The organism is Ruegeria sp. AD9, from assembly GCF_056542305.1.
On sequence record NZ_JBQFZP010000012.1, the window covers coordinates 53,595 to 111,265 of the forward strand.

At 56.6% G+C, this 57,671-nt stretch carries 46 protein-coding genes and 4 pseudogenes (2 of these 50 cut by a window edge); 23 read left to right on the forward strand and 27 right to left on the reverse strand.

Translation table 11 applies throughout. The features are described 5' to 3' along the window. Positions 1–238 carry the 3' end of a class I SAM-dependent methyltransferase gene (locus ACR0AM_RS16085; protein ID WP_480623452.1) on the forward strand. Its footprint begins 554 nt before the window's first position, so 238 of the gene's 792 nt are visible here — the last part of the coding sequence; its start codon lies off the left edge, out of view; its stop codon occupies positions 236–238. 285 nt (positions 239–523) lie between these two features. Here the strand turns inward: ACR0AM_RS16085 and ACR0AM_RS16090 are convergent, their stop codons facing one another. From ACR0AM_RS16090 to ACR0AM_RS16120, 7 genes are all read right to left on the reverse strand, one after another. Continuing rightward, positions 524–1,393 (reverse strand): NAD(P)-dependent oxidoreductase, encoded by an 870-nt coding sequence (locus ACR0AM_RS16090; protein ID WP_480623453.1) that lies wholly within the window; start codon positions 1,391–1,393, stop codon positions 524–526. A 280-nt stretch (positions 1,394–1,673) separates the two neighbouring features. Then, a complete protein-coding gene (locus ACR0AM_RS16095) occupies positions 1,674–3,098 on the reverse strand; it encodes a gamma-aminobutyraldehyde dehydrogenase (protein WP_480554432.1) in 1,425 nt (474 codons plus the stop codon). Positions 3,099–3,116: 18 nt separating this feature from the next. Beyond that, positions 3,117–3,923 (reverse strand): ABC transporter permease, encoded by an 807-nt coding sequence (locus ACR0AM_RS16100; RefSeq protein ID WP_480521406.1) that lies wholly within the window; start codon positions 3,921–3,923, stop codon positions 3,117–3,119. Further along, positions 3,913–4,842, reverse strand: coding sequence for an ABC transporter permease (locus ACR0AM_RS16105; RefSeq protein WP_209598102.1), 930 nt, complete (start codon positions 4,840–4,842; stop codon positions 3,913–3,915). The genes ACR0AM_RS16100 and ACR0AM_RS16105 overlap by 11 nt, the downstream gene beginning before the upstream one ends. Continuing rightward, on the reverse strand, positions 4,835–5,824 hold the full coding sequence (locus tag ACR0AM_RS16110) for an ABC transporter ATP-binding protein (RefSeq protein WP_480521408.1): 990 nt from the start codon (positions 5,822–5,824) through the stop codon (positions 4,835–4,837). The genes ACR0AM_RS16105 and ACR0AM_RS16110 overlap by 8 nt, the downstream gene beginning before the upstream one ends. Positions 5,825–5,889: 65 nt before the next feature. Beyond that, positions 5,890–7,053: an ABC transporter substrate-binding protein gene (locus tag ACR0AM_RS16115; protein WP_480521410.1), complete on the reverse strand. Its 1,164-nt coding sequence runs from the start codon at positions 7,051–7,053 to the stop codon at positions 5,890–5,892. Between the two features lie 112 nt (positions 7,054–7,165). Next, positions 7,166–8,074 (reverse strand): LysR family transcriptional regulator, encoded by a 909-nt coding sequence (locus ACR0AM_RS16120; protein ID WP_480521412.1) that lies wholly within the window; start codon positions 8,072–8,074, stop codon positions 7,166–7,168. A 361-nt stretch (positions 8,075–8,435) separates the two neighbouring features. Between ACR0AM_RS16120 and ACR0AM_RS16125 the strand changes: the two are divergent. The 3 genes and pseudogenes from ACR0AM_RS16125 (at position 8,436) to ACR0AM_RS16135 (ending at position 12,660) form a co-directional block, all read left to right on the forward strand. Beyond that, positions 8,436–9,068: pseudogene (locus ACR0AM_RS16125) on the forward strand (tyrosine-type recombinase/integrase). Between the two features lie 244 nt (positions 9,069–9,312). Then, complete coding sequence (locus ACR0AM_RS16130) at positions 9,313–12,012, forward strand: AAA family ATPase (RefSeq protein WP_480623454.1); 2,700 nt, start codon at positions 9,313–9,315, stop codon at positions 12,010–12,012. A gap of 45 nt (positions 12,013–12,057) precedes the next feature. Then, positions 12,058–12,660: a hypothetical protein gene (locus ACR0AM_RS16135; protein WP_480623455.1), complete on the forward strand. Its 603-nt coding sequence runs from the start codon at positions 12,058–12,060 to the stop codon at positions 12,658–12,660. 269 nt (positions 12,661–12,929) lie between these two features. On the opposite strand, the gene ACR0AM_RS16140 is transcribed toward ACR0AM_RS16135, so the two are convergent. Genes ACR0AM_RS16140 through ACR0AM_RS16160 form a run of 5 tightly spaced genes read right to left on the reverse strand, consistent with a single transcriptional unit; the run spans position 12,930 to position 17,724 of the window. Continuing rightward, positions 12,930–13,688, reverse strand: a complete 759-nt coding sequence (locus tag ACR0AM_RS16140) for an SDR family NAD(P)-dependent oxidoreductase (protein ID WP_480607194.1) — start codon at positions 13,686–13,688, stop codon at positions 12,930–12,932. Between the two features lie 18 nt (positions 13,689–13,706). Next, complete coding sequence (locus ACR0AM_RS16145; protein ID WP_480623456.1) at positions 13,707–14,528, reverse strand: ABC transporter permease; 822 nt, start codon at positions 14,526–14,528, stop codon at positions 13,707–13,709. Between the two features lie 7 nt (positions 14,529–14,535). Next, positions 14,536–15,387 carry an ABC transporter permease gene (locus ACR0AM_RS16150; RefSeq protein WP_480623457.1) on the reverse strand — a complete coding sequence of 284 codons (852 nt, stop codon included), beginning with the start codon at positions 15,385–15,387 and terminating at the stop codon, positions 14,536–14,538. Between the two features lie 38 nt (positions 15,388–15,425). Continuing rightward, entirely contained in the window at positions 15,426–16,589 is a 1,164-nt protein-coding gene (locus ACR0AM_RS16155; protein ID WP_480623458.1) for an ABC transporter substrate-binding protein, read from the reverse strand. Between the two features lie 34 nt (positions 16,590–16,623). Further along, complete coding sequence (locus ACR0AM_RS16160; protein WP_480623459.1) at positions 16,624–17,724, reverse strand: ABC transporter ATP-binding protein; 1,101 nt, start codon at positions 17,722–17,724, stop codon at positions 16,624–16,626. A gap of 153 nt (positions 17,725–17,877) precedes the next feature. Here ACR0AM_RS16160 and ACR0AM_RS16165 point away from each other — a divergent pair, with 153 nt between their 5' ends. After that, positions 17,878–18,645: a helix-turn-helix transcriptional regulator gene (locus ACR0AM_RS16165; protein WP_348540160.1), complete on the forward strand. Its 768-nt coding sequence runs from the start codon at positions 17,878–17,880 to the stop codon at positions 18,643–18,645. An 8-nt stretch (positions 18,646–18,653) separates the two neighbouring features. Beyond that, the gene (locus ACR0AM_RS16170; RefSeq protein ID WP_480623460.1) at positions 18,654–18,905 is read left to right on the forward strand and encodes a hypothetical protein; all 252 of its coding nucleotides are present in this window, start codon (positions 18,654–18,656) and stop codon (positions 18,903–18,905) included. A gap of 269 nt (positions 18,906–19,174) precedes the next feature. Here ACR0AM_RS16170 and ACR0AM_RS16175 read toward each other — a convergent pair whose 3' ends face one another. Beyond that, positions 19,175–20,083 carry a LysR family transcriptional regulator gene (locus ACR0AM_RS16175; RefSeq protein WP_480623461.1) on the reverse strand — a complete coding sequence of 303 codons (909 nt, stop codon included), beginning with the start codon at positions 20,081–20,083 and terminating at the stop codon, positions 19,175–19,177. 499 nt (positions 20,084–20,582) lie between these two features. Between ACR0AM_RS16175 and ACR0AM_RS16180 the strand changes: the two are divergent. The 4 genes and pseudogenes from ACR0AM_RS16180 (at position 20,583) to ACR0AM_RS16195 (ending at position 25,774) form a co-directional block, all read left to right on the forward strand. Beyond that, positions 20,583–21,896 (forward strand): annotated as a pseudogene (locus ACR0AM_RS16180) (ABC transporter substrate-binding protein). A gap of 165 nt (positions 21,897–22,061) precedes the next feature. After that, entirely contained in the window at positions 22,062–23,069 is a 1,008-nt protein-coding gene (locus ACR0AM_RS16185; RefSeq protein WP_480623462.1) for an Ldh family oxidoreductase, read from the forward strand. Further along, positions 23,066–24,199: a mandelate racemase/muconate lactonizing enzyme family protein gene (locus ACR0AM_RS16190; RefSeq protein WP_480623463.1), complete on the forward strand. Its 1,134-nt coding sequence runs from the start codon at positions 23,066–23,068 to the stop codon at positions 24,197–24,199. The genes ACR0AM_RS16185 and ACR0AM_RS16190 overlap by 4 nt, the downstream gene beginning before the upstream one ends. Before the next feature lie 36 nt (positions 24,200–24,235). Beyond that, positions 24,236–25,774 (forward strand): annotated as a pseudogene (locus tag ACR0AM_RS16195) (trimethylamine methyltransferase family protein). A gap of 569 nt (positions 25,775–26,343) precedes the next feature. Here the strand turns inward: ACR0AM_RS16195 and ACR0AM_RS16200 are convergent. From ACR0AM_RS16200 to ACR0AM_RS16215, 4 genes and pseudogenes are all read right to left on the reverse strand, one after another. Then, a pseudogene (locus ACR0AM_RS16200) lies at positions 26,344–26,960 on the reverse strand (IS3 family transposase); the annotation flags it as partial. Between the two features lie 241 nt (positions 26,961–27,201). After that, the gene (locus ACR0AM_RS16205) at positions 27,202–29,031 is read right to left on the reverse strand and encodes a caspase family protein (protein ID WP_480623464.1); all 1,830 of its coding nucleotides are present in this window, start codon (positions 29,029–29,031) and stop codon (positions 27,202–27,204) included. A 38-nt stretch (positions 29,032–29,069) separates the two neighbouring features. After that, positions 29,070–29,750 (reverse strand): DUF928 domain-containing protein, encoded by a 681-nt coding sequence (locus tag ACR0AM_RS16210; RefSeq protein ID WP_480494782.1) that lies wholly within the window; start codon positions 29,748–29,750, stop codon positions 29,070–29,072. Beyond that, positions 29,747–31,657 carry a CHASE2 domain-containing protein gene (locus tag ACR0AM_RS16215; protein WP_480623465.1) on the reverse strand — a complete coding sequence of 637 codons (1,911 nt, stop codon included), beginning with the start codon at positions 31,655–31,657 and terminating at the stop codon, positions 29,747–29,749. The genes ACR0AM_RS16210 and ACR0AM_RS16215 overlap by 4 nt, the downstream gene beginning before the upstream one ends. A 440-nt stretch (positions 31,658–32,097) precedes the next feature. On the opposite strand from ACR0AM_RS16215, the gene ACR0AM_RS16220 reads away from it, so the two are divergent. From ACR0AM_RS16220 to ACR0AM_RS16230, 3 genes are read left to right on the forward strand one after another with little or no spacing between them, the layout of a single operon-like run. After that, positions 32,098–33,093: an HlyD family secretion protein gene (locus ACR0AM_RS16220; RefSeq protein WP_480623466.1), complete on the forward strand. Its 996-nt coding sequence runs from the start codon at positions 32,098–32,100 to the stop codon at positions 33,091–33,093. After that, entirely contained in the window at positions 33,090–35,783 is a 2,694-nt protein-coding gene (rbbA, locus tag ACR0AM_RS16225) for a ribosome-associated ATPase/putative transporter RbbA (RefSeq protein ID WP_480473996.1), read from the forward strand. Before ACR0AM_RS16220 ends, rbbA begins: the two co-directional genes overlap by 4 nt. Then, positions 35,784–36,899, forward strand: coding sequence for an ABC transporter permease (locus ACR0AM_RS16230; RefSeq protein WP_480623467.1), 1,116 nt, complete (start codon positions 35,784–35,786; stop codon positions 36,897–36,899). 181 nt (positions 36,900–37,080) lie between these two features. On the opposite strand, the gene ACR0AM_RS16235 is transcribed toward ACR0AM_RS16230, so the two are convergent. The 6 genes from ACR0AM_RS16235 to ACR0AM_RS16260 form a co-directional block, all read right to left on the reverse strand. Next, a complete protein-coding gene (locus ACR0AM_RS16235; protein WP_480623468.1) occupies positions 37,081–37,740 on the reverse strand; it encodes a DUF2461 domain-containing protein in 660 nt (219 codons plus the stop codon). A gap of 12 nt (positions 37,741–37,752) precedes the next feature. Continuing rightward, positions 37,753–38,091: a TfoX/Sxy family protein gene (locus ACR0AM_RS16240; RefSeq protein ID WP_480623469.1), complete on the reverse strand. Its 339-nt coding sequence runs from the start codon at positions 38,089–38,091 to the stop codon at positions 37,753–37,755. 5 nt (positions 38,092–38,096) lie between these two features. After that, complete coding sequence (locus tag ACR0AM_RS16245; RefSeq protein WP_480623470.1) at positions 38,097–38,318, reverse strand: MAPEG family protein; 222 nt, start codon at positions 38,316–38,318, stop codon at positions 38,097–38,099. 24 nt (positions 38,319–38,342) lie between these two features. Further along, positions 38,343–38,729 (reverse strand): VOC family protein, encoded by a 387-nt coding sequence (locus ACR0AM_RS16250; protein WP_480623471.1) that lies wholly within the window; start codon positions 38,727–38,729, stop codon positions 38,343–38,345. Positions 38,730–38,797: 68 nt separating this feature from the next. Next, positions 38,798–40,033: an RNA polymerase sigma factor gene (locus ACR0AM_RS16255; protein WP_480623472.1), complete on the reverse strand. Its 1,236-nt coding sequence runs from the start codon at positions 40,031–40,033 to the stop codon at positions 38,798–38,800. A 3-nt stretch (positions 40,034–40,036) separates the two neighbouring features. Further along, positions 40,037–40,408 (reverse strand): YciI family protein, encoded by a 372-nt coding sequence (locus ACR0AM_RS16260; RefSeq protein ID WP_480519345.1) that lies wholly within the window; start codon positions 40,406–40,408, stop codon positions 40,037–40,039. A gap of 228 nt (positions 40,409–40,636) precedes the next feature. On the opposite strand from ACR0AM_RS16260, the gene ACR0AM_RS16265 reads away from it, so the two are divergent. Then, positions 40,637–42,859 (forward strand): adenylate/guanylate cyclase domain-containing protein, encoded by a 2,223-nt coding sequence (locus tag ACR0AM_RS16265; RefSeq protein WP_480623473.1) that lies wholly within the window; start codon positions 40,637–40,639, stop codon positions 42,857–42,859. Between the two features lie 98 nt (positions 42,860–42,957). Here the strand turns inward: ACR0AM_RS16265 and ACR0AM_RS16270 are convergent, their stop codons facing one another. Continuing rightward, positions 42,958–43,863, reverse strand: a complete 906-nt coding sequence (locus ACR0AM_RS16270) for a LysR substrate-binding domain-containing protein (RefSeq protein WP_480623474.1) — start codon at positions 43,861–43,863, stop codon at positions 42,958–42,960. A 178-nt stretch (positions 43,864–44,041) separates the two neighbouring features. Between ACR0AM_RS16270 and ugpB the strand changes: the two genes are divergently transcribed. The 5 genes from ugpB to ACR0AM_RS16295 all read left to right on the forward strand — a co-directional run bounded on the left by ugpB (position 44,042) and on the right by ACR0AM_RS16295 (position 49,148). Further along, positions 44,042–45,352: a sn-glycerol-3-phosphate ABC transporter substrate-binding protein UgpB gene (ugpB, locus tag ACR0AM_RS16275; protein ID WP_480605817.1), complete on the forward strand. Its 1,311-nt coding sequence runs from the start codon at positions 44,042–44,044 to the stop codon at positions 45,350–45,352. Positions 45,353–45,415: 63 nt separating this feature from the next. After that, positions 45,416–46,297, forward strand: a complete 882-nt coding sequence (ugpA, locus tag ACR0AM_RS16280; RefSeq protein ID WP_209505975.1) for a sn-glycerol-3-phosphate ABC transporter permease UgpA — start codon at positions 45,416–45,418, stop codon at positions 46,295–46,297. Between the two features lie 20 nt (positions 46,298–46,317). Then, complete coding sequence (gene ugpE / locus ACR0AM_RS16285; RefSeq protein ID WP_267365578.1) at positions 46,318–47,154, forward strand: sn-glycerol-3-phosphate ABC transporter permease UgpE; 837 nt, start codon at positions 46,318–46,320, stop codon at positions 47,152–47,154. Between the two features lie 3 nt (positions 47,155–47,157). Then, the gene (gene ugpC / locus ACR0AM_RS16290; protein ID WP_480623475.1) at positions 47,158–48,213 is read left to right on the forward strand and encodes a sn-glycerol-3-phosphate ABC transporter ATP-binding protein UgpC; all 1,056 of its coding nucleotides are present in this window, start codon (positions 47,158–47,160) and stop codon (positions 48,211–48,213) included. Next, entirely contained in the window at positions 48,213–49,148 is a 936-nt protein-coding gene (locus ACR0AM_RS16295; protein ID WP_480623476.1) for a glycerophosphodiester phosphodiesterase family protein, read from the forward strand. The genes ugpC and ACR0AM_RS16295 overlap by 1 nt, the downstream gene beginning before the upstream one ends. A 73-nt stretch (positions 49,149–49,221) precedes the next feature. Here the strand turns inward: ACR0AM_RS16295 and ACR0AM_RS16300 are convergent, their stop codons facing one another. Both ACR0AM_RS16300 and ACR0AM_RS16305 read right to left on the reverse strand, forming a co-directional pair. Further along, positions 49,222–50,907: a tryptophan halogenase family protein gene (locus ACR0AM_RS16300; protein WP_480473978.1), complete on the reverse strand. Its 1,686-nt coding sequence runs from the start codon at positions 50,905–50,907 to the stop codon at positions 49,222–49,224. A 65-nt stretch (positions 50,908–50,972) separates the two neighbouring features. Next, a complete protein-coding gene (locus ACR0AM_RS16305) occupies positions 50,973–52,499 on the reverse strand; it encodes a malonate--CoA ligase (protein ID WP_480623477.1) in 1,527 nt (508 codons plus the stop codon). Positions 52,500–52,779: 280 nt separating this feature from the next. On the opposite strand from ACR0AM_RS16305, the gene ACR0AM_RS16310 reads away from it, so the two are divergent. The 4 genes from ACR0AM_RS16310 to ACR0AM_RS16325 are packed head-to-tail and all read left to right on the forward strand — an operon-like array spanning position 52,780 to position 57,122. Then, entirely contained in the window at positions 52,780–54,306 is a 1,527-nt protein-coding gene (locus ACR0AM_RS16310; protein WP_480623478.1) for a DUF4153 domain-containing protein, read from the forward strand. Between the two features lie 13 nt (positions 54,307–54,319). Then, positions 54,320–55,012 (forward strand): response regulator, encoded by a 693-nt coding sequence (locus ACR0AM_RS16315; protein ID WP_480623479.1) that lies wholly within the window; start codon positions 54,320–54,322, stop codon positions 55,010–55,012. Further along, positions 54,997–56,529 (forward strand): sensor histidine kinase, encoded by a 1,533-nt coding sequence (locus ACR0AM_RS16320; RefSeq protein ID WP_480623480.1) that lies wholly within the window; start codon positions 54,997–54,999, stop codon positions 56,527–56,529. Before ACR0AM_RS16315 ends, ACR0AM_RS16320 begins: the two co-directional genes overlap by 16 nt. Before the next feature lie 41 nt (positions 56,530–56,570). Next, a complete protein-coding gene (locus ACR0AM_RS16325) occupies positions 56,571–57,122 on the forward strand; it encodes a VOC family protein (RefSeq protein ID WP_209505961.1) in 552 nt (183 codons plus the stop codon). Between the two features lie 269 nt (positions 57,123–57,391). Here the strand turns inward: ACR0AM_RS16325 and ACR0AM_RS16330 are convergent, their stop codons facing one another. Continuing rightward, on the reverse strand, positions 57,392–57,671 hold the 3' portion of the coding sequence (locus tag ACR0AM_RS16330; RefSeq protein ID WP_480623481.1) for a hypothetical protein. 59 nt of this gene lie beyond the right edge of the window; 280 of the gene's 339 nt are visible here — the last part of the coding sequence; its start codon lies beyond the right edge, outside the window; it ends in the stop codon at positions 57,392–57,394.

A 57,671-nucleotide genomic window follows, 5' to 3' on the forward strand; every position in this document is an offset into this window, starting at 1 on the left:
TCAAGGGTTTTCGGATGTGGCCGTTCAGAGGCAAGAGCTGATGATCGATGTTCCGCTTGCGCCAGAATTTGTTCCCATGCATCTGGCGTCTATGCCTATTGCAGGCGCATTTCTCGCACTCGAAGAAGATGCGCAAAGTGCCTTGATTCAAGAGGTCGCGGAAATGCTCGACGCATATGTTGTGGGCGATAGACTTGTCTACCCTGACGCGGTGAATGTCGTGACAGGACGCAAATAATATCCTCGCGTCGCTCATGCCCGCGTGAATCCACAACCCAGATAGGTTGATATCTAACTGCAACGTTGCTGCGTCAGGCGCTGAAAGCAGACACTTGCGCCCGTGCAGCGAATTCACGCTGCGTCCCGCTACCCGGACATAAACGCATATTTGTTTACCGTCCGCTTCTGCGCAAAGCTGCCAGTCATGGCCTAGGTTTTGAAAATTTCGCAGTGAACGTCGGCTCTGGGGCTCTGAACTGTCATCCGACAAAATAGCTTGGATGACCAGGTTGAGCCCAAACTGTCAGGAGGCCGTTCCTCCACCGTGCTTCAGTACCTTGAACAAAGCCATCACATGCTCTTCGCCGTAACCGGCTTCGATTGCCTTCTCGAAAAGGCCGCCAATGTGGTTTGGAAACCCGGCATCCATGCCAGCGTCAACAGCTTGCCGCTTCAACAGTTCCAGCGATGCCTGCCATACGGATAACGTGGCCGTTCTTTGATAGTACGTGCCATCCCGTATCGTTCCGACATGATGCTCAATGCGTCCATTGTCGCGAAACATCGAAATGAATTTCTGCAGTTCGACCCCTTCTGCTAGGCAAATGTTCGAAGCATGCAGCATTCCCATGAACTCACCGAATCGCGTCGACAACCATGCTAGGTCAAGCACGGATACGGCTGCGATGTCGTCGCCAAGATACTCAATCTTCCCGCCCTGATGGCTCAGGAGGCCTTCAACAGGCTCGTAAGCGGCAGATGGGCCGGAAAGCAGAATGTTACCGTCTTTAGTTCCCAATTGTTGGGGGCCACAGTGAATAGCTCCGTAGAGAAAGTCAGCGTCTCTTTTAGCCAGCCATTTTTGGTCCTCTCTTACCTGTTTTGGCAGACTGGTGCTGAGTTGAATTATCGTTCGGCCACCCAGCTGCGGCTCAACCTCGCAGTGGCCAAAGAGCGTAAGAACCGAATTGGGATCGTCTACACAGATGATTGAAACGGGGCTCGCAGTAATCGCGTCCGAAACCGATTGAGCGACGACGACATTCTCAGGCCCTAACGCTTCTGCTTTCTTGATCGTGCGGTTCCAAACGGTCACCGGAACTCCACCTCTTTGGTAGGCTTTGGCAAGCGCCGATCCCATCAATCCAAGCCCAAAGATTGTCACTTCGCTCATTTCCTAATCTCCAGACCAAATGCATGACGAGTGCACTGACACTATGTGCAAAGAGCAAGATGACCAAGGTCGGCTCTGTCCCGCAGATCGGTCATTCGTCGCAACTCTGTTCAATGTCTGCTTCGCGGACCTTCCGGGCCTTGGACTCAGAATTGCGAACGGCGGCTTCCCCTGCTGAAGCGCCCAACTTTCCAAACGTCCGGACACCCCCGTTGCAAGGGGTGACGCGACGCTTTCCCAAGTGCCGAGTTGTTCAAGACCGGAAACTCCAGTTTCGCAGTCAATGCGCCACCATGATGTGTCTGACCGCAGTGTAATCCTCGAGCGCATACATGGACATGTCCTTGCCATAGCCCGATTGCTTGAGCCCGCCATGCGGCATTTCCGTTGTCAGCATGAAATGTGTGTTCACCCAGGTGCAGCCGTATTGCAGCCTGGCGGCGACATCCATCGCTCGGCCGATATTTCCGGTCCAGACCGACGAGGCCAGGCCGTATTGGCTGTCATTGGCCCAATCGACGACCGGGTCGTCCTCGGTGAACCGGGTGACCGAGACCACGGGGCCGAACACTTCGCGCTGGACGATTTCGTCTTCCTGGCGGGCGCCTGCGACGACGGTGGGTTTGTAGTAGAAGCCCGGCCCGTCCACCGTTGCGCCACCGGTGGCGATCTCGACATGCGAGAGGTCAGCGGCGCGCTGGACAAAGCTGGCGACCCGGTCGCGCTGGCGCGGCGAGATCAGCGGCGGGATCTCGTTCAGGCTGTCATCGGCATTGTTATAGACGATGCTGGCCGCTGCGTCGGACAGCTCGGCCACAAGGTTTTCATAGATCCCTGCGCCCGCATAGATCCGGCAGGCTGCGGTGCAGTCCTGCCCGGCATTGTAATAGCCAAAGGCCTTGAGCCCTTCGACCACCGCCGACAGGTCGGCATCGTCATAGACGATGACCGGAGCCTTGCCGCCTAGCTCCAGATGGGTGCGCTTGACGGTGCGCGAGGCGGCCTGAAGCACCTTTTTCCCCGTCGCCACATCCCCGGTGATCGAGACCATATCGACGCCGTCATGGTTGATCAGCGCGTTCCCGACCGAGCCGCCCTTGCCGGCGATCACGTTCACCACGCCTTCCGGCAGGATATCGGCTAGGATCTTGGCGAAAGCCAGTGCGGTCAGGGGCGTCTGCTCGGACGGTTTCATGACAACGGTGTTGCCGCCTGCAAGGGCCGGAGCCAGTTTCCAGGCCATCATCATGATCGGATAGTTCCACGGCGCAATCGAGGCGACGACGCCGATCGGGTCGCGGCGGATCATGCTGGTATGGCCCGGCAGGTAATTCCCGGCAATCGGCCCATGCATGTTGCGCACCGCGCCCGCGAAGAAGCGGAAACAATCCGCGACCGCCGGAATTTCGTCATTGCGCACACCGTCGATCGGCTTGCCGCAGTTCAGTGCCTCTAGCTGGGAGAGCATCTCCAGATTGGCCTCGACCGCATCCGCGATCCGCAGCAGATAGCCCGCGCGCTCGCCGGGGGTGGTCAGCGCCCAGCCGGTGAAGGCCGCGCGCGCCGCCGTGACGGCGCGGTCGATCTGCGCCGGGTCGGCCTCGGGGATCTGGACAATCACCTCGCCCGTGCGGGGGTTCAGGACCATTTCTTCCTGATCCGTGCCTGCTTCGAAAGAATTGCCAATCAGCATGTTGGTTTCCATCAGGGAGCCCTTTCTACTTTATTTGCCTTGCCCGGCCACGCTCTCCGTGCCGCGGGTCAGATAATATGCGCCGAGGATCGGCAGGAAGGTCACCAGCACCACGACCATGGCAACGACATTCGTCACGGGGCGCTGACGGGGGCGCACCAGCTCTTCCAACATCCAGATTGGGAGCGTCTGCTGCTGCCCGGCGGTAAAGGTGGTCACGATCACCTCGTCAAAGCTGAGGGCGAAGGCCAGCATGCCGCCCGCCAGAAGCGCCGTGGCGATATTGGGCAGGATGACATAGCGGAAGGTCTGGAAGGTATTCGCGCCCAGATCCATAGAGGCCTCGACCAGGCTGCCCGAAGTCCGCCGGAACCGCGCCACCGCGTTGTTGTAGACAACCACGATGCAGAAAGTCGCGTGGCCCAGGACGATGGTCCAGAAGCTGAACGGGATGTCCCCCAGGTTAAAGGCCGCCCGCAGCGAGATGCCGGTGATGATGCCGGGAAGTGCAATCGGCAGGATCACAAGCAGCGAGATCGTCTCGCGACCAAAGAACTTGGCGCGTGCCACGGCCGCCGCGCAGAGCGTGCCCAACAGAAGCGCGATCACGGTCGAGATGCTGGCAACCCGCACCGACAGGGAGAGAGCCTCCCAGACGTCCGGACGCTCCCAGGTGACGGCGAACCATTTCAGTGTCAGGCCGGGGGGCGGCCATTGATAGGATTTGTCCTCGGTCGTGAAGGCATAGACGAAGATCAACAGGATCGGCAGGTGCATGAAAGTCAGCCCCGCCCCTGCTGCGAGTTTCAGGCCGAAGGAGGCGCGGTCAGAGTGCATCGAAAGCCCCCTTTCGTTGTGCGACATAGAGATAGACGCCCATGATCAGGATCGGAACGATGGCAAAGGCGGCCGCAAGCGGAATATTCCCGGCCGTGCCCTGGAACTGATAGACCGCCTGACCGATCATCCTGGCCGAGGTGCCAACGATCTGCGGAATGATGTAGTCACCCAGCGTCAGCGAGAAGGTAAAGATCGACCCCGCAATGACACCCGGCAGCGCGAGCGGCAGCAACACATGGCGAAAGGTCTGGCCCGGCCGGGCGCCCAGGTCTCCGCTGGCCTCGAGCATCGAGGCCGGAACGCGCTCGAGCGCCGCCTGGATTGGCAGGATCATGAAGGGGATCCACACATAGAGGAACACAAGGAAGGTGCCGGTCCAGCTGACCGAAAGCGAGTTACCGCCCAGCACCGGGATCGAGAGGTAGGCCTCGAGCAGCCAGGTCAGGTGCAGCTCTGCAAAGACCCAGCTCAGGATGCCCTCCTTCGCAAGGATCAGCTTCCAGCTATAGACCTTGACCAGATAGCTGGACCAAAGCGGCAGCATCACGCCCAGATAAAACAGCGCCTTCCAGCGCCCACGCGCGAAACGCGCGGCGTAATAGGCGACCGGAAAGCCGATCACCGCGGCCGCGATGGTCACGCTGGTCGCCATCACCACGGTGCGCAGGATGATATCCAGATTGGCCGGGCGGAATAGCTCGCCATAAGTGCGCAGGGTGAATTCGTAATTGATCAGGCCCGAGAACTCGTCAATCGAGAAGAAGCTTTGCGCAAGCAGCGCAAAGAGCGACCCCAGATAGATCACGCCAAGCCACAAGGCGGGCGGGCCGATCAGCAGCAGAAGCAGAACCCGCGGCCTGCGCCAGAGCAGATCCGACAGGCGTCCGAACGCGCCGTTTGGGCGTGCGTCAGCCATTAGCGCCCTCCATCAGGTAAAGCGCATCGGCCTCCCAGGACAGGTGAACAGTCTGACCCGGCACCGGTATCTCTGCGCCTTTGGGCAGAAGAACGGCGACCTGTTCGCCATCCCAGTCCAGCGAAACACGGGTCGCCGAGCCCAGAAAGGCGCAGGACTGCACCGTGGCCGCCGGGCCTTCACTGGTCAGGCGGATCGCCTCGGGGCGCAGGCTGGCATGGGCCGATTTGCCGGTCAGTTTGCGGACCAGCTCTGGGTGGAGCACGTTGGAAGAGCCCACGAAATCCGCCACGAACGGCGTGTCGGGGCGGTCATAGATATCCTCGGGCGAGCCGATTTGCTGGATCTTGCCCTGATCGAAAACGGCAACCCGATCGGCCATCGACAAGGCTTCGCTCTGATCATGGGTGACAAAGACAAAGGTGATGCCCAGCTGCCGTTGAAGGCTTTTCAGCTCTTCCTGCATGGCCTCGCGCAGCTTGAGGTCCAGCGCGCCCAGCGGCTCGTCCAGCAGCAGAACCTTGGGGTTGTTGACCAGCGCACGGGCCAGCGCGACACGCTGACGCTGTCCGCCGGACAGGTCCGAGGGCTTGCGGCCGCCATAACCCGGCAGTGCGACAAGCTCCAGCGCCTCTTCGGCGGCGCGGCGGCGCTCGGCTTTGCCCAGCCCCTTAATCATCAACCCGTAGGCGACGTTATCGGTCACGCTGAGATGGGGAAACAGCGCATAGTCCTGAAAGACGGTGTTCACAGGGCGGCGATAGGGCGGCACGCGCGAGGATTCCGCTCCAAAAATCTCGATCTCGCCAGAGGTCGGCTGTTCGAACCCGGCGATCAGCCGCAGGCAGGTCGTCTTGCCCGAGCCCGACGGGCCAAGCATGGCAAAGAACTCACCGGGCGCAACCTCAAGGTCTACGCGGTCAACAGCTTTCACATTTCCGAAATGGCGGGAAACGCCGCGGAATCGGACGGCAGTAGTCATGGTGTCTCTCTAGGATAGCAGTCTGCCGCCCCGCAGGACCGGGACGGCAGAGGTTTCAGGTCAAATCAACGGCCGCCAATGACGCCGATATAATCCGAGACCCAACGATAGTAGGGCACACATTCGCCCTGGCTTTCACATTTACTGACCGGGGTCTGCCAGAACGCGATACGCTCGAAATCGTCAAAGCCGTTCTTGGTGCAGCCCTCGGCATTCTGCATGCCGCGGCCATCGGTACAGGCGGCGGGCACAGCCGGGTTGGCACCGAACCAGACCGACAGGTCGCTCATAAGGTTCGAGCTCAGCGTGTGTTCCATCCACATATAGGCACAGTTCGGATGCTCGGCATCGGCATGCATCATGGTGGTGTCGGCCCAGCCCGTTGCGCCCTCGACCGGGATGACCGAGGCGATCGGTGCGCCATCACCCTGCAGCAGGTTCACCTGGAACGGCCACGAGCCCGAGGCCGCCATGCCTTCGTTCTTGAAGTCGTCGATCTGGATGAAGGCGTCATGCCAGTAGCGGCCGACCAGCTTGCGCTGACCGCGCAGCAAATCCAGCGCAACCGCATATTGCTCTTCGTTCAGCTCGTAGGGCGATGTAATGCCCAGCTCCGGCTGGTGATGCATCAGGTAGAGCGCGGCATCGGCGATGTGGATCGGTCCGTCATAGGCCTGCACGCGGCCCGAGTTGCTCTGCCCGTCCGGCAGGGTCTGCTCTTCAAAGACCACATTCCACGAGGTCGGCGCGTTGCCGCCAAAGGCCTCGGTGTTATACATCAGCACGTTCGGGCCCCACATATAGGGCGTGCCGTAATGCTTGCCGTCGACGGTATGCCAGGGTGCGCTTTCCAGACGCGGGTCCAGAGTGCCCCAGGACGGGATCAGCGCCGGGTTGATTTCCTGAACCCGACGACCGGCAATCATGCGCAGCGACGCGTCGCCCGACGCGGTGACAAGGTCAAACCCGCCTTCGTTCATCAGCGCGACCATCTCGTCCGAGGTGTTCGCGGTTTTGACATTGACCATACAGCCAGTGGCGGCCTCGAAGCCGGTCACCCAGTCGAAGGCCTCCATCGTTTCGCCACGCTCGATATAACCGGGCCAGGCGACGATGCTGACTTGGCCTTCGCCCGCGCCGAGCGAGGTCATCATCTCGGCATAGACCGGCTGAGCTGCGATACCGACCGCAAAGGTCAGCATGGTGCAGGATTTCAGATAGCGTTTCATATCACTCCTCCCAAAGTTCGATATGTTTTTTGAAAGGATGCGCCCTGCGGCCAGATATCGCAAATTCAAAAATCAGATGGTTAGGTATCGTTTCTTCCGATGCCTGACACCGTCACCGGACCCCGGACGCGGTTAGTGTCTGCATCATCGTGATAAACTCGCGCGTGGCTTCGGACATTCCGGCGCCTTTGCGCCAGACCAGCCCGACCTGGACTACCGGCAACGTCCCGGAGACATCCCGGCTGACGATGCGATCGCCCTCCAGCGACCAAGGCCGATAGACCAGATCGGGCAGAATCGCGACGCCCGCCCCGGTTGCCACAAGCGACCGAACAGCCTCGACGCTGCGGGTGCGGAAGGCCAGCTTGGGCCGTTTACCAAAGGCCGAGAGTAGCTTGACCGCCTCCTGCTCCATCTCGTCGACATCCAGAACGATCAGGGGTTCATCCGCCACATCCGGCAGCGCGATGCTTTGCTGCTTGGCCAGCGGGTGGTCGATCGGCAGCCAGAGGCGGAAGGGCGACACCTCGAAAATTTCGGACTGAAGCGCGTGAACATTGCGCAGGTTGGTCGTCACCATGACAGCGACGTCCAACTCCCCGCCGACCAGAAGATGCTCCAGATATTCCCCGGTATCTTCGATGGCGGTCACCTCGACATCCGGATGAAGGCGCCGGAATTTCGACAGCATCTCGGACAAAACATAGCCCGCCGTCAGAGAGGTCACGCCAAGGTTCAACTGCCCGCCAACGCGCTTTGAACCCTCGGCCAGCACGCGGGTCGCATTCGCAACCTCCGCCAGGATCGCGGTGACGCTGCGCTGAAACCGCCGCCCCTCCGGCGTGATGTGTAGGCCGCGGGGGTGGCGCTCGAACAGCTTCACGCCCAAGATCGCCTCAAGATCCTTGATCGCCTCAGTCACCGCGCTCTGCGAGATCGACAGCGAATGCGACGCGGCGCTGATCGAGCCCATCTCGGCAGCTGCAGCGAAATACCTGATCTGTTTCAGCGTGAAAGACATGGCCCCAACCATGCACATTGCGGGACACAATTAGAATAGGAAACCATTTAGCCAATGGTTATTGCAAGTGGTGGCCACATCCCCTTTTGTGGCGGACGTTCTGGCCGAGAGTTCACGATTTTCGTATCCGGGATCGGCGGAGATGCACGATGGAACCAACTTCCCTATTGCCGTGAAATCGCAAAGCGGATGTTCGATCGCTACGCAACATCCGATGTTTTGGGCCCAGACCGGCCCAATGCGCCCGCAGCGTGTTCCAAAGAACAAGCAATCGTACAACGGCCATTCAAACTGCCTGTAAAATTCAGGCGTCAGCGCTGTGCTGATGTCTGGGTTTGGCGGGAGGATTGGAGGGCGCACAATGCCAAGAGTCCAACTTCCCGCTGTCACCCCGAAACGAAGAGCCTGGAACAAGGGCCAGATCATCGGCCAGAAACGGCCGCTTTTCCCGAAACAGGTCTGGGCGATCCGCGCGCGGCTCGAGCTGGCGGGCAACCTGCGCGATCTTGCGCTGTTCAACGTGGCCATTGATAGCAAGCTTCGCGGATGCGATTTGATGAAACTGGCCGTCACCGATCTGGTGAGGGATGATCGCGTTCGCGAATGCGTGTCCGTGATCCAGAGCAAAACCAAGCGGCCCGTTCAGTTTTAACTCTCTGAAAACACGCTGGATACCATTGCCGCATGGATCAAGTCACCGGAGATGCTCGGCGGCCGTTTCATGTTTCCCAGCAGGTTTCATGACCGCCCGCATTTCTCAACGCGCCAATATGGCCGGCTTGCGAGGGATTGGGTTGCCGCAATTGGGCTGGAACGCAGCGGATATGGCACCCATTCGCTGTGCCGGACCAAAGCAGCGGAGATATACCGCAAAACCGGAAACCTCAGAGCGGTTCAACTTCTGCTCGGACATACCAAGGTTGACAGCACTGTCAGATACCTTGGCGTCGAACTTGAAGATGCGCTGAGCATCGCCGAGCAAATCGACATTTGAACTATGTTGGCGGGCGGTTCTTGCCGTTCGCCAATCCTGAGCGGGCCTGCATTCGCGGTACAGCGGTAGTTCGGATCGAGCCCGAAGTCACGAATATCCATCTGTATGGGCCCAAAAGCGTAGTTGGCTGAAAATTCTGTCTACTACAACCCAAATGAGACACGGCAAATTACCGGTCAGGCCACGATAAGCAAAGCCTCGCCTAATACTAGTTATCTGGTAAGATGTCACCGGGAGGGCAAGAATGGTAGAGGATTTTAAACGGTGGCTAGAGCGGCTAGAGCTCGGAAAATATAACGATCTGCTGGTAGAAAACGAAGTAGCGCTGCTAGATCTTCCCCATCTCACCGAACTGGATCTGAAGGAACTTGGTCTGCCGCTTGGACCACGTCGCCGATTGCTCGCTCATGCGGCCAAGTTGGCACAACAGAGCCCTGAAACAACGGCCGAAGACGGCGATCCGGCGGTTCCAAAAGCCGACCAATCCCCCGAGCGACGCCAGCTGACCGTGATGTTCGCCGACCTGGTCGGTTCAACATCCCTGTCGGCAAAACTAGACCCAGAAGACATGCGCGAGGTGATCCGGGATTTCCAGAATGCCGTTGCTGGAGAGATTGCGCGCCTTGACGGTCACGTTGCCAAATTCATGGGGGATGGAGCGTTGGCATATTTCGGATGGCCTAGAGCACATGAAAACGAGGCTGAGCGAGCGGTCCGGGCTGGCATTTCGTCGCTTGAGGCTATCCGACGCCTGCGCGCGCCGGACGGATCGGCCCTGTCAGCCAGGATTGGAATCGCCACCGGATTGGTGGTGGTCGGTGACCTGGTTGGCGAAGGATCAGCGCGCGAAGAGGCCGTGGTGGGTGACACACCAAACCTCGCAGCGCGCCTTCAAGCGCTGGCGATGCCAAACCAGATAGTGGTGGCCGAGGCGACTACTCGGTTGCTGGGCGGCTTGTTTGAGCTGGAAGACCTGGGTCAGCAGAAAGTGAAGGGCCTTAGAGTTCCAGTTGCCACCTATGCGGTGATCGGTGAGCGAACACTGGAGAGCCGTTTTGCTGGGCGTAGTTCGGAGGTTTTGTCAGAGATCGTTGGCCGAGATCAGGAACTGGCGTTGTTGATGGAACGATGGGGCCAGGCATGCAAAAGCGAAGGGCAAATGGTCTTGCTGACGGGCGAGGCCGGGATTGGCAAGTCTCGCATAACACAGGCTCTGTTCGACGAACTGCAAAACCACGACCACACGAAGATCCGCTACCAGTGTTCGCCCTACCACACTGACAGCGCCCTCTATCCAGCGATCCAGCAATTGCGCCTGTCTGCCGAGTTCGCTGCACAAGACGACAACGACGCGAGGCTGAACAAGCTTGAAACCTTGCTGGGACAAGGGACGTCGAACACGGCCGACCACGCAGCGCTTATTGCACCTTTGTTGGCCCTCGACGCGGAGAGCCGCTACGGAGTTTCAGATCTCAGCCCGGAGCAGTTGAGGTCTCGTATGCTCCAGGCGTTAATCGATCAACTCGTGGGTCTCGCGGAGTCACGACCGGTTTTCTTTGTCATAGAAGATGCCCACTGGATTGACCCAACAACATTGGAACTAGTTGAGCTGGCTTTAGATGCGGTTGCCCATTCACGCATCCTAGTTCTCATGACCGCTCGCCCCACTTTCGAACACGGGTTCGGTGGCCACCCGGTTGTTACCCGCCTGATGCTGAACCGTTTGGGCCGATCCCAGGTCGCTGACATTGTGGCCCGTGTTTGTGGTGGCAAGCACCTGCCTGATCCAGTGCTCGATGAAATCGCGGCCAAAACCGACGGCGTCCCGTTGTTTGTCGAGGAAATAGCAAAAGTGGTGCTGGAATCCGGTGCCGTGCGAGAGGAAAACGGAGCCTTTGTCTTGGCAGGACCGCTCAGCGCGCTGTCCATCCCGGCAACGCTCCACGATAGCTTGATGGCGCGCCTGGATCGGTTGCATCCGGTCAAGGAAGTTGCCCAGATTGCATCGGTGATCGGAAGGACTTTCGACTACGGAACGCTTGCTCAAATAACCGCTCAATCGGACACTGAGGTGGCATCGGCGCTGGATCGGCTGGTGGAAGCAGAACTGGTCTTTCGCCGTGGTACACCACCCGAAGCCAACTATCTTTTCAAACATGCGCTGGTGCGTGATGCAGCCTACGAAAGCCTTTTGAAGTCACGTCGCCAGGTAATTCATGCCGACCTTCTCGCCGCGCTTGAAGCAAAAGGTGACGTACCTCCGGAGATTTTAGCCTACCATGCCGAACAGGCCGACGCCACGGAACGGGCGATCCAGTATTGGGTACAGGCCGGCGATGAGGCGTTTGCGCGTCCGGCCCACCGTGAAGCCATCAGCCACTTCGAAAGCGCACTGCGCCTTGTACGCGGTGCAAAAGATGGTGATTTCGACAGGGAACGTGAACTGGAGCTGCTGTTACGGCTCAACCACACGAACATGGCTGGGCGTGGCTACGCGCATCCCATCACGGTTGACGGCTTTTCCGAAGCGCGCCGCCTTGTTAATAGCATTGGCGAGTCACCGCACCGGTTCCCCATCTACTATGGCAACTGGGTTATCAATCATGTCAGTGGTCAACAGGCAAACGCACTCGAAATTGCCGAGGAAATGTTTGATGCAGCTTCGGGAGACCATAACCCGGATCACTCGTTCATGTCCGCCCGATCCTTCTACCTGAGCCGAACTATGACCGGTGCTTTTGACACTGCGGAGAGAGACTACGAACGGGTGCTTGAGCTGTATGACTCAGATCGCGAACCGGATCTGACTCGGCAGTACGGCCAGAGTCCCCATCTGGGCCTGCGATGTTACCGCGCGATTGGTCTGGCCTGTCGTGGGTTCCCAAACAAGGCATGGGACGAGATGATCGGCGTCCCGGAGCGTTCTGAACAGCTGGGTCACTAAAACACCATTGGCTACGCTTATACCCACTACGGGTTGCTTGCCTGGTTGCTTGGTAAGCCCGAAACAGTCGAAGAATTCAGCCGCCGAGCGATCCTGGTAACGGAAGAGCACGGGTTGGTGATGTGGAAGGGGATCGCCATGCTGGTTTTGGCGGCCGTGTTACCATCGAGGGGCCTACCGGAAGAAGCTGTCGATTTGATGGAAAAAGGCATGGCAAAATGCAAAGAATCAAACACAAATATTTATGTGCCCTACCTTTATTCCCATCATGTCGGCAATTTGTTGGCCGTGAACCGATATCAGCAGGCGGCGGAGGCGCGGGACAAGGTCATCGGCATGCTTCGGCAGGGTTCGGAGCGGTGGGCAAATGCCGAGATGATCTGCTTGCTCGGCGATGCCGAAAGAGCAGGGCAAGGTAGCGCTTCTGCTGCCATGGAATTCTATATCCAGGCGCTTACACTTGCCCGAGAGCAAAAGGCCAAACTTTGGGAGCTGCGCACCTCGGTCGGGCTCGCGGACCTGATGCGAAACGAGGGTGACACCAACAGTGCCCGCGATTTGCTATCGCCGATCTATACTTGGTTTAAGGAGGGTCACGACACTCCGGATCTTACCGAGGCAAAGCGGCTCTTGGATGGTTTGTCTTAACTCAGCGGCATCAACTGTAACAGCTATCGGCGCCCCCATAATATCCAATGCTGGGGCCGGGCGCATGCTTTGAGATGGTTCAGATCATCAAGTCGTTCTTTGTCCGCAAGTTGGCCGGACCATTTCACGGGCCCGGACATTAACCGATCCTAGAGCCGCCGTTCGCGCACGGCGCAGCAGATTCAACTAAGAGCCCAAAGCGGAATGCAACATGCTCGACAACCATTCAGTGCGAAACAAAATGTGCCATTAAGAAATCTAACCCATCACTAAATGCATTCACCGCCATCGATAACCAAGGCTTGCCCCGTCATAAAAGCGGATTCATCTGAAGCTAAATAGACGATCCCATGGCCAATCTCTTCAACTGTCGCCCATCGACTCATAGGGATCGCCTGCTCGATGTAGCCTTGCAGTTTGGCACGACCACCCATCTGCTTTTCGAAGCCTGCATTGAAGGGGGTGTCTACAAATCCTGGACAAAGGGCATTGAAACGGATTGCGTGGACAGCGTAGTCGGCTGCCATCTGCCGGACCATCGCAACAGCTGCGTGCTTTGTAGTCGCATAGGCGATCATACCCCGGTCGTATTGAACCCCTGAATTGGAAGCAGTGACGATCACGCTGCCTCCACCTTGTGATTTCATATGGGGGACGGCAGCGCGCGCGGCAATGAAGTGAGCGCGGACATTCAATGCCCAAGAAGCATCCATTCCATCTGGTTCCACTTCTTCCAGCGTTCCTTCGATCTGCAACCCAGCATGAGAGTGCAACACGTCAAGCCGACCGAAGTTTTTTACTGCTTCGTCTATGGCTTTGGTAAGGGCATCGTCATCGGTCACATCAAGCTGTATGGCAGATGCTTGATTCCCCTGCGCAACGATCGCGGCCACAGTGGCTTCAGCAAGTGTTGCATCGCGATCCGTTACCACAACATGCGCACCCTCTTGTGCCATTGCCATTGAACCTGCCCGACCAATTCCTGATCCCGCGCCCGTCACGAGCGCGACTTTACCTGCAAGCCGCATTTCACTTGGCTCCTTTATTTAACTATTCGATTTTGAGGCGCCTCGGCGCAAAAGCAGTTGCGCTGCAACGAGCAACAAGAGCGACGCGCCCATAACCATAGCGCCGATGGCATTGATCTCGGGAGTTACGCCGCGCCGGATGGATGAGAATATGTAGATTGGCAGGGTTGTCTCCGAGCCAGCTACGAAGAACGCGATGATGAAATCATCAAATGAGAAAGTGAAGCTGAGCAGAAAGCCTGCCAAAATTGCCGGTGCTATCAACGGCAGCGTCACCTGCCGAAAGGTGCCCCAAGGCGTCGCAAAGAGGTCAGCCGAAGCTTCCATGAGGGCACGGTCCATACCCGATAGCCTTGCACGTACGATGATTATGACCAGCGCCATTGTGAACATGGTGTGTGCGGCGACAAGCGTGGGCATCCCCATGGAAAGTTGCGGGGGATTTGCTCCATCGGACCATAGGCTCGCAAGAAGCGGGTTTAGCCAGCCGAATACGGTGACTAGGGCAATGAGTGTCGCGATACCGATGACGATACCTGGTATCATTATCGCAATATAAATCATCGCATCGAACAAAGTTCGGAGCCATCCCTTAACCCCTTGTAGTGCGATGGCCGCCATGGTTCCGAGTGTGGAGGCGAGGCAAGCAGTTATGAATGCCGCAAGCAGACTGGTCTCGAGCGCGTCCATAACAAATGGGTTGTTGAGCGCTTTGCCATACCATTGGGTCGAGAACCCCATGAACTGGCTTGCGTGTCGTCCGGCATTGAAGCTGAAAAGCGCGATGATGCCGATTGGAATATAGAGAAAAAGGTAGACGCAAATCGCGTATAAGCGCATCGGACCCTCACATCAGCGAGACATCTTCGCGCTGGCCACCCAGGCGCGAGATGAATTTCATGTAAATTGAGACAGTGACAAGCATTACGACAACCAGCGTCATTGCGACCGCCGATCCGTACGCCCAGTTTCGAGACTGCAGGAACAGGTCCACCAGCGCATTTCCGACGAAAAAGACCTTTCCGCCGCCCAAGATCGCTGGGATCAGAAACTCGCCCATCAGCAAGATGAAGACCAGCATGCAGCCTGTTGCGATACCAGGTACCGACAGAGGAAGTGTCACCTGACGGAACGTACGCCATGGGGTAGAGCCGAGATCAGCCGATGCTTCCAGAAGGCGTTTATCCAGTTTGTCCAAGCTTACAAAAATCGGGAAAACCATCAAAGGTAGATACCCATAGACAATCCCGACAAGCACAGCGAAGGGCGTATTTATCAGGCGGATATCATCGATGCCGATTGACTCCAGTAAAGCGGGCAAGCCACGCCCCCCAAGGATGAAAATCCATGCGTATGACCGGATCAGGATCGATGTCCAGAACGGCACGATCACCAGGATCAACAGCGAAGTTCTCCACTTTGGTGAACAACGCACCGCAAGAAAGTAGGCGAGCGGGTAGGCAATTAACAACGCAGCGATAGTCCCCAGAGGTGCAAGGATCAAAGTGTTCTTAAACGCCGTCCATCGGGCAGGAAGGTTGGCATATTGTTCGAAAGTGAACGCTGGAACATAGCCTCCGGCGGCACCCCGTTCGCCAAAGGAAAAGACGAAGACGACCAGCAGAGGAAGGGCAAGCATTACCAAAAGCCAAACCCCTGCCGGTGCCAGCAACAGTGCTTTTCTGCCTCGTTCGGTCATATTGTCCTCGTCTTTTCCGATATTGGCGGCCTTACCGCTTAGGCCGACTTGAAGCGGGCGAGCAACTCGGCACGGTTTGGATCGGTTAGCGTAGCCGCCGCGCCAAACTCGAGCGCATTCAGAAGGTCGGCTGCCGGATAAAGGATCGGATCTTCCAGCAATTCCTTCGGCAGCAACGCATTGGTGCGAGCATCAGCCGATGGATAGCCATGAGCGAGGACTTCTTTCGCATTAACTTCCGGGTTCAGCAGGAAGTCGATCAAGGCATAGGCGGCATCCAAATGGGGCGCGCCCTTCGGAATAGCATAGTAGTCGGACCAGAGTTCACCGCCCTCGGCACCCAGAACGTAGGCGATTTCAGGCATGTCGACGTTCATCTGCTTTCCGTCACCTGTCCAGCACATCGTCATCCAGGCGTCACCGTTGCGCATCGGTGGCTGATAGTCAGACGAAATTGCAAACAGATGCGGCTTAGCATCCAGCAACAATTTCTCTGCATCGGCCAGTTCCTTCTCATCGACCGAGTTGAAGGAATAGCCAAAATACTTCAGGGCATTACCGATAGTGGTGAGTTGGTAATCGTGCACCATTGTCCGGCCTGAGTAACCCGCCATAGTCAGGTCCCAGAACTCTTTCCATGTGGTTGGAGTCGTAGCGCCATCAAGCTTGCTGGTATTCACTGCAAAGCCGGTCGTGCCCCAGTTTTTCGGCACCGCGTAAAGCTGGCCATCGACAGAACCAGCATCGGAAAAGCGCTGTTCGAATGAACCTGCGTCGTAGTTTGGCAGTTTGGACGTATCGAGCGGGATGATCAGATCTTCGCCCACATACGTAGTGATCGTGTAATTGGTTGGAACGAACACGTCCCAGCCAGAGCCTCCGGCCTGCAGTTTTGCCAACATCTCTTCGTTCGAGCCAAAAACATTGACCTGAACATGGGCGCCGGAGGCTTCCGTGAAGGCTTCGAAGTTCATCTCGTCATGGTAGTTCGGCCACGTGGCGAGGATCACTCGGTCGCCAATGTCTCCGGCAGCAAATGCCGGGCGTGGACGCAACCCAGGCATGGCCGTGCCCAGAACGGCCGTTGCCATCCCAAGACCTGTCACGCCCAAAAAATGTCGCCGGGTGACCGAACCCTTTTGGTACCGGCGAAGCTCTTCCATGAACTTTTGCTTGGAAATAGTCCCGTTATCATTGGTCATCGTGAACCTCTCTGTTGTTGGATTGCGGGAATTGTTATTTTTCAAGGATCAGCAGTGCGCCTTCGCCCCATGAGACAAAGGCTTGCTCTCCTGCATTGAACGTCCCCTCGTTCAATTCCGCTTGCCTTGGAACAAGCACGTGGAAATCACCCAGTGCTTCGTTGCGCGCAAGGTATTCTGTGTGCTCCCCAAGGAAGATCCGATTTTGAATGGTAACTGGCAGAGCAATTTCAGCTGCGGGCAGCGCGCGGGTCAGCGTGATCTGTTCAGGACGGATACTGACGCACACTTCCTGTCCTGCATCTATTGGAATCTCCGGAGTTCCGTGCACCTTTTGGCCACTCGCTAAACGCACAGTGATTTGGTCGGCTACTGCGTCAGTTACAGTTGCATCAAAGAAATTCGAGGTGCCTACAAATCCAGCCACGTAACGGCTGCGGGGCATGTCATAGAGTTCGCGTGGGCTGCCTACCTGCACAATACTGCCACCTTCCATCACACAAATTCGGTCGGACATTGAAAGCGCTTCTTCTTGGTCGTGCGTGACGAGGACAAAAGTTATTCCCAGTTGTCGTTGCAGGTTCTGCAGTTCAAACTGCATTTCTTTTCGAAGCTTTCGATCCAGAGCAGCCATTGGTTCATCGAGCAGCAAAAGCTTGGGCTCGTTTACGATCGCACGCGCCAAAGCGACGCGTTGCTGCTGACCACCAGACATCTCCCAGATGCGACGTGGGCCAAACCCACCAAGACGGACAGTTTCCAGCGCCTGCTTAACCTTTGTCGCGATTGTTTGCTTGTCTATGCGTGGTCGTTGTTGGCGCAGGCCGTACGCGATGTTGTCGAACACGCTCAGGTGAGGAAAAAGAGCGTAGTGCTGAAACACCATGTTGACTGGGCGATGGTGCGCATCCAAGTCGTTGACGACTTCGCCATCGAGCAACACCTGACCTTCGGTTGGTTTCTCAAAACCTGCCAGCATTCTTAGTGCTGTGGTTTTGCCGCAACCAGATGGGCCCAAGAATGACAGAAACTCTCCTTTCCCAATGGAAAGGTTCAGGTCTTTGGCAGCGACCACATTCCCGAAGGTCTTGGTCACTCCTCGGAGTTCCGCAATCGTCTGCATGGTGACGCTCATGTCAAAGCTCATATACTGCCGTTTTCCTTTTGCTTGATTTTTTGGCATTTATTGGCATACCACTCAAACAAGAAAAAAGTAACAATAACTCGGAATAACTGTATATACCACAATTAGAGTATAGAGGTTCTTTTCGAGAATCTGGAGCGGCGTGTGTACGATTGGATGGAAGAGGCCGGCAGGGTCGTGGAGAAGATCGGAACCCCAGAATTTCCATGTGCTTTGGCAGATGGCTTGCGGCAGGTCGCACCATTCGATTTTACAGTGGTGTTTGGCCATGTCGGAACCGAAGCACCGATAGACCTTCACGACGATTTTCCCAAAAGCAAACGGCGTATTTTTGTTGAGGATTACCAAGCGGGGCCCTACGTACTTGATCCATTTTTTTTGGCCGCGACAAAACCGATAACACCGGGTCTGTACCGCATGCGCGATATCGCACCGGACAGGTTCTATCAGGGCGAATACTATCGCAGCTATTACAAAAGGACTGGGTTAGCAGAGGAGATTGGCTACTTTATCGATATCCCAAGCACTGGGATGGTTGTGGTCTCGCTCATGCGATCAGTGAAACCTTTTTCAGCCAAGGAAATTCGTCATTTGCACGCTCTATGGCCGCTCGTTCGGGCAGCCTGTTGCAAACATTGGAGTGACTTTCCAACGATGACCCGCGGCGCCGCAGCAAATGGCGTTAGTCGTCGCGTCGATCTTGCTTTCCAGGCATTTGGCGATGGCGTTCTGACGCCACGAGAAAGAGAAGTCGTTGAGTTCACGTTGAAGGGCCATTCGGCAGAAGCTGTCGGCACAATTCTCGGCATCTCTCCAGGCACAGTCCGCATCCACAGACGCAACATTTACGCGAAACTTAGGATCAATTCGCAGGGTGAACTTTTTTCAAAGTTCATTGAAAAGGCACTTTAAAAGGTTCCTTGAATACCCGCTTTGTCCGCTCCTCGATGGTCTATCTCGGCTGCGGCGATAGTGTAGTTTCAGTTCTAGTCAACGCAACGCCTGTCAACGACCGCTCTGGCGACACCGACTGCTACGCAGCATACGACCTGCTGCACCCGCGAACAAATGCTGCGCCAGCAACAAGTTCGAACATCAATGTCGGGAAAGTCCGCATTGCAGTCTTCGTCGATCCGGACCTCGAAAGGCAGAATTTCGCAACCAACGGATGATTTACAGCGTCGTAACGAACCGCGAACATCGCTGAAGCGGTTTTATGTGAAGCGATCTCTGGTTTAGTGATGGCCGCTGAATGGAACAAATACGAAAGGCTGCCTCGCGGACTCTGCCGACATTGCCGTTTCCGGTGTTTGCTGACGCAGCATTTGCTCACGAGCGCAGTAGGTTTTTCGCTGCGATGCAGCCCTTGTCGCCAGAGCAGTCATTGTAGATCGCGGTGCAGTGGCGAGCGGAGCTGTTGTTTGCAGCGGAAAAGCTCCTGTTACTTCGGGTCGGTCAAGAACTCTAAAAGTCTTCTGGTGTTGTGGGGCAATGTCGTGCCCTTTGGGTAGCATAGGTGATACGACTTCTTGGTTTTCAAACTCATGGTGCCGACTCGTACCAATGCACCCTCGTCAAGTTCCTGTTGCATCATTGGCAGATGCAGGAGTGCCACTCCTTGCCCTTTCCGCGCCATGGCGACGGACTCGATGTAACTGTCGCATTGAAGGACCGGCCAGTTTTTGATCTCGGAGTTCCAGAGCTGCTTCAAACATAGCTGCCAGTTTATCCAGTCTGGGTTCATATTCACGAACTCAAGCAATGGCGGCCCCTCCGACTGCGGGTCGCTGCCCGAAAACATGCCTCTATGATCTGCCACTTCAGCGACTGCTGGTTTGGCAGCCGCGATCAATTCGCAGTCGAAGATCTTCACGCATTCCAGATCGGGTACGTCACCATCGCAGAACAGGACAACCAGATCGTGTGAGCCAGATGTGAGCTCGGTGGTGCTGTCTGTGGTCGTCACACACACGTTGCACGCACTCTCGCTGCGAGGAAAAGCCTTGAGGCGGTCGTAGAGCCAATACATGGATATTGTTGTGCTGGATGCTATGCGGACCGCCGGTTCCTCCGGGGCCTTGATCTTGCGCACCGCATGATCAAGGAAGTCGAGCGCAACTTCGACGTCCGACGCAAATTCCTTGCCAGCACTGCTGATCTTCAGATTTCGTCCGTCTCTGGAGAATAGCTTGACGCCGAGCCAGCTCTCGAGCCGGTGGATGCGCTTGCTGATTGCGGCTTGGGTCACAAACATCTCTTCTGCGGCAACGGTGAGGCTCTTGTTGCGCGCAGCGGCCAGGAAAAAGACAAGGTTGTCGAGTGGCGGCAGTGTTTTTCGGTGGTTTTTCATTCCCATTTGTTATGGGTTTTGTGGACAAATTTCAACATTCTCTGCCTTGGATACTCGAACTACGCTTAGCAAAAAAAATGTCAACGCACGACGTGCATGGAGAGAGAAACGTGATCGAAAATCACGCGATATTCTCAAAAGTAATCCAAGAGTTTAGTCGCCAAGGGAGGAGAAAATGGCAATGACGAAAGGAAAGGGAAAGCACCCCGTACTGAAGCAAGCAATTCAGGATATCCAGGCTGACAAGATCGACCGCCGGGAGTTCCTGGCCATAGCAAGTACCTTCGGCGCGAGTGCTTCGTTCGCATACGGTGTGCTTGGGCAGCCGCTGCCGGCAATGGCGCAAGAAACTCCCAAGCAAGGCGGTGTTCTCAAGATTGGGATGTTGATCTTTGATTTGAAGGACCCGCGAACATTCAACCAGGCAGAAATGGGCAACGTCGCTCGCCAGTTCCTTGAACCCCTTGTGCGTTGGGACATGGATTTCACCTTCAAACCGATGCTGCTTGAAAGCTGGGATGTCTCAGACGATGCCAAGACCTACACGCTGAACGTTCGCAAAGGCGTGACATGGAACAATGGCGATGATTTCACGGCGGATGACGTGGTCTTCAATATCACCCGTTGGTGTGACGGGAATGCCGAAGGCAACTCCATGGCCGGACGCATGGCGGCATTGATCGATCCGGAAACCAAACAGGCAAGCGAGGGTGCCATCGAGAAAATCGATGCGCACACTGTCAGGCTGAACCTGAACCGCCCGGACATCACCATCATTCCCGGCATGTCGGACAACCCGGCCCTGATCGTTCATCGAGACTATGATCCAGCAATTGGCCTGAAGAATGCGCCGGTCGGAACCGGCCCGTTCGAGCTTGTGAGCCATGAGGTCAGCGGATCCGCTGTGGTCAAATGCCGAGAGAATGGTAGTTGATGGGGCGGCGACATCTATCTGGATGGGGTTGAATTCCTCGACTTCGGCACCGATCCGGCGGCGACAGTGGCCGCCTTCGAAGCAGAGGAAATACATGTCAACGACTGGACAGACGCCGAGTTTGTCGAGGTCATGGATGGGTTGGGCCTTGTTCGGAAAGACAAGGCAACTGCCAACACGATCGTTGCGCGCATGCGTCCGGAGAAAGCGCCCTATGACGACCAGAGGGTCCGCAATGCCGTTCAACTCGCGGTGGACAATGCTGTGATCCTCGAACTGGAATATGCGGGACACGGAGCAGTTGGCGAAAACCATCATGTCGGCCCCATGCATCCGGAATACGCAGAACTACCCAAAATCGCGCAGGATGTGGAAAAGGCGAGGTCTCTGCTGGAGGAAGCAGGGCGCAGCGGGACGGAATTCGAACTGATTTCCGTAAGTGGCGACTGGCACTCGACCACATCCGACGCAATTGCGGCGCAGATGCGCGATGCCGGGTTCCAGGTCAAGCGTACGGTCCTGCCTAGCGAGTCGTTCTGGAACAACTGGACGGGGTACGACTTCTCAACAACCAATTGGGGCGCGCGGCCACTTGGTGTGCAAGTTCTTGGCCTGGCATACCGCTCGGGCGAGGCGTGGAATGAATCCGGGCACGCCAATCCAGACTTCGATGCCAAGCTGGACGAAGCTGTCGGAACTTTCGATGCCGACAAGCGGCGGGGAATGATGTCAGAGCTGCAAGCTATGCTGCAATCCAGCGGCGCGATTGTTCAACCATTCTGGATGAACGAGTTCCTGCATCACGTTCCTGCCGCGAAGAATTATGAACGACACCAGTTCCGCGAAATCCATCTGGAGAATGTCTGGATCGATGCGTGAGTGTGTTTCAAGCGGCTGACTGTTTGAGGCCGTAAGCAACAAAGATTGGCAGGTTTTGGAGCATCGGTTTCGGGAAGAACTGCTCTGGCCTGCCGGTCCGCACAAAATCGATAAATGTCCGGCGGTGTCTCAAGGCACCGGCAAGCGTTTCTATTGGAGTTCCAATTGGCACAAAATGTCGTCCTCACGTCTGACGAAGCTCGTGATCTTATCCACAACGCGCTGACCGGCAGCGGCCCCTCACCCGAGAATGCAGGTTACTTCACCGAAGCCATTCTCGATACGGAACTTTCCGGGTTGGAGGGGCACGGGTTCTACTGGCTGCAATACTACTGCTCCCATTTGCGCAGCGGAAAGGTGGATGGAACGGCTGTCCCGCAGGTCGAGAGGCTCTCCGACACCAGCTTTCGTGTGGACGCGCGGCATGGTTTCGCGCATCCGGCGATTGAGGCGGGGGTCAAGCAGCTGGTACCGGCGGCTAAGGCGCATGGGGTTGCGGTGCTGGGTATCTACAATTCCTACAACGCCGCCACGCTGGGGTTTCACACAGGCTACCTGGCACGTGCTGGTCTTCTGGCAATTGGCGCAACAAATGCCGTCCCCAATCTGGCACCGGTGGGTGGTAAGACGCCGATCATCGGCACCAACCCGATCTCATATGCAGTGCCGGCACCGGGCGGTGAAATCGCCTTTCTGGTCGACCAATCCGCAACGCAGGTGGCCTGGACAGCCGTAAAGCGTGCCGCCGAAGCCGGTGAGTCGATCCCGCTGGGCTGGGCACTTGATGAAGATGGCAACCCAACGACGGATGCGGAGGCCGGGCTTGCTGGGTCTATGGCGCCTGCGGGTGGGGTCAAAGGGTTCAGCATCGGGCTAATGGTTGAGGTTCTATGCGCCGCTCTCGCCGGGGGCAAGCTGGGGCCGGATCAAGGGTCTTTCACCGATGATGACGGAATGCCCATCGACAACGGGCAGTTCTTTATTGCCCTTGATCCGCAGAAGTTCTCCGGCGGGACTTTCGATCAAACAATCACCGCGCTGGTGGCCTCGATCACCGAACAGGACGGCGCAAGGCTACCCAATGCGCGGCGTGAGGCAAACAAGCTGCGCTTGGCGGAAGAAGGCTTGAAGCTGGAATACAATCTCTACAAGAATTTGGAGGCCTACACATGAGCGTCACCATCACAGACGTCAAGGTTACCCCTTTGGCGTTTCCCTTGAAGCAACCCTACATCTGGTCACAATCGATGCTGGAGCATTTCATGGTGAACCTGATCGAGGTCACAGCCTCGGACGGGACCACCGGCTACGGCGAGTGCGCGGTTGGGCCCGACCAAATTGGAACCATGCACATCCTCAACCGGCTAAAACAGGGTTTTATCGACGAGAACCCTTACAATTGGGTTGCCCTCAAAGACCGTGTCTTTGCCGATGCCTATATCGGCCAGGCAACCTGGACCATGCGCGCCTATAACCAGATGATGACCGGGTTTGACTTTGCGATTCTTGACCTGATCGGCAAGCTCGACAAACGCCCTGTCCATCAGGTGCTGGGCGGCGCCCACCGCGAAAAGGTAGGTTATTTCTTCTTTATGCAAGGCAGCAGCGCAGAAGCATTGGCACGTCATGCCGCTGAGGGTGTCGAGGCAGGCGAGCGTATCTTCTACATGAAGGTCGGACGCGGGGAAGCTTTGGATATCGACATGGTGCGCGCCGTGCGGGCTGAAATCGGCGATGCGCGCCTGCGCCTTGATGCGAACGAAGCCTGGGACATACAGGCAGCCATTCGCATGTGCCGGAAGCTGGAACCCTTCGACATCGACTTCATCGAACAACCCACCCCCTGCTGGTCGATTGATGCACTTGCGCAGGTGCGAAACTCCGTCGGCATCCCGATTGTTGCGGATCAGGCCGCCTTCACGATCTATGACGTGTACGAGATTTGTCAGAAGCGCGCGGCTGATATGATTTGTATCGGCCCCGTCGAAACCGGTGGGATCCAGCCGATGTTGAAAGCGGCGGCAATTGCCGAGGCGGCAGGACTCAATATCTGCATTCACAGCTCCTTTTCCACGGGCATCACCACAAGTGCCGAGTATCAGATCGGCAAATTGATCCCTAATCTGGACGACGGGAACCAGATCATGTGCCAGCTTCTGAAACAGGACATCGTGGCCTCTCCCGCATTCGCGCCGAAACAAGGCTGGGTGCATCTGGCTGATGCCCCGGGCCTGGGCATCACGCTGGACAAGGGCGCACTGCAAACGGCGCGCGACACCTTTTGCGATATTGCCTCGTCTTGAAGCCTTTGTTCGGCCGAGCCTGGGAAACAAACCGACATGACTGAAGCACCCGCACGATCCAAACGTCGCTCTTCGAACAAGCGTGGCAAGACCATTCCACAGTTGCCCTGGGGTCAGCCAAGATATCACTACCCCCTTGTGGAACCGCTGATGCATGAAGACGTGCTGAAGACGCATGCCAATGCGTTGCGTGTCCTGGAAGAGATCGGCATCCGCTTCCAGGATGAGGACGCAGTCGCCATCTTCGCAAACGCAGGATGCATCATCGGCGAGGACGCAACGACTGTGCGTATTGGTCGTGACGTCGTCGAACAGGCCCTGAAGACAGTGAAATCACAGGTTGTCCTGACGCCCAGAAACCGGGAACGCGCTGTCACCATCGGTGGAAATCACGTGGCCTTCGCGTCGGTTCTCGGTCCGCCCTACTGCTCGGATGTCGAGAGGGGGCGACGCCAGGGCACGTTGGAGGAATATTCCAACTTCGTGCGCCTGGGTCAGTAATTCAACGTCATCCACATGATCTCCGGTGCGCCGGTCGAAGCCATGGACATCCCCCTTGAGACGCGCCACCTGTATGGCACACTCAAGACTCTCGAGCTTTCGGACAAGGTTCCGTTCGTTTTTTGCCAGGGCCGCCAGCGCATTCATGACGCCCTGGACATGATCGCGATGGCCAAGGGCATGGACCGCGACGGCCTGATGGAAGAGCCATCGACATTCACGATCATCAACTCCAACTCGCCCCTTCAATACGACAAACCGATGGCGGGCGGCCTGATCGAAATGGCGAAACATAACCAGTTGGCGATGATCACACCGTTTTCGCTTGCCGGCGCCACCCATCCGATCTCTCTGGGTGCGGCGAATTCGCTCGCCGTGGCCGAGATGCTGGCGGCGCTGACACTGACACAGCTGGTCAGGCTGGGCGCGCCTGTGGCGTCTGCGGCCTATACGATGAATGTGAACATGCTGACGGGCTCGCCGGGGTTCGGATTACCGGAAACGAACAAATCCCTGCAGATCGGATCGCAGATGGCCCGGTTTTACGGCCTCCCCATAAGGTCATCGACTTTCACCTCCTCGCCAGCCCCCGATGCGCAGGCGATCTATGAATCCCTGGGGATGCTTTGGGATTCGATTACGTCCGGAAGCAATCTCGTCATGCACGCTGCCGGCTGGCTCGAGGGCGGGCTTCGGTCTTCGTTTGAAAAGTTCGTGCCGGACGTCGAGATGCTTCAGATGATGGTCAAGTATCTGGAGCCCGTGTCCGTGAACGACACGTCCCTGGCGTTCGATGAGATCAAGGCGGTCGGTCATGGCGGGCACTTCTTTGACACCGAGAGCACGATAGAGAATTACAGCACCGCGTTTTATGAGCCCATCGTCGCTACCGCCAAGAATTTTGGCCAGTGGGAAGAGGATGGCAGCCTGGACGCGACGCAACGCACCCATCTCGTATACAAGAAAGCCTTGGACGCCTATGTGCAACCTCAACTGGACTCTTCGACCAGTGAAGCTCTTGAGGCCTTTGTCAAAAGGCGAGAGGACCAGGGCGGCGCTCCAATAGATCTATAGTTCAGAGACCGGGCAGTGCTTCACGTCTGCGCCAAATGCAATTGTCCCATGCGTTTTTGTAAATTGCACTCACTTTTCCAGAGGCGTACAAATTGCATTCGATAACACCGCGCGTTGGCCAACCTCTAGCCGGTCGGTCGCACTTGGATCTTTCGCCCATAGAGAATTGCATAGCTTTCGATGAACGGCGGCTTGTCCCGCCGCGCTATAGCGACGTCCTTCGAGTCGTCGCAGCGATGATATCTCTGCGAGCGCACGCAGCGCGAAAATCGAATTCACGGGTTGGGCTCATTCTGGGCTTTCTCTGCACCTGAGACCAATGGCAGATGTCACTCTGCTCTGACGCGATGGAATACCTTTGAGTCGCCCCACATAATTTGTCAGGCGACACATAGTTCTGCCACCAGCGACAGAACCTTGACTTTTTTGCCTCACTTCCTTCATCCAGCACCTAGACCGATTTCATTGATCCTGACTTCCTTTTGGTAAAATCAGGGCTGATTTGCAGATCAGACGCCGACGGCGCCTGTTCCTGCTGATCTGCCACGTGACGAACACGGATGGGGCGCGCCTCCCCATTTCCAGTTGGGCTCGTATGCTGTGAAGTCCCGGTTCAACAGGTTCGGAGCGATATTGAAGGCGTTATTGCAGTCGGTCGTCACTTTGTATTACTTCGATCTCTCGACTCGTATGCCATTTTCACGCATCAGCCGACCAACACGACGATGCCCGACGCTCAGACCAAGTTCCTTCAACTCGTCAGTCCTTCGTGGACGGTCGTAGCTGCTCAGGCTGAGACCAGATCGCTCCTGGACATGAGTCAGCACGACCACGTTGGTCCGCTGCCTTTGGCTGGCTGGGCGGCTGCGATAAGCGCGCTGGATACATGAGCTGACATTCAGAGCTTGGCAAAGGCGGTTAATTGGGAATTCGCTTCCATGCTCTTAGATGAAACTAAACCTCATGGCTTCTGGCTCGCGAAGTAGGTTGTGGCCTTTTTTAGAATACCCCTCTCCTCATTGAGAACCCGGTTCTCCCGTCGAAGTCGCTCGTTTTCACGGGCGAGGTCCAGATCCTTGTCCGACACAACGCCGGCGTTACGATGCGCCGGTACCCACTTGTTCAGCGTCGAAAGGCCAATACCTAAGTCTAAAGCAACCCGCCGACGTGTCAGCCCGCTCGTCAGCGGAGTCTACACTGCATCAGCACGGAAATCGTCCGTCCGTTTCAGTCCCAAAGTCCGTCTCCTTTGCTGCAATAAGTGCCATCAAAGGAGCGGCATCAAACCGCGACACGTCCAGATCGGGCTTGAGAGCGATCGGATTTCGATTGCATTGCAAGTATTACTAGCCGGGATAGCCCCTGTCTGAATCTTTTGTAGAGCTGAGCAATGCACCTGGGCTGCAATCCATTTGAACTTATCCCGGTTAGGGCAACCTGCCTTCCAGAACGACTGAACGTGCAAAGCGTCCCGACCCGTCGAACCATTGTGTCGGCACGATCTCACTCAGGTCTCGGCGTCCGTTTCGTTCATACTGAAACTGAGCGAAAGCCTTGTTGCCTTTCCCATGGGTCTTGTTCGGTTTCGATGGTAACCAATTTGTGAAATTGACCGGCTCTCCGGTGTACCACCGCCAGCCTGTCACGGCATTTTCTTCCTTTGGGTCCTTCCGGAAGCCGAAATAGGGGCCAGCCTTGTAACTGGTGTTGGTTCGACTGTCATAGCCTTGTTCAAACAAGGCCGGATCATGGGCGATCATGCGCACCACGAATGCGTTCTCGTCAGCCGATGTCAGGGATGCAAGATCGATGCCACAGCTCTCGGCGAGGCGGCGCGCGTCGTCGATCGAGCCGGAATAAATCATGGCGATGTAGAAGCTGCCCCGGTACTTGCCGTAGATGCTTTTCCGCAGCCCAAGGCACCTGAGCACCGTTATAATCTCTTCATTCTCACCCAGCATTTCAAGGTCATCCGGCATTTGACGCACGGCAAATGGATTGCTGACAAAACTATCGTCGGCACCATCCTGCCATTCCATTCGCAAGCTTGCCAGAACGGCCGCATCGACATAGCCCGTCGGATCAAGTCCACTGGCCTCCTGCAAAGCCTTTAGTCCCGCCCGCGTCTTCGGTCCGAATGCGCCGTCCGGCACACCGACCTCGAAACCGGCGGTATTGAGCGCCTCTTGCAGTTGCTGTTTCCGTTCGCGGCCCGGTAAAAGGAAATCCTCCATTGTGGACAGATGGCCCTGTTTCTTCAGCCACTCCGGTGTAATCTCGGCCATGCGTCCCAGAATCTTAGGCTCGACGATGGTGGCCGCCCGGTACTTGCCAGCGACCAGCGACCAGCCACGCATGGTGTTCACTTTCATCGCGGCGCTGATTGCAGTGTCACGGGTCGCAAGGGGGCGCACGGCGGAGGGCATGGCCGTCTGGTCCGCAGGTGCCACCATTGCCACCTGTTCGACCTGTGGCACAAGGTAAATGTCTTCGCCAGGCAGTGAGCCATATGTAAATGGCTCCTGGAATCCATCCGTAAGCTCCACCACCCGATCGCGCACCCGGCGAAACATTTTCCCAAGCTCCAACCCCGGCTGTTCGATATGTTCCAAAAGTGCCGTCGCATAGGGGCTGTTCCGACCGCCCCCGTCCTGCGCCAGCGTTCCACCACGCGCGGCATAGCCCACGACAACCCCACCGGGTTCCACTGCGGCCAGCCCACGCCCGATCGACCGAGTGGCCGACGCGCGCGACATCTGCGCAACGAAAGGATTGTTGCGGCAGGCATCGACCAGAACCAGCTTCAGCCCCGGCGTATCGGCAATCGAATTCACGATTGCATCCAGACGGATGGCCTCGAAGTCGACATCGCGGTCGCTATTCAGGGCCGCACTCACCGGGATCAGGTAGTTGGTGTTCTCGATCTCAATTCCGTGGCCCGCGAAATAGACAAGCGCCACATCGGCCCCGGCGGCGGTTTCGGTAAAGTCCCGAAGTGCGATGCGCATACCGTTGTAATCCAGGTCCAGACCCGTGGTGACCTCGAACCCTATACGTGCCAGCGATTTCGAGATGTCCTGAGCATCATTGACCGGGTTCTCCAGACTCGAGACATGCTGATAAGCGGAATTGCCAATGACTAGAGCCACGCGTTTTTCCGTCGCCGCAAAGGCCGCTGCTGAAATGGTGCAGATCAGTGCAACGGCCAGCAGAGCGCAGCGTAGAGCCAGACCCGAAAAAGACCGGTATATCATCATGCGTCCCCCGCCTGTTTGCCGAGGGGTTGGAGCGTGTCCTATGGCAGCGAAATGCCAGCAGACCGGACAAGGCTCGCAAACCCCGCATTCCGGTTGACCCGAACTTTACCCGATAACTCGATTTCGACAAAGGGGTGCAGGGCATCGAACCATAATCCCTTGGCGGCCAAGGCCGGCACATCCTCTGCGGCGGGCTCTGGGGCGGTGACCCGTTCCACGTAAGTCGTCACCGTCGCGATGACGGCCCCCGCCTCAGGTTCCGCCAGAACCACTGTCCAGACATAAATACGCCCCGGCTCCAGCACGAGTTCCGAGCGCGACAGGTCGAGCGCGTAGAACCCTTTTCGGAACCGACCGTTGCCGGAAATACCGACTCCGTTCTGCTGCGACCCGACCGGGGCCAACTGCGCGGACATCTGGCCTGAAAAATTATCAGCCAAGTGCCAGATCAGCGGGGGTTTGCCCAATGTGGTCACGCCGCCGCCAGCCGGTGCGAGCACGGCCAGTGCTCCAGCCTCTTGCCCGACATCGCGCGTGGCAGCGCCGACGCGGTCCGCCGGGGCACCGATGGTGGGCGGAATGAAAATGACCTCGTCTGGATCAGCCTGCTGACTGCCTTCGCTTTCTTGCGCCGACAGGGAAATGGTCGAGCCCAGAAGCAGCAGCAGACCGGTTATCAAAGCGCCAAGAGTGTTTCCCGAACATGCCGGTGTCATCATTGCGATGCCCCCCTCTGTGCCGATCCTGTCAGCAAGAATAACGCAATTTCCCGCGACTTGTCGTCGTGGATAAGGTGCCCGACCAACTGAAACGTGAAATAGCGTCCAACGAGTTCTCGAAGATCAGCGCTGGCACAGATCGTGGTTGCCGACGCGCGCCTAACTTGCAACGCTTTTCCGAATGCCTCGATACGGGCTGCGATGTTCACCGTGTCGCCCATGATGTTGTATTGAAGGCTGCCCGCGCTGCCCAACGTGCCGCCCAAAACCACGCCACTATGGAGCCCGATCCGCAGACCATAAGGTGCCAACAGACCACCTTCTGCATTCAGTCTGTCAATCCGGTCAGAAATTTGCAGTGCCGTCCGGCAGGCCGCGACAGCGTCCTTCTGGATGTCCTCCTCGGTCGTTCGAGGCAGCGGCGCACCGAACACCACCAGGATTCCGTCACCGGTGAACTTCTCAATGAACCCGCCATTTTCGCGAGCGACCTGGCTCATTTCATCCAAAATCCGGCTTGTCCAGTCCATGAAGGCACCCGGTTCGGCCGAGCCGCCGACGGTCGTCGAGCCTTCCAGATCGGCAAGAAGGACACTGACGCGCAAGCGGCAGGGGCGCGGCTTTCCGCCAGCAAAAAGGATATCACGCGCGTTCCATATCTCGGCTGTGAGTTCCGGGGACAGATGATCCGAGAACAGTCTGGCGATGGCCTGGCGTTGCCGACGCGAGATGATCCCGACAGTGAGGAGCGCTAAAAGAAAGGCGGTAAACCAAGCAACCGATGTCGGAACGACCGGCAACCATATGCCACGAGACAAAAGGTTCGAAAGCGCCACTCCAATAGCGATGGCAAGGCCTGGTCCAAGTAGTATGACGGTCAGCACAGTGCGCGACAGAACCCCAGCTAATGCCCCGAACAATGCGCTGGCGAAGATTATCGCCAAGTGCGCACTTTGCCCGGGGCTGCGCATCGGTTGGCTGCGGCCCGCGGCATAATCGATTAATTGCTGGGTGGTGGCTGCATGCACCAATACGCCATAGCTGAATGGCGTCTGTGGCGGGTTGTTCAGCGGTGTGCGGAAATCGTCTTTGATCGACTTGCTGGTAACCCCGATCAGGGCGACTTTTCCTTCGATCATGTCCGCGTCTGCTTGTCCGGCGAGCAAGTCGCGGGCCAGTATGATCGGGGCCATCGGCAATGCGTTGGTGTAATCCAGCAGCACCTGATAGCCCGTATCATCTAGCCCGCGATAGCTGCCGAACCTGTCTTCCAGCCGTCGCACCGGCGTCTGACCAAACAACAGGGTCCGGGGATCGTCCGGCCAGGCTTTCAGGCTGTTTTGACCCGTGGCGCGCAGGGCCAACTGTGCGCTGAACGCCAAAGAAATGCGATCGGTGCCGCTGACCAGCAGAATACTGCGCCGGGCGACACCATCCGCGTCGACGGGGATATCAGCAAACCCCACGCTGCCGTCGTTCTGCGCAAAATCCGGCGCCTCGATGCTCAGCCCGCCGCTGTCGTTCAGTTTCACAACCCAGATCGCATTGGTCTTCAGGAACGCCGCTTCGAGTTGCTGCCGCCCCTCGATCACCTCATTGTCGCGATAGATATCGATACCGATTACAGCGGCACCTGCCGACGACAGTGCGTCGATAATATTCGCAATCTGACCATCTGAGAGGGGCCAGCCCCAGGTGCGCAAATCCTCGTCATCGACCGCGACCACGACAACATCCTGTGCCAACGCATCGCTGGCCCTGCGGTCCAAAACCCAATCGTAATGTGCAAGCTCGGGCCGCTGCAGGTAACCTTCAGAACGAAGGCCTGCGAGGATCGTGAAAACTCCAAGCGCGGCAAGACCCGCCACGAAAAGCGCCTGCATCGGACTGAGAAGCCTTTTGTTCATCCTACAAGTCTGCAGTTGTTCGAAGGTAAATAGCAACTTACGTTCGTTGATTTCTCAAGACCATCGGGGAGTTTGCGGGGCTGAACGCCGCTCAAACCGTGTCTTTGAGGGTGAACTGTACATGGTGGTCTTTTGATGAACCTGCTAAAGCTATCGGTTCAGGGTCGAGAAATTGACTCCGATATCGGCCACCACTTGTTTGCGCTTCAGCTTGGCTGTCAACGCCGCGTGCATTGCCCTAGCGTGCAAAGTCAGGGTTGGTTTGCATGCCATGTTGTTTCTCTTTTGTGATAAATATCAGGTCACATGGGCTGAACATGTCCGCGACAGGCTCGCAGAGTCTTTCTTTGCCCTAACGTCGTTGGCTTGATCCAAAGCAAAGCCCAAGGCTCAGCAGCAGTATAGAGGAATACCCGCAGCGAGTTTTCAGGCGGTGGAAAATGAAGAAAAACTCATTGATTTTTCTTGCTTTGGCTGCGCTCGCGATGGTGGGCGTGGTGGTCTATTCCCTGGTCTCTGAAAACGGGAACCAGTTGCCTGATGGATTTGCGCAGGGGAATGGTCGAATTGAGGCGGAACAGATTGAAATTGCGCCGACCTTAGCCGGACGTGTCGAAAGCGTCATGGCAGTTGAAGGCGGCATGGTCGCCACCGGAGACGTGCTGGCGGAAATGGACAATGATGAGTTGTCCGCCACGCTAGATCGTGCCAAGGCCGAAGTGGCGCTGGCACATCAGACCAAAGTGGAAGCGGAGGCACTTGTTGTGCAGCGGAAAAGCGAACTGCGCCGGGCCGCGCAGGAGCTTCAGCGCGCAACGGCGCTCCTGACTGGGCAGAATATCTCTGAAACGGTTTTCGAAGAACGCGAAACCATACACCAGGTTGCTGCGGCGGTTCTGGGCGCCGCACAGGCCCGTGTGGCAACCGCAGAAAGTCAGATTGCTGCCGCCGAGGCCGAAGTGCGCCGTATTGAGGCACTGATCGAAGACAGCTCGCTTTTGGCTCCGACACGTGGGCGTGTGCTTTATCGGCTGGCAGAACCTGGCGAGGTCGTTGCCGCGGGTGAACCAATCCTGACTCTGCTCAGCCTTGAGAATGTGTATATGGAGGTGTTCCTGCCTGCGCGCGAAGCCGGATTGCTGCCTATTGGTGCCGAAGCTCGCATCATTCTTGACGCCCTGCCGGACTATTCCATTCCAGCCTTTGTAACCTTTGTCTCACCTGAAGCACAATTCACACCCAAGCAGGTCGAGACTTTGGATGAACGCGAACAACTGGTGTTCCGCGTCCGTGTGCGCATCCCCGAGAATCTGGTCCAACGCCGGATTGAGCACGTCAAAACCGGGCTTCGCGGTGTTGCCGTGATCCGGATCGATCCAAACCTTGCGTGGCCAGAAGCGTTGGAACAGGGTATCCCGCCCGAGCTGTTCGAATGACGCCAGAGGCCGACATTGAGATTCGCATCACGGGTGTCACGCACCGGTATCGCAGCGATGTCGCGTTGCAGTCGGTTTCGCTTGATCTTCCCAGGGGCCAGCTGGTCGGCTTCATCGGACCGGATGGGGTGGGAAAGTCGACCCTGCTGGGGTTGATCACCGGTGCAAAGAAACTGCAAACCGGATCAATCAATGTTCTAGGTGGCTTGATCGACGACGCCGCGCACCGACGCCTTATCTGCCCGGCCATTGCCTTCATGCCACAGGGCTTGGGTCGAAACCTTTATTCTGAGTTGTCAGTACGCGAGAACCTTGAGTTCTTTTCGGGGCTTTTTGGCCAAGGGCAAGAAGAATGTGACATCCGGATCAATGCGCTGTTGTCGGCGACAGGGCTGGCGCCGTTTGAAGACCGGCTTATGGGCAAGCTTTCGGGCGGGATGAAGCAAAAGCTCGGCCTGTGCTGTGCTCTGATACATGATCCGAAGTTGCTGGTTTTGGATGAACCGACAACCGGTGTCGATCCACTCTCACGCCGTCAATTCTGGGCATTGATTAATGCCATTCGGGCAGAGCATCCCAGACTGTCCGTCCTTGTGTCCACTGCTTACATGGAGGAGGCGGAAAGCTTTGACCGAATTGTTGCAATGGACGGAGGTCGCGTCATCTTTCAAGGCAAACCTGCTGAACTGAAAGGGCAGGACCGGGATCTCGAAACCGCATACCGGCGCTTGCGGTCACACGATGGTTTTGGATTGGCGTCGGAACAAACACCTGTTCGGCAGGTCAACCCGAACCCTGTGATTTCTGCCCGAGGCCTGACACGTCGGTTCGGGGATTTCACCGCTGTCGACAGTGTCGATTTCTCGATCCATCGCGGAGAGATATTCGGTTTTCTTGGGTCAAACGGTTGTGGCAAATCCACCACAATGAAGATGTTGACCGGCCTGTTGCCAGTCAGTTCCGGAGAGGCATTGTTGTTTGGCAACCCGGTTGATGCACGTGATCGCAAGATGCGTCGCGACATCGGATACATGAGCCAGGCTTTTTCGCTCTATGGCGAGTTGTCAGTTCATCAGAACCTACAGCTTCATGCCCGGATATTTGCAATCCCTGATCGAGAGGAGCGCATATCGGAATTGACCGAACGTTTTGGTCTGACGGCCCATCGCGACACACTAGCTGCCGCGCTGCCTCTTGGAATCAAACAACGTTTGTCATTGGCGGTGGCGGTTATCCATCGTCCCCGAGTTCTCATTCTTGATGAACCAACCTCGGGTGTGGACCCCGAAGCACGCGATGTCTTTTGGGCTTTGCTGGTCGAACTTTCGCGCAAGGACTTGGTGACGATCTTTGTCTCCACCCATTTCATGGCCGAGGCAGAGCGCTGCGACCGCGTATCATTCATGCATGCGGGCCGTGTTCTGGCGGAAGGTACGCCCGCGGACCTGATCGCCGCAGAAGGCACCGGCAGCCTTGAGGAAGCTTTCATTTCAGTTTTGGAGGCCGCAGAAAAACCTGCACCTGTCGTGGCACCCAAAGTTGACTTTGTCACCAAGACCAAGGTCACCGGACAAGGTATCGGTCGTGCCCTGACTTACACACGACGCGAAGCGGTTGAAGTAGTCCGCGATCCAGTTCGTCTGGCATTTGCATTTCTTGGCTCGGCGATTTTGATGCTGGTGTTCTGCTTTGGCATAACACTCGACATAGAAGATCTTGAGTTTGCCGTTCTGGACTTGTCTCAAAGCCCGGAAAGCAGGGCTTACACGGAAGAAATATCGGGATCGCCTTATTTCAAGCAAACGCCGCCTTTGATCAGCGCCACAGAAGGGCGCAGACGGTTGCAGGCAGGGGACGTTTCGATGGTGATCGAGTTGCCACCTGATTTCGGGCGCAAGTTGCGCACAGGTGAACCTACCCAAGTGCTGGCAACCGTTGATGGCGCGATCCCCTTCAAGGGGGAAACAGTCGAGGGGTATGTCGCCGGGCTGCACCAGTCGTTTCTTGACGGGCAGTCGAGGACCACAGGCGAACACGCGGTTGAGATCGCCCGTATTGAACCCCGGTTTCGCTATAACCAGAGCTTTGAGAGCATTGCCGCGATGGCCCCGGCCATGCCCGCCATCCTGCTGATCATGCTGCCTGCCGTGTTGGCTGCGGTCAGCGTCGCACGAGAGCGCGAGCTGGGCTCGGTCGTCAATTTCTACGTAACACCGACAACGCGGCTCGAGTTCCTGATCGGCAAACAGATACCCTATATCATGATTGCCTACGTGAATTTCCTGTTGCTGGCCGCAATGATTATTTTTGTCTTCGATGTGCCGCTTAAGGGCGATCCCCTGCCTTTGGCATTGGGTGCGTTTTTGTATGTTTGGGCGACGACGTCTTATGGATTGCTGATCGCAACCATGACATCGAGCCAGGTGGCAGCGACTTTTGCCACTGCTATCGCTTCGGTCGTGCCTACCATCCAGTTCTCGGGTCTTTTGCAGCCCGTATCAACGCTTGAGGATGGTGCGCAGCTTATCGGCTCTCTCTGGCCCTCATCCTACTTTCTGCACCTCAATGTCGGGGCCTTCACCAAAGGGCTTGGATGGGAGGCGCTCGCACCGGACATTTTGGCACTGGCCTGCTTTGGACCGGCGTTGACACTGATCGCCGCGCTTTGCCTTCGCGCGCAGGAGAAGTGAATGCAGCGATTGTCCTTCATATTCTGGCTTGGCCTGAAAGAAGTGATGAGCCTGCGTCGGGACTGGGTGATGATGGCGCTGTTGGTCTGGTCTTTCACGCTGGCACCCATGATGGAGGCAACCGGCGTAGCGACCTCGGTCAACAACGCGTCGATTGCATTTTCTGATGAGGACAATTCTCCACTGTCCCGAGCGCTTGCCACGGCATTTTTTCCACCCGAGTTCCAGCCGGTCGTACAAATCGAACCAGGTAGCGGTCCAGCGCAAATGGACGACGGAGAATTCATCTTCATAGTTGTTGTTCCACCGGGATTCGAGAAAGACCTGAGGGCAAGGCGCAAGCCTGAAATCCAAGTTCTGATCGACGCCACGGCGATGGAGCAGGCCGGGATCGGTGCCAGCTATATCACCAATATTTTGGGTGCCGAAATTCGCCGCTTTGCGATCGGTGTCGATCTTGTAGATCCACCGCTGGTCGATGTCATCCTAAGAAGCGCTTTCAACCCCAACCGTGATACCGTGCGTTTTGCCGGGATCGTTGCCCTGATCGGACAGATCATGTGGCTTACCACCATTCTGACCGGCGCTGCCATGATCCGAGAGCGGGAGCACGGGACGATTGAGCATCTGCTGGCAATGCCACTGACCCCGTTTGACATTGCAGCAGCCAAGATCTGGGCCAATGCAGCAATTGTCCTGATTGCTGCCAGCCTGTCGCTAACCTTTGTCATGCAGGGTGCGCTGGGAATTGAAATCTCGGGATCAAAAGGACTGTTCCTGTTTGGCACCGCCCTGTTTCTGTTCACCGCGACCGCACTCGGGGTTTTTCTGGCAACGATTGCGCGTTCGATGGCGCAGTTTGCGCTTTTGGTCATGCTGATCGTCCTTCCCATGCTGATGCTGTCCGGAGGAGAGACGCCGGTTGAAGGGCAGCCAGACTGGTTGCAGGTCGGGACGCTGCTATTACCATCTCGTCACTATATGGCCGCCAGTCAGGCGATTGTTTTCAAGGGCGCCGGTCTCGAAACAGTTTGGCCAGAGTTCATCTGGATGGCTTTGCTGGGCGCTGTCCTGCTGGCAACAAGCCTGATCCTCTTTCGGAGGTCTGTTGAGTAATTGAACCAAACCAGTTCTGATTAATACTCAAGGGCGATTTCACAATGTCGCTGGGATGAGTGATTTATTCATGTGTGACCGGATGCACGGCCTCCGATCATATATGGAACACAAATTTGGAAAGGAACGACAATTTTGTGCAGGCCATCAAATCTCCATTCCTGACTCTCGGAAAGATGGGTTACTCGACCCGAGAAAGCAGCAGAAAAACAGGTAAGAGGTCCTCGAACAATTCTATAGTTCGTTCAATGAGGTTCGGTTCGATAGCAAAGGCAGGATTGCCTAAATCTGTCCAGACGGTAAAGCCTTTGCGGCGCAATGCCTCTTCATTTGGATGATCTTTGTCGAAACCGGAGGGAACACGTTTCAATTCAGGATCCCCGACCCGGAAACCACGCTTTCGCATCTCAGCGGCAAGCTGTATCACCTCTGCCCCATTGGGGCCTGCCATCTCTGTTCGGAAGGCATCCAACGCTTCCTTTTCGTACTGAAACACCCCGCAGCCAAGCGCCAGATCATCGGGTGAGAGACCGAAGAACCACATCGGCGGCTGATCCGCACTCCCGTCTGGAATAAACGCAATATGCAGGTGTGCGTTGTAAGGTGTTTTGTCCTTGGAAAATCGGACATCCCGATGAATACGGAAAATCTTGCTGCTGTGGGTCTGGCCAGTCAGATCACGCAAGGCATCCGCCATGTTATCCGCGAAGTGCGTGCCTGCCTGCTTCAAATGGGTCTCGTAAGTCGATTTGTTGGCTGCAAACCATTCCTTCGTGTTATTGGCTCGCAAATCCCTGAGAAAACCAAGCGCTTCGGGTGAGAAACTTTCAAACTGAGCCATTGCTTTCTCCGTTCAGTCTTTCGCGGGAAGGGCCGCGGCGTGTTCGAGACAAAGGTGTAACCAGCGCAGCAAAGCGGCGTCATCGCAATCACTCTCATCCACGCGGATAAAACCACCCAGTTTGCGTGCACCGTGAATCACTTCTTGAGCCGCAGGGTCCGCCAGCGCAATGCTTTCGTTGTCCTTGCCCACCCGGAACATGAAACGGCCCAGCCCGTCGTTATGCCGCCGCGCCCCGCACAGCATGTTGCCGTTCAAGAAAAAGCAATTGCCACCCATCATACGCTTTTCTGAAATGCCCACATGCGCGGCCAAAGCGTCACGAATGCGTGCGTTGAGGGATTCATCCACCGGCATCAGCTGGATGCCTCAAGCTGCCGGTGGATTGATGGCGTGAACGGAATATAATCGACGAAGTTTCCATGTGCCCGCATTACGCGCACGAACCTGTCGCCCCCATCCCATAGCGGATGGGCAACCGTCCTGAATCGACGCAGGTCAAAAGCAATCGCCAGTGGAACGGTTACCCAGTCTAATAACGCTGCAATAACCTGCACAATGTGCGTATTTTGTTCCATCTGCGCCCTCCTTTCAGACAGTTCTCAGGGTCTCATGCTTTCATAGGTGATCAATGCAAAGCGGGCACCTTGGGGGTCGTTCAGCGTGGCCATGCGCCCGACACCCGGCATATCCATCGCGGGTTGAAGAACTGTGGCGCCGTTGGCTTCGGCCTTTGCAACACTGGCATCCACATCGGGTACTGTGAAGAAGATCGTCCAGCTTCCACGCGCCTCTGGCATTGGTGAAAAGCCTCCGATAGCGGTCTCGCCCACAACTGCGGCTGAATAACTGGACCCATCCTGCATCGGCATATCGCTGATCGTCCAGCCCAGCACATCCTGATAAAAGGATTTGGCCTTGCTCTGATCCGGCCCGGAATGCCCGATCCATCCTGAATTTCCGACAGCCGTCATCTCAAGTATACTCATGGGTACCTCCGTTGGTTACGCCCGCCACATGCGGGTCTGACCCAAGGACGTACGAGGAGTGTGTGTTCCTACAGGCCCTCCAATTCTTTTTGACTGATTTTGATTTTTTCTTTGATCACGTCACATTCCAACGCGGTGGGGGAAAGCGCCAACACGGTTTCAAAGGCGGAAATGGCGTCTTTATGATCCCCCGCTTCTTGCAAAAGGCCACCTCGCATTGCGTGAAACCAACGATAGTTGGACAACTCCTGTGACAGCGGATCCATTGCTTTCAATGCATAGTGTGGGCCGTATAGCTTGGCCTGTGCGGCAATCTGGTTGAGCCGGATCACCGGTGTCGGCTGTAATGCGTAAAGGGCAGCATAGTGGCTTTCGATCAACGCCCAGTTGGTTTCTTTGGATGAGGTGGAACCGGCATGTGCCGCTGCGATTGCAGCCTGGATGATATATACCCCGCGGTGGCCAGTCCGCTGGGCTTTTTGCAACAGCGATGTAGCCTCAGCGATATTCGAGCGATCCCAAAGATCGCGGTTCTGATCGTCGAGTGCGACAAGCTTGCCTTCCACGTCAATCCGGGCCCGGCGCCGGGCGTGTTGAAACAACAATAGCGCCAGCAATGCGGCCTGCTCACCCATTGCAGGGAACAATGCGACAAGAAGGCGGGCAAGCCGGATGGCTTCTTTGCACAGCGTGAGCTTGATTTGCTGCGGCCCGGCCGAGGTCGACCACCCTTCGCTGAACATCAGATAAACCATTGTCGAGACTTCGCCCAACCGGGCTTGCCTCTCAGCCGGGCTTGGCGTTTCAAAGGCGACCGGGTTATTTGCGATCTTCTTTTTGGCGCGGGTAATGCGCTGTTCCATGGTTTTGGATTTGACCAGAAATCCGCTAGCGATCTCATCGACACTCAGCCCCACGACCACCCGCAAAGCAATGGCGATCTGATCCCGCCGATCCAGTTCCGGATGACAGCAGATGAACAGCAAGCGCAGGACATCGTCCCGCATCTCGTCAGGGTCGGGTGTTTCCGCCGGCATCCGTTGAAACTCCTCTGCGTGGCGAGACAGGATTGCCGTGCGCCGCCGGGATTTGCGTAATTCGTCCAGACCCGCATTCCGGGCCGTGGCCAGAAGCCATGCCAATGGATCACGAGGCGCCCCGTTCTGGGGCCAAACCGCCAAGGCTTTCAGGCAGGCGTCGGAAAAGGCCTCCTCTGCGGTGTCCAAATCCCGAAAAACCCGCGTCAGGGCAGCAATAGCGCGCGGGCGTTGTTCAGCAAATGTGGCCTCCAGCCAATCTGACATGATCTATTCCGACGATATGGCACCCCCGGCCCAGGCCACAGGCCGAACTTCCAGCCGCGCGACCGGTGAAGAGATCAGTTTTGCATGTTCCAACGCTTCCTCAAGGTCTTTGAAGTCAGCGGCGTAAAACCCAAGGAAGTTTTCCTTGGTCTCGGAAAACGGGCCATCGGTGATCAGGGGGGCAGCGCGCTCAGACGTGGCCGGTTCGACCATTACCGCTGACGTTGGCGGCATCAGTTTTATCGACACGAACTCTCCGCGTTCCGACAATACTGCTTGCAGGGCGCGATGGCCTGACATCACTTCGTCTTGGCGATCTTTCGGCAATGCCTCGAACACGCCCGGTTCCCCATAAATTGTGATTGCGTAAATCATTTTCGCCTCCTTGCGTTGGTCGCATTGTGCAAGGACGCGCGACGCCATGCAAATCCGACAACGACCAGAACCGACAAAACTGCCTAGGCCGCTTTTGTCTGAAAACCCAGCGGCCCGGGCTTCCATTTCCATCCAGATAACAGGTCGGGGGTTTTCAATAACCGGAGCAAAACCGGTACCTTGAAAACCGGTTCCCAGAAAAATGTCCAAATGGTAGGCTGCGAAACTATGGAAAGCCGGCCAAATCGTCGATTAGCAGCCATCTTAGCCGCCGATATCGCAGGCTATTCAAGATTGGTTGGCTTGGATGAAGAAGGCACCATCGACAAGCTGCGCCGGATCCGCGCTGAAGTCATCGAGCCCTTGATCGCCGGGTATTCAGGGCGCATTGCGAACACAGCGGGTGACAGTTTTCTGATCGAATTCCCCAGCGCGGTCGATGCGGTTCGCGCGGCCGTCGCGATACAGGCTGAACTGACGAAAAGAAACTCAGATGCGGAACCCGACCGCGCAATCGTTCTTCGGATCGGTTTGAATGTCGGCGATGTCATCTCAAACGCAGACGACATCCTGGGTGATGGTGTCAACGTGGCCGCACGGCTTGAGGCGCTGGCAGAACCTGGGGGGATTATCGCATCGCAGGCGATTGTCGGATACGCGCGCAACAAGGTGCCCTTCGCCTTTACGCCAATTGGCCCGCAATCCGTCAAGAATATCGCGGACCCCATTGAGGCGTTCCGCGTCGAAACAGATGCGTTGACCCCGGCGGTAAAGCAAAAAACGAAGAAAGCGCCGCGTTTAATGAAGCTAGCTGCAATCCTGATCGTGTTGGGCGCGACCGGGTATATCGGGACAAAGACATGGGAAAAGGGTCAGTTGCGCGCTTCTGAAGCACAGATGGCTTACCCTCTGCCGGACCTGCCCTCGATCGCCGTGCTTCCCTTGACGAATTTCACCAGCGACGCGTCCAACAAGATGTTGATAGATGGCGTTTCCGAGGATCTGATAACGGACTTGTCCCGCATATCAGGGTTATTTGTCATCGCCGGAAACACATCCTTTGCATTTCAGGACCGCGAAATTGATGTGGCAGGTTTTGCCGAGAAACTGGGCGTTCGCTATGTCGTTGATGGAAGCCTTAGACGTAGCGGAGAAGGTTTTCGGGTCAACATCCGCCTGACGGACACGTTGAACGGCAGATTGATCTGGGCGGAACGTTTCGACGGTGAAATCGACGAGATCTTCGACCTGCAAAACAACATTGTACTGGCGATTGCGCGCGAGTTGGATGTCCCGCTCGACACGCAAAGCCGGATTGCTATCGAAAGCATAGAGACTGAAAAGATCGAGGCGCGCGAAGCGTTCCAACGCGGGTGGGCGCTTTATTCACGCTTCAATGAACAGGACAATCTGGCCGCAATTCCGCATTTTGAGCGGGCTGTCGAGCTGGACCCGAATTATGCGCGCGCCTGGGCGATGTTAGCTATGGTACATTTGCGACCGCACATCTTCCACCACTGGTCAGGCTTTGCGAATGCTGAAGAACAGATGCATATCGGGCTGTTCTATAAATACTACCGTGAACTGACGCATCAGGACACCTCGCTTATCCACGTCATCAGGGCAATAGTCGCTCTCAACCTTCCGGACTGGGACAGCGCCGAGGGTGTAAGTCGGGGAACGGAAGAAGCGAGACAAGAAGCCGCGAAAGCCATTGCCCTGCAACCAAGCGACCCCGAAGCGCATGTGACAATGGGATGGGCCTTGATCGCGGGTGGCGAGCCAGAGGAAGGGTTGGCATTTGTACAGGCTGCAATGCGCCTCGACCCGGAATACCCCAGCCACTACGCGCTATTTCAAGGTGCTGCGCTGTTTGCGATGAATGATCTGACAGGTGCAGAGGCTGTTATTAGGTCTGAGCTGGACCGAAACCCGCAGGCAGTAGAGTTGATGCCATTTGCAGCGTCGGTTCTGGCCTTGAATGGCGATCGAAGCAGCGCGCGTGCAATGATCGAACAATGGCAGAATGGAAAAAACGAGAAGGTTCTGGGCGAAGCGGTGCGCGATTATTTCTTTATCGTGCGATGGATCGGCGAGCATCAGCATTTGAACAATCGCTTGAAAAACGGCCTTCAATTGGCCGCGCTTCCGCCGAGCACGACAGTTGCGAGCCTCAAAGCTGATCTGATGCGCGGAGATGCCAAGGAACAACGTGACGCGGCTCAGTCTTTGGCGCTCTTTGGGGCCGATGCAGCCCCAGCCGTTCCGGAACTGATCATGCTGTTGGGCAGCCCTTCGGTTTTTGTCAGAAAAGAAGCGGCCATCGCCTTGGGTGAAATCGGAGAACAAGCATCCCCCGCACTGCCTGCATTGGAAGCAAACGCAGACGGGTCTTTGTCGGGAAGATTTGCCGCCCGAGCCATTGAACAGATACGCGGAGCCTCACAATAACGACGACTTTGGGCGCTATCGACCACTTGGCTCCTGCTTTTCTGGAGACTGTCGGCTAGAAACACAGGCAGATATCCTTCGTCCCGTTGACCGCAACCTCAGGCAGGTGTTCTGAAAGCACTCAGGCTTTCGCTGAAATGCTCAATGAACTCCAGTGTGATCAAAGACGGCTGCTTCAAGACTGGGCGTACCAGCGAAAGCGTATGCGGCAAAAACGGCTTGAATGGCCTGTAGCTTAGCCCTCGGTCCGTATATTGGACTGCGTCCAGCTCGCTGACGATGGAAACGCCGACGCCTTTTATCGCCAATTCACATGCCGCCGTGAATTGCCTGACCTCGATATGCGAGTTGAGTGTAGCGTTGGCCCGCTGAAATGCCTTCGAAAGCCGTCCGAAAAAGTCGCTGTCGCGCCGCGTATGTATGATGTTCTCATCTGCAAGATCGGATGGCGCCACCTCCAAGAGGTTCTCAAGCGCGTGATTTTTCGGGAATACGCAAACCGTGCGCACATCGACATTTCTGCTTTCGACCCCCGGATGACCGTTAAAACCATCAGTGATTCCAAAGTCATATTGTTCGCCAACCATCCATTCCAATATCCGTTCCGGCCTGTCCGGTTCGATCGTCATGGTGACACCTGGCCGGTCTTTCAGAAAACTTGCCACAACATCCGGCAGATGGCTGGTGGCGAAACCGGGCAGGCAGGCGACGCGGATATGCCCGGCTTTACGCTGCGTGATATTCTGACTCGCGTCCGATATCTGCTTCATCAATTCCAGGACACGGTCCACGCTGGGTTGCAGATAGCGAACTTCCTGGGTTGGCACCAATCGCCCTTTGCGGCGATCAAAAAGTTGAAATCCAAACGATTTTTCAAGATCCGACAGCAACCTGCTGACAGCTGGTTGGCTCACCCCCAAATCGGCGGCCGCTGCTGTGACCGAACCATTGGTGGTCACCGCCATGAGTGCTTCCAATTGCCGAATTCTCAAAGTTTGTCTCATTGCAGACCCAGTTCCGCTTTTTCATTCACGCTGTATAACATTGTATTATGTTTTTTGCCAATAAGTAGGGCTTGAATTATATTTCTGTAACGGTAACGTCGTGAAATCGTCATGTGTGTCGAATACGCGTTGCAGTCGGTACTCAACGAAGCATCAAACCTGATGCATGGGAGGAATCATGAAAAAGAATTTGCTTGGCGCTCTTGCCGTTACAACTGCCTTGTCCCCCTTGGCGGCAATGGCACAAACCGAAGTTCAATTCTGGCATGCCTTCACCGGCCGCCTTGGCGAACTTGTCAAAGCGCAGGTTGAAGAGTTCAACGCCAGTCAGGATGAGTTTGTCGTGGTCGAAAGCCACAAGGGCAACTATTCGGAAACCCTGAACGCTGGTATTGCCGCTTTCCGCGCAGGTGAACAGCCACATATCCTGATGGTTTTCGAAGTCGGTACCGCAACGATGATGTCGGCAAAAGGCGCGATCAAGCCGGTCTACAAAGTCATGGCCGAAAGTGGCGCGTCTTTTGATCCCGATGCCTATATCGGTGCGGTGAAAGGTTATTACACCACCACCGACGGAGATATGTTGTCGCTGCCGTTCAACTCTTCCACGCCGGTCTTGTGGGTCAACCGCGATGCCATGCAGGCGGCGGGTGTTGATCCTGACACCGACCTGTCGACTTGGGAAAAAGTCGGCGATGTGCTGGAGCAACTCAAAGCCGGAGGCGAGGACTGCCCGCTGGTGACGGCATGGCAAAGCTGGATCCACCTGGAAAATCTGTCTGCCTATCACAACGTTCCGTTTGCATCGCAGGACAATGGTTTTGCCGGTCTGGATACAGAACTGATGCTGAACGGCCCGGTACAGGTCGCGCACCTGAGCGCCATGGGCGACTGGGCAAAGGATGGGGAATTCATCTATACCGGTCGCAGAAATGAAGGCGGCGCAAACTTCCGGGCCGGTGAGTGTGCCTTGTTCACCGAAAGCTCGGCCGGGTATGCCGGGATAAAAGCCGAGGCCGAGTTCGACTTTGATGTGCGCCCGCTGCCGTATTGGGAAGCGGTCACAAACGAGCCGCAGAATACCATCATCGGCGGTGCATCCCTTTGGGTGATGGAAGGTCATGATCCGGAAGAATATAAAGGCGTTGGCGAGTTCTTGAGCTTCTTGTCTTCGTCTGACGTTCAGGCGGCATGGCACCAAAATACCGGGTATCTTCCGATTACTGCGGAAGCCGGTGAAGCGACCCGTGCGGCCGGTTTCTATGATGAAAACCCGGGCACCGATATCGCTGTGATCCAGATGACCGCGAAAGAGCCGACAGCAAATTCGAAAGGTCTGCGTCTGGGGTCTTTCGATCAAATCCGCGGTATCATCGATGAGGAGCTTGAGGCCATCTGGTCCGGTGAGAAAACCGCCCAGGAAGCCATGGACAGCGCAAAAGAACGCGGTGACGCGCTTTTGCGCAGGTTCGAATCGGCAAATCAATAAACCTCTGAAATCCGATGCGGGCTCGGCAGAGCCCGCATCCACTTTTCCCGGCGGGTCATCAGGATGGAAAAACGCGTCACATTCCGCGGCTGGCTGTTGCCATTGGCGCTGATCGCCCCGCAGGTCGTCATTTCTGCCGTATTCTTCTTCTATCCCGCTGCACAAGCTGTATGGCAGTCGCTTTTCATCCCAGATCCGTTCGGGTTGTCGTCCAAGTTCGTCGGTCTTGGCAATTTTGAATTTCTACTGAGCGACAAGTTTTATCGCGCATCCTTTGTAACCACGGCGGTGTTTTCGACGCTTGTTACTCTCTGCTCCATGATCCCGGCCCTGTTTCTGGCAGTCATTGCAGATCGGCTGATCAAAGGATCCGGAGCTTATCGGACTCTGTTGATTTGGCCTTATGCAGTCGCACCGGCGGTTGCGGGTGTGCTCTGGCTGTTCATGTTCAACACGCGCGTCGGTGTCGTGTCGTGGTATCTTGGACAGCTGGGCTATGACTGGAACCACGTCTTGAATGGCACCGAGGCAATGGGGCTTGTGGTTGTCGCTTCGGCCTGGGGGCGCATCAGTTATAACTTTTTGTTCTTCTTCGCTGCACTCCAGTCGGTTCCGAGGTCGGTCATCGAGGCCGCCGCGATCGATGGCGCACGATTCTGGCGCAGGTTTTTCACGATTGTCCTGCCGTTGCTGTCACCTACAGCGTTCTTCCTGCTTGTTGTGAATGTGGTTTACGCGTTCTTTGAAACTTTTGGCGTAATCCACACAATCACCGGCGGCGGGCCGCAGCAGGCCACGACCATACTGGTCTACAAGGTCTTTTCAGACGGGTTCGTCGGTCAGGATCTGGGCTCGTCTTCGGCGCAATCGGTCATTTTGCTGATTGTCGTCGGCCTTCTGACCGTCATTCAGTTCAAGTACGTGGAAAAGAGGGTGCATTACTGATGGCAGCCCAACAGCACGGAATGGTCGAAAAGCGCGGAGCGGGTATCTGGCTGACACATGCCCTGATGATCCTTGGCGTTCTGGTCATCTTCTTTCCGATTTGGCTGGCATTTGTCGCCTCAACCGTTACCCAGCCGGAAGTTGTATCACCACCCATGCCGCTTTTGCCGGGTGATCAGTTCTGGGAGAACTACAAGGCAGCCCTGTTTTCCGGCGTGAATGTCCCCGTCGCAACGATGCTGTTCAACAGCCTTGTGATGGCCATCGGGATCGCAGTGGGCAAGATCGTCATTTCACTGCTGTCGGCATTTGCAATCGTCTATTTCCGCTTTCCCGGTCGAACAACGTTCTTTTGGCTGATCTTCCTGACCCTTATGTTGCCGGTCGAAGTGCGCATCGTTCCGACATTTGAGGTCGTGGCCGGGTTCGGCATGCTCAACAGCTATTACGGGCTGATCTTTCCGCTGATCGCCTCGGCCACGGCGACCTTCCTGTTCCGTCAGTTCTTTCTGACAATCCCGGACGAGCTGGCCGAAGCTGCGCGTGTGGATGGTGCCCGGCCTATGCGGTTTTTCATCGATATCGTCGTACCGATGAGCCGGACAAACATCGCGGCACTGTTCGTCATCCTGTTTATCTATGGGTGGAACCAGTATCTGTGGCCGCTGCTTATCACCACCGACCCTGAAATGAACACCATTGTGATGGGCATCAAGCAGATGTTCCCGTCTGGCGATGATGTAGCTGATTGGCCGGTCATCATGGCAACCTCCATTCTGGCGATGATCCCGCCGGTCATCGTGGTGGTGTCGATGCAAAAGCTTTTTGTCCGCGGCCTTGTTGATAGCGAGAAATAGAAAATGGCAACAGTAACCCTGGAGAATGTCAAGAAGAGCTTTGGCCCGACAGATGTCATACATGGCATCGACATCCACATCGAAGATGGCGAGTTTATTGTCATCGTCGGCCCTTCGGGCTGCGGAAAATCCACGCTGTTGCGGATGGTGGCAGGGCTTGAGACCGTGACCGCGGGTGAAATCCGGATTGGTGCGGAACGGGCCAACGAAAAAGAGCCGATGGATCGCGACATTGCCATGGTGTTCCAGAACTATGCGCTCTACCCGCATATGTCGGTCCGGCAGAACATGGGCTATGGCCTGAAGATCGCAGGGTTGCCCAAGGCCCAGATCGATCAAAAAGTGACCGAGGCGGCCAGGCTATTGCAGCTTGAACCATTGCTGGATCGCAAACCCAGACAATTGTCAGGCGGCCAACGTCAGAGGGTGGCTATGGGTCGCGCGATTGTCCGTGAACCTGCGGTCTTCCTGTTTGACGAGCCTCTTTCGAACCTGGACGCCAAGCTTCGCGTGCAGATGCGGCTTGAGATTCGTGAGCTCCAGGAAAAACTGGGGATCACGTCGCTTTATGTAACACACGATCAGGTTGAAGCCATGACAATGGCCGACAGGATGATCGTCATGAACGGCGGTATCGCCGAACAGGTTGGCACACCGCTAGAGGTATACGAAACACCAAGAACCCTGTTTGCGGCGCAGTTCATCGGCAGCCCCGCGATGAATGTCTTTGAAGCCCGACGCGAAAACGGAACCGCCATGATTGGTGAGGTCGCGGTTGGTTCGTCGCCGGGCCCTGATACTGCCTTTAAACTGGGGGTACGACCCGAGCATCTATTGCTGGATGACAATGGCCCGATTGAGGCCATGATTCAGATGGCAGAGCCATTGGGGGCAAACACGCTGTTGCACGGTCAACTGACCGGCTCTGGCGATCCGATCACGATCAGCCTTCCGGGTGTACATCCGATTGAAGGCCGACATCCGAACATGCGGTTTTCTGTGTCCTCAAACCATTTGCATCTGTTTGACCAATCTACCGGTGAAAGGCTGGAAGGCTGATGGCATTCCCTCAGGTCGAGGCTTTCCGGGGGCGCGACAACCTGATCCGCATCGTAGGCCACCGGGGTGCGCGAGGTGTGTTGCCTGAAAACAGCATGATTGGCTTCGACTTTCCGTTGTCCATTGGCGTGCCGCTTCTGGAGTTTGACGTTGTTCTCACGGCTGACGACATCCCTGTCATAACCCATAATCACCGGCTGCACGCCCCCAGTTTTCGCGATGCTGACGGCCAGTTTATGACCGGGGAAGAGCCGAAGGTTTCAACCCTGACATTCGAGCAGATTCAGAAGTTCGATGTCGGGCGGTTGGATGGGAATTCTGCCTATGGTCGGCGTTTTCCTGATCAGGCACAAATGGATGGCGTTCGCGTTCCAAGGCTGCTTGACCTGCTGGATCTGGTGAGTGACCCCCAACATAGCGATGCCTGTCTGATGCTCGAGCTGAAGTCGGACCCCGATTTGGCCCATGACGCGCGCTACAGAGAGAAGTTTGTCCGTCTTGTCCTGCAAGAGGTCCGTTCCAGGGCCCTGTCGTCGCGCGCCGTTCTGCACAGTTTCGACTGGAATCTGTTGGAAGAATGTCAGCGGCAAGCGCCTGATATGCCATCTTCTTATCTGACCCAACTTCCCGAAAACGCCGAGGATGTAGGTGAGGATTCTTCAAAAGCAGTCTGCCCGGATTTTCGAGGCCGCAAAGGCGATATTCCGCTATTGGTCAAGCAAGCGGGCGGCTCACTGTGGTGCCCGTATTCTGCAGATGTAACTGCCGAAAACGTCGAACTGGCCAAGGATTTGGGCCTTTGCGTTGCGGTTTGGACGGTCAATGACCCTGTAGACATTGCCAAGATGATCGACCTGCGTGTGGATGCCATTGTTTCTGATTATCCGGGTCGGGTGCAAAGGCACTTGTCTGACCGGGGTATGAGCTGGCGTTAAACCGCCCTGAAGGCCGGGGCTGAATGCCTCGCCCTTCAGTTTATCAAATTTCCTTCGTACGGGCAGAGAACCCCTAGAACAGTTGCAAATCCTTCGCGCCGCTTTGGATTTCAGCAAAGTTCGGCATGTTCTGGATCGTAACAGGTGCGGGTTTCGTGCCCGGCATCGCAACCGTCGGTTTCGCCACGTTCGCCATTCCAAAGACCGGTTTTTCCAGCTCCCCCCGGATATCGCGCAGCAGCGTTTTATGATCCGGCATCACTTTGACGATCTGCGCAAGATCCTCTTTCGCACGCTGCATGCCCTGGAACCAGATCACTTTCTTCAACGGCCGCAAACGATCTCGGATGCCGGTACCGTAACCCGTATCATAGACCTGTTTGCCCAACAGAACCGTCTGGTACACGCGATGATCAAACAGCGTGGCAAATTCCACATCGTGATCCATCGGCAGACGGTGCTGCCACAATTCCAGATTCTCGGCCAGGCGATCCGGTATCTTCATCTCTGTTCGCGCGTCGATCCAATACGGGTCATCCTTTCGGTTACCCAATCGGTAATGCAGGCAGATGAATTCCAGAACCTCGTTATAAAGCTTATCCATCTGCCGGTTGTATCTTGCCCGCAGCGACGGGGCGACGTCGCGCGTCGGCAAGTGTTCTGCAAACCAGCGTACTGCGTGGTCAATCATGTGGATCGCGGTACTTTCCAACGGCTCGATAAACCCGCCGGACAGGCCGATTGCCACACAATTCTTGACCCAGGCATTGCGCACGCGCCCGACGCGCATCGGGATGATCCGCGGCGTCAAACCCTTACCGCTGTCACCCAGCCATTCAAGATATTCGTCTGCCGCCTGATCATCCGTTCGATGCGCCGACGAGAACACATAGCCCGTACCCACACGATTGTAGAGCGGCACCCGCCACGTCCATCCCGCGCCCAGCGCGGTCGACCGCGTGAGGCTTTCGATCTTGTTGGGATTGCGGTGTTCGACCTGCAACGCCATGGCGCGATCATTGGGCAGGTAGTCCGAATAATCCAAGAACGGCTCGCCCAGCGCCTGATTGATGATCAAACCGCGGAACCCGGTGCAATCGATGACCATTTCGATGTCATGACGGCCCGCGCGCTCCAGCATCAGATGGCTGACGTTGCCCTGTTCATCCAGCTCGACTTTCTGTACCTCGTCCTGGATATGCTCGACGCCGCGCTTGGTACAGACCGTGGTGAGCATGCCCGCAAACTTCACGGCATCCAGATGATAGGCATAGCCAAAACGCTGTTCAAACTCGGGCTGACCCAGCTGCCGCGCGCCTTTGCACAGACGGCCCAGATGATCGTGGGGCGAGATGGACTGTGTAAAGTCCCGTTCTCCGTTGCCAAAGCGCAGGAAATACTCGGCGGCGTCCAACCCTTCCAGCATCTGGCCATGGGCAAAGGGGTTCACGTAATCGATGCGTTTTCCTTTGGGGTCCTTGTTCCAGTTGCAGAACTTCACGCCCAGCTTGAAGGACGCGTTCGTCTCGCGGAAAAAATCCCGTTCGGAAATGCCCGCCTGACGGAGCGTGACCGGCATGCGTGGCACCGTAGCCTCACCCACACCCACGGTCGAAATATTAGGGCTTTCGATCAGGCAGATATGTGGCCGGTCCGCTGTTGATGAAGTGCGTGAAAACACCATGTCCAGGATCAACGCGGTCATCCAGCCTGCCGTGCCGCCACCTACGATGGTGATCTTGCGCAAACGATTGTTCATATTCTTCTATCCCCATTGGTTTTGAGGACTATATCAAGTTTCCAACGCTTATCTAGGCTCTGCCATTATGTGCCTTGTGACCCGGCTTTGAACATGTCCCTGAACTGGTCGCGCAAGATGTTCTTTTGGACTTTTCCCATTGTATTGCGGGGCAATTCATCCAGTTGAATAAGCGTGCGGGGATGTTTGAACCGCGCCAGGCTGTCGCGCACAGTATCCATCAACGCGTCGAGATCCGGAGATTGCCCAGGTTCGGCAACAATCAGGCCCAGCACGGTTTCGCCGAAGTCGGGATGCGGCACGCCGATCACTGCGCTCTCCAGAACACCGGGCTGGCTGTCCAGAACCAGCTCAATTTCCTTGGGGTAGATATTGTAGCCACCCGAGATGATCAGGTCCTTGTTGCGCCCGACGATATGGACATACCCATTTTCGTCGACCCGTCCCAGATCACCGGTGATGAAAAACCCGTTTTTGCGCAGCTCGGCAGCCGTCTTTTCCGGCATCTGCCAATATCCCTTGAACACGTTCGGGCCACGCACTTCGATCTCGCCGATTTCACCCTGCGGCAAAGGGTTGCCGTCTGCATCGCATATCTTCAGTTCGACCCCTGGCAAGGGAAACCCGACCGTGCCCGCGCGACGTTCGCCGTCATAGGGGTTCGAGGTGTTCATATTGGTTTCGGTCATGCCATAGCGTTCTAGGATACGATGACCGGTACGCTCCTTGAATTGTGTATGGGTATCCGCAAGCAGAGGGGCTGAGCCCGATACGAACAGGCGCATATGTTCGGTCAGCCCCCTGGTAAAACGCGCGTCTGCCAGCAGGCGCGTGTAGAAGGTTGGCACGCCCATCATCGACGTGGCTCCGGGCATCCTGTCAATGATCTGATCCGGGTCGAATTTTGGCAGCCAGATCATGCTTCCGCCGACAGCCAGAATGATATTGGTGGCCACAAACAGACCATGTGTGTGAAAGATCGGCAGCGCGTGCAACAGAACGTCTTCCGACGTGAACCGCCACTCTTCGACCAGTGTCCGCGCATTGGACAACAGGTTGTTCTGGGTCAGCATCGCGCCCTTTGAACGTCCGGTGGTGCCCGACGTATAAAGAAACGCCGCCAGATCCTCACCATCCCGATCCACAGTCGCAAAGCTGTCTGGCATTGCTGCCGCCAGATCCATCAGCGAGCCCGAGCCATCCGCATTCAGCGTTTCCACCCTGCCCCCGAAACGCGCGGCAATCGGGGTCAGTTGGTCTTTGCTTCGGCCGTCGCAGACAACAAGTGACGCGCCGCTGTTTTCGATGAAATACGTCAGTTCGTCCACGGTATAGGCGGTGTTCAGCGGCAGGAAAACCAGACCGGCCTGCGCGCATGCTGCGTATAGCGCCAGCGCCTCAGGCGATTTATCGACCTGAGCCGCAACCCGGTCCCCGGGTTTTAGGCCCAGTTGCGTGGCCACATGGGCGATCCGGGCGGCTGTGCTCAGAAAGTTTTGATAGGTGACGGTCGTCCCGTCTGTCAGGTGCAGGAAAGCCGTATCTTTGTCGGCGTGAATGCCAAACAGATCATCATAGAGAGGGTTAGCCATGTTCGATCCTCCGTTTCCCCAGCCATAACGGCGAACCGCTTCTCAGGGGAAGGTTCAACTGTGTCACACTGCGCTTTTGCTTGCAGTTCAATGTCTGGACACGTCGCATTTATTGCGCGGCGCGAGTTGCAGCTCGGAAATCGTGGTTGGTAATACCTTTCACCGCCTCTGCACATTTTCTGCACGAAAGCCCCATGAAGGCTGCGGATACGTCGCGCCAAAGATGCAAGCGCCGCAGGCAATCTGCCGGGAACACAAACCTGCAAGCAGGAGACAGGACATGAGGCAGGAACTGACAATTCGCGGCGTACCGGACAGCATCGTGCTGGACGCGTGGTGGCTGGGAAAGATGGACAAAGCCCCCCGATGGGGAGGCAACAGACGACAGCAGAGTGGTTCTCTGATGTCTACTCTGAAAATGCGCCATGCAATCCCGATTCTTGCATCGCTGGTTGCGCTTGCTGATTGGCTGTTTTGGGAACAGCCGCTAGGCATTTCTGTCTCAGTCTTCGCGCTGATCTTGTCCGCCGCGATCATAGCGATGAAACCCCGACGTGCGACTGCAAAGGAGTGGCTCATAGCCGTCGCATTTGCCTTGTTCACCAACCTGCCGGTGGTCATCGATTTGCAGCTTCTATCAGTATTGTTCAGCCTTGCTGGTTTGGTCAGTCTGGCCACCTGGGCGCTATTCGGTCAAGCAGTAAACGAACGTCTGCTGCTGCGCACCGCCCTGCGCCTGCCTTCCATCGGCGCGACGCTTTTGCTGCGCGGCACATGTCGCACCGCGGTGGCCGCCGATCTTGGGTCCGACAGCCGCCGCCACGTAGCCTCGCTGGCCTTGCCGCTGCTATTGGGTGCGGTCTTCCTTGCTTTGCTGGCCGCCGCCAATCCGGTGCTGGAAGACCTTCTGGCAGAGCTGGACCCAAGTCTTCTGTTCGAAGGGTACTTCTGGCTGCGGCTTCTGTTCTGGAGTGTAATGGCCTCGCTGCTGTGGCCGTTCCTAAACCTCAGCGATCCATGGCTGGGTGGCATTGCCCGCCCCGCCGCCATGCCGAAGACGGGCCCAAGTCGGGCCGCATTTCTGGTCAATCCAATCTCGGTGCGCAATTCGCTGTTGCTGTTCAACCTGATGTTCCTTGTGCAAACCGTGATGGACCTCGGCATCCTGACCGGCGGTGTATCCCTGCCTCAAGGGATGAGCTATGCCGCTTATGCCCACCGGGGCGCTTATCCGCTGGTGGTGACGGCCCTTTTGGCGGGCGTATTCACTCTGGTCACTCACAGCATGATCGGCTCGGACCGGACGTTGCGCTTTCTGATCTACATGTGGTTGGCGCAGAACATGTTCCTGGTGCTGACAGCTGCCATTCGGCTGCATCATTACGTCGACGCCTATGCGCTTACCTATTTGCGGGTGGCCGCCTTCATATGGATGGCGCTGGTTCTCACCGGTTTGCTGCTGACCGTGGTGCAAATCCATCGCGGCTTCGGTACAACCTGGCTACTGCGGCGTTGTTTTGCAGCGCTTCTGGTGGTCTTGTATACGTGCAACTTTGTGAATTTTGCATCAGTCTTAGCCGGCTACAATCTGAGCCACGGCAGCGCTCTGATGCAACAGGACATTGGTTACATATGCAGCCTTGGCGCTGACGCTTACCCAGCCATCCGCGATCATGAAACCAGAACCGGACAGCAAGTCTGTGACGCGTGGATGCGATATGATCTGAAAAAGGATGCAATCACCAACTGGCGCGAATGGGGCTTTCGGAGATGGAGAATCCAAGCCTATTATCGGCAGCAGAGTTGAAGGACCCCATTTGATGCCTGCACGCATTCTTGTTGTCGACGATGATCCGGATATCCTTGAGGTAACAAGGTTCGCGATTGAAAAGGCAGGCTATGCGCCACTTCTGGCCAGTGACGGCCTGTCCGCGCTTGATACAAACCGCCAGGAAAGCCCCGACCTGATCGTGCTGGATATCGGGCTGCCCGAAAAGGATGGTCTGGAAGTATGCAGGGACATCCGCAAATCCTCGGACGTGCCGATCCTGTTCCTGACCGCCCGCGATGACGAGGTCGACCGTATCGTCGGGCTGGAGCTAGGCGCCGATGATTATCTGACGAAACCCTTTTCCCCACGCGAATTGGTGGCCCGGATCAAGGCCATCCTGAAACGCAGCGCGCCGACACCTGCCCAGCCCGACCCGGTGTTGTCGCAAGGCAGCCTGCACCTGGATGCAGAGCGGCACCTGTGCAGGTTCGCTTCAACCCCTGTGACGCTGACCGGATCGGAATTTCGGCTGCTGGCAACTCTGATGGCCCGTCCCGACCGCGTTCTGTCCAGGGCGCAGCTGATCGATGCGCTTTACGGCTATAACATCCACGTCTCGGACCGCACCATTGACAGCCATATACGCAATGTCCGTGCCAAACTTGCCCAGGCCGGCTGTGCCGAGGGGATCGTGACCATTCACGGTGTCGGCCTCAGGATGGGTGCATGCACGCCCGGCTGAACCGTAAATGGCGCCCCAGATTGTGGACCATCGTTCTGCTGGTGCTGGGCATTGTCCTGTGCTTGCCCTTTGCCGGGCTGGTCCTGTTCCGCTTTTATGATAGTCAACTGGTGCAACAGACCGAAGAAAGCCTGCTGACACAGGCTGCGGTTATGTCAGCGGCGTATGCCGAGCTTTATGCAGATGCAGCCGGGATCAAGCCGCCCCGCCCGAGTGCAATCTCAACCGAGCACGCGGTGTTCCCATCACTGTCGGTCAATCGCGAAACGGTTCTGCCACCGCGCCCGGACGCGCGGCCCGCAACCGTCCGACCCGGTTCGGTTTATCAGGCCATCGCCGCCCCGCTAAGCCGCATCGCCAACGCCGCCCAGGCGCAAACCCTTGCGGGTTACCGGATGCTGGATGTCGATGGGAACGTGTTTGCCGGAACCGCGGAAATCGGGCAGAAGCTGGGCCATGTTGACGAGGTTCGCGAGGCCCTTTCAGGGAAAACCGTCTCGGTCGCGCGCACCCGCGTGCGCGAGGATGCAACGCCTGCGCTTTATACCCTCAGCCGCGGTGCCCGTGTGCGCGTTTTCGTGGCGATGCCAGTGTACGTGGATCAGACCTTGATCGGGGCGGTTTACCTGAGCCGCACCCCGAACCATATTTTCCGCTTTCTGTACGGCGAACGTTTCAACCTTGCCAAGGCCGCGGCATTTGTCGCTTTGTCCACGGCGCTTATCGGGTACGTGTTCTGGCGGTTCATCACCCGGCCGATCCACCTGTTGATCCAGCGCAGCCAGATGGCGGGCCACGGTGGTCAGGCATGGGAACCACCAGACCAGCTTGGCACGCGGGAAATCGCGGATCTGAGCCATAGTTTTCAATCGCTGACGGAACGCTTGCAGGACAAGCAGGACGGATTGAAAACGTACACCGCCCATGTCACCCACGAGCTGAAGTCACCCCTCACCGCCCTGAAAGGCGCGGCAGAGCTGCTGCGCGACGACGATTTGCCATCTGCGCAGAAACACCGCCTGCTGGACACTGTAGAAAAGGGCGGAAAGCGGATGGAGGATCTGCTGGCCAACATGCGCGCCTTCAGCCTGGCCGATCAGAGTGCCATCAACGGTACATGCTGTCTGAACGACATCACTGATCAGGTCGTCCAGACGTTCCCGGCGCTTGCCATCAAGGCTGAAAACGATAACTTGCCCTTGCCCGTCGCGGCGCCCACCCTGCACATCATACTGACACATATGCTCGAGAACGCTCAGCAACACGGCGCGCAGAATGCCGTGCTGACAGCCTATCAGAACGACGGTGTCATCAGTCTAAAAATTGCGGATAATGGCGCCGGTATCAGTGAAGGGAACAAGGACAAGATTTTGCAGCCCTTCTTTACGACAAAAAGAGAGGCCGGTGGCACAGGTATGGGCCTGAATATTGTCAAAGCGACCATGGAAGCAATTGGTGGGCAACTCAGTGTTGTACCAAGCAATCAAGGCGCTTGTTTTCTTCTCACCTTCAACTAGCCGGGCGAGGTGAGAACTCATCAAACGGGAGGAAACTCAACATGCGCAAATTGCAGGCACAGGGCATTCACCACATCACCCTGACTGGTGCAGACCGGCAAACGTCAATAGACTTCTGGGAGGGTCTTCTCGGGTTTTCGCTTATCTTCGATCAACCAAACCTGGACGATCATTCACAGGGTCACTTGTACTTTGCCGCTGGTAACGGCCAGACGATCACGGTGTTCACCAATGAAGATCGAAAACCGTCCGGCAGTTTGCTCAGGGATCAGGTTGGCGCGGTTCATCATCTGGCCTTCGCGGTGTCACGCTCGGTTCTCATGCAGGTCGAGGAACGGCTTGACGAGAGGGGTATCAAGCACACGCCAATCAAAGACCGGGGCTTCATGAACTCGATCTATTTCCACGATCCGTTGGGTTTGAGGATCGAGCTTGCGAGTTACCGCTTTGAGCCGCCTGAAGGTGCAACTCATGGTGACGTTCTGGCCGAAGCGCACAGGCTGCGCGTTGAACGTGGTGATCTTGCGATTGCCGACGTCCACCTTGCCGATGCGATCGAGAATATCGTCTCGGAGCGTACTCCACGGATGTAACCTTTTTGTCGTTTACCCTGAGCGGTGGGCATCGTGATCCCCAACAATCGAAACTGGCAAAGTCGTTTGATCGATCCAACGTCCCTTCTGGGGTATTCTTCATGCAAAAAACCTAATCGGGAAGCGTGGCCGCTGTGAGCGACCGCAGAAATTCGGCAATGTTAGACACCTCTTGTCGGCTCACCGTGCGATTTGTGAACATGTCAATATTCAGCCCTGGAACCGTGTCTTCAACGCTCGCGGCCACAATGCGAATGTCGGCCAAAGGATCATCGCAAAGGGTGCGTCCCAACTGAGAAACGGCCATAACTTTGATCGCCTCTTCCAGACCTCTTACCGAGCCATTGTGGAAATAGCGCGGTCAGCGCGACATTGCGCAGAGAGGGCACGCGAAACCTGCTGGGACGCTCCTTGAGAAGCAGATCGTATTTATCCAGATAGGGATTGCCGTCCCAAAACACCGGGAATATTCGGTAAGTCCCAAGTGGCTTTTCAGTGCCCGCTGCGGAGAGCGCGGCATCGATATGGCAGTTTCGGCAGCCGATCTTG

What these genes read in the sequence shown, in the direction of transcription:
- ACR0AM_RS16210 (WP_480494782.1), bottom strand. Translation starts at nt 29,750, where the DNA reads ATGATGACACCGGCATGTTCGGGAAACACTCTTGGCGCTTTGATAACC.
- ACR0AM_RS16205 (WP_480623464.1), bottom strand. Translation starts at nt 29,031, where the DNA reads ATGATGATATACCGGTCTTTTTCGGGTCTGGCTCTACGCTGCGCTCTG.
- ACR0AM_RS16105 (WP_209598102.1), bottom strand. Translation starts at nt 4,842, where the DNA reads ATGGCTGACGCACGCCCAAACGGCGCGTTCGGACGCCTGTCGGATCTG.
- ACR0AM_RS16220 (WP_480623466.1), top strand. Translation starts at nt 32,098, where the DNA reads ATGAAGAAAAACTCATTGATTTTTCTTGCTTTGGCTGCGCTCGCGATG.
- ACR0AM_RS16095 (WP_480554432.1), bottom strand. Translation starts at nt 3,098, where the DNA reads ATGGAAACCAACATGCTGATTGGCAATTCTTTCGAAGCAGGCACGGAT.
- ugpC (WP_480623475.1), top strand. Translation starts at nt 47,158, where the DNA reads ATGGCAACAGTAACCCTGGAGAATGTCAAGAAGAGCTTTGGCCCGACA.
- ACR0AM_RS16230 (WP_480623467.1), top strand. Translation starts at nt 35,784, where the DNA reads ATGCAGCGATTGTCCTTCATATTCTGGCTTGGCCTGAAAGAAGTGATG.
- rbbA (WP_480473996.1), top strand. Translation starts at nt 33,090, where the DNA reads ATGACGCCAGAGGCCGACATTGAGATTCGCATCACGGGTGTCACGCAC.
- ACR0AM_RS16190 (WP_480623463.1), top strand. Translation starts at nt 23,066, where the DNA reads ATGAGCGTCACCATCACAGACGTCAAGGTTACCCCTTTGGCGTTTCCC.
- ACR0AM_RS16175 (WP_480623461.1), bottom strand. Translation starts at nt 20,083, where the DNA reads ATGAAAAACCACCGAAAAACACTGCCGCCACTCGACAACCTTGTCTTT.
- ACR0AM_RS16265 (WP_480623473.1), top strand. Translation starts at nt 40,637, where the DNA reads ATGGAAAGCCGGCCAAATCGTCGATTAGCAGCCATCTTAGCCGCCGAT.
- ACR0AM_RS16235 (WP_480623468.1), bottom strand. Translation starts at nt 37,740, where the DNA reads ATGGCTCAGTTTGAAAGTTTCTCACCCGAAGCGCTTGGTTTTCTCAGG.
- ACR0AM_RS16300 (WP_480473978.1), bottom strand. Translation starts at nt 50,907, where the DNA reads ATGAACAATCGTTTGCGCAAGATCACCATCGTAGGTGGCGGCACGGCA.
- ACR0AM_RS16270 (WP_480623474.1), bottom strand. Translation starts at nt 43,863, where the DNA reads ATGAGACAAACTTTGAGAATTCGGCAATTGGAAGCACTCATGGCGGTG.
- ugpB (WP_480605817.1), top strand. Translation starts at nt 44,042, where the DNA reads ATGAAAAAGAATTTGCTTGGCGCTCTTGCCGTTACAACTGCCTTGTCC.
- ACR0AM_RS16295 (WP_480623476.1), top strand. Translation starts at nt 48,213, where the DNA reads ATGGCATTCCCTCAGGTCGAGGCTTTCCGGGGGCGCGACAACCTGATC.
- ACR0AM_RS16260 (WP_480519345.1), bottom strand. Translation starts at nt 40,408, where the DNA reads ATGATTTACGCAATCACAATTTATGGGGAACCGGGCGTGTTCGAGGCA.
- ACR0AM_RS16145 (WP_480623456.1), bottom strand. Translation starts at nt 14,528, where the DNA reads ATGCGCTTATACGCGATTTGCGTCTACCTTTTTCTCTATATTCCAATC.
- ACR0AM_RS16110 (WP_480521408.1), bottom strand. Translation starts at nt 5,824, where the DNA reads ATGACTACTGCCGTCCGATTCCGCGGCGTTTCCCGCCATTTCGGAAAT.
- ACR0AM_RS16115 (WP_480521410.1), bottom strand. Translation starts at nt 7,053, where the DNA reads ATGAAACGCTATCTGAAATCCTGCACCATGCTGACCTTTGCGGTCGGT.
- ACR0AM_RS16320 (WP_480623480.1), top strand. Translation starts at nt 54,997, where the DNA reads ATGCACGCCCGGCTGAACCGTAAATGGCGCCCCAGATTGTGGACCATC.
- ACR0AM_RS16130 (WP_480623454.1), top strand. Translation starts at nt 9,313, where the DNA reads ATGGTAGAGGATTTTAAACGGTGGCTAGAGCGGCTAGAGCTCGGAAAA.
- ACR0AM_RS16315 (WP_480623479.1), top strand. Translation starts at nt 54,320, where the DNA reads ATGCCTGCACGCATTCTTGTTGTCGACGATGATCCGGATATCCTTGAG.
- ugpA (WP_209505975.1), top strand. Translation starts at nt 45,416, where the DNA reads ATGGAAAAACGCGTCACATTCCGCGGCTGGCTGTTGCCATTGGCGCTG.
- ACR0AM_RS16140 (WP_480607194.1), bottom strand. Translation starts at nt 13,688, where the DNA reads ATGCGGCTTGCAGGTAAAGTCGCGCTCGTGACGGGCGCGGGATCAGGA.
- ACR0AM_RS16305 (WP_480623477.1), bottom strand. Translation starts at nt 52,499, where the DNA reads ATGGCTAACCCTCTCTATGATGATCTGTTTGGCATTCACGCCGACAAA.
- ACR0AM_RS16245 (WP_480623470.1), bottom strand. Translation starts at nt 38,318, where the DNA reads ATGGAACAAAATACGCACATTGTGCAGGTTATTGCAGCGTTATTAGAC.
- ACR0AM_RS16150 (WP_480623457.1), bottom strand. Translation starts at nt 15,387, where the DNA reads ATGACCGAACGAGGCAGAAAAGCACTGTTGCTGGCACCGGCAGGGGTT.
- ACR0AM_RS16155 (WP_480623458.1), bottom strand. Translation starts at nt 16,589, where the DNA reads ATGACCAATGATAACGGGACTATTTCCAAGCAAAAGTTCATGGAAGAG.
- ACR0AM_RS16250 (WP_480623471.1), bottom strand. Translation starts at nt 38,729, where the DNA reads ATGAGTATACTTGAGATGACGGCTGTCGGAAATTCAGGATGGATCGGG.
- ACR0AM_RS16160 (WP_480623459.1), bottom strand. Translation starts at nt 17,724, where the DNA reads ATGAGCGTCACCATGCAGACGATTGCGGAACTCCGAGGAGTGACCAAG.
- ACR0AM_RS16325 (WP_209505961.1), top strand. Translation starts at nt 56,571, where the DNA reads ATGCGCAAATTGCAGGCACAGGGCATTCACCACATCACCCTGACTGGT.
- ACR0AM_RS16310 (WP_480623478.1), top strand. Translation starts at nt 52,780, where the DNA reads ATGAGGCAGGAACTGACAATTCGCGGCGTACCGGACAGCATCGTGCTG.
- ACR0AM_RS16090 (WP_480623453.1), bottom strand. Translation starts at nt 1,393, where the DNA reads ATGAGCGAAGTGACAATCTTTGGGCTTGGATTGATGGGATCGGCGCTT.
- ACR0AM_RS16215 (WP_480623465.1), bottom strand. Translation starts at nt 31,657, where the DNA reads ATGAACAAAAGGCTTCTCAGTCCGATGCAGGCGCTTTTCGTGGCGGGT.
- ugpE (WP_267365578.1), top strand. Translation starts at nt 46,318, where the DNA reads ATGGTCGAAAAGCGCGGAGCGGGTATCTGGCTGACACATGCCCTGATG.
- ACR0AM_RS16100 (WP_480521406.1), bottom strand. Translation starts at nt 3,923, where the DNA reads ATGCACTCTGACCGCGCCTCCTTCGGCCTGAAACTCGCAGCAGGGGCG.
- ACR0AM_RS16120 (WP_480521412.1), bottom strand. Translation starts at nt 8,074, where the DNA reads ATGTCTTTCACGCTGAAACAGATCAGGTATTTCGCTGCAGCTGCCGAG.
- ACR0AM_RS16255 (WP_480623472.1), bottom strand. Translation starts at nt 40,033, where the DNA reads ATGTCAGATTGGCTGGAGGCCACATTTGCTGAACAACGCCCGCGCGCT.